54 protein-coding genes (2 of these 54 cut by a window edge) are annotated in these 56,711 nt (G+C 69.9%); 28 read left to right on the forward strand and 26 right to left on the reverse strand.

The features are described from left to right. Positions 1-28: the beginning of a dipeptidase gene (locus BM362_RS24590; RefSeq protein WP_067588247.1), read on the reverse strand. The gene continues 953 nt to the left of window position 1, outside the view; 28 of the gene's 981 nt are visible here — the first part of the coding sequence; the start codon lies at positions 26-28; its stop codon lies beyond the left edge, outside the window. Between the two features lie 115 nt (positions 29-143). Between BM362_RS24590 and BM362_RS24595 the strand changes: the two genes are divergently transcribed. After that, a complete protein-coding gene (locus BM362_RS24595) occupies positions 144-1,106 on the forward strand; it encodes a LysR family transcriptional regulator (RefSeq protein WP_093574688.1) in 963 nt (320 codons plus the stop codon). Between the two features lie 811 nt (positions 1,107-1,917). On the opposite strand, the gene nicT is transcribed toward BM362_RS24595, so the two are convergent. Further along, positions 1,918-2,982, reverse strand: a complete 1,065-nt coding sequence (nicT, locus tag BM362_RS24605) for a Nickel transporter NicT (RefSeq protein ID WP_483073386.1) — start codon at positions 2,980-2,982, stop codon at positions 1,918-1,920. 204 nt (positions 2,983-3,186) lie between these two features. On the opposite strand from nicT, the gene hypF reads away from it, so the two are divergent. Beyond that, positions 3,187-5,448 carry a carbamoyltransferase HypF gene (hypF, locus tag BM362_RS24610; RefSeq protein WP_244287272.1) on the forward strand — a complete coding sequence of 754 codons (2,262 nt, stop codon included), beginning with the start codon at positions 3,187-3,189 and terminating at the stop codon, positions 5,446-5,448. Here hypF and hypB read toward each other — a convergent pair. The 16 genes from hypB to BM362_RS24685 are packed head-to-tail and all read right to left on the reverse strand — an operon-like array spanning position 5,378 to position 16,982. Continuing rightward, complete coding sequence (gene hypB / locus BM362_RS24615; RefSeq protein WP_093574691.1) at positions 5,378-6,085, reverse strand: hydrogenase nickel incorporation protein HypB; 708 nt, start codon at positions 6,083-6,085, stop codon at positions 5,378-5,380. The genes hypF and hypB overlap by 71 nt on opposite strands. After that, a complete protein-coding gene (locus BM362_RS24620) occupies positions 6,078-6,416 on the reverse strand; it encodes a hydrogenase maturation nickel metallochaperone HypA/HybF (RefSeq protein ID WP_093574692.1) in 339 nt (112 codons plus the stop codon). The genes hypB and BM362_RS24620 overlap by 8 nt, the downstream gene beginning before the upstream one ends. Further along, a complete protein-coding gene (gene hypE / locus BM362_RS24625) occupies positions 6,416-7,492 on the reverse strand; it encodes a hydrogenase expression/formation protein HypE (RefSeq protein WP_093574693.1) in 1,077 nt (358 codons plus the stop codon). The genes BM362_RS24620 and hypE overlap by 1 nt, the downstream gene beginning before the upstream one ends. Beyond that, a complete protein-coding gene (gene hypD, locus BM362_RS24630; protein WP_093574694.1) occupies positions 7,489-8,616 on the reverse strand; it encodes a hydrogenase formation protein HypD in 1,128 nt (375 codons plus the stop codon). The genes hypE and hypD overlap by 4 nt, the downstream gene beginning before the upstream one ends. Positions 8,617-8,626: 10 nt before the next feature. Beyond that, a complete protein-coding gene (locus tag BM362_RS24635) occupies positions 8,627-8,899 on the reverse strand; it encodes a HypC/HybG/HupF family hydrogenase formation chaperone (protein WP_093574695.1) in 273 nt (90 codons plus the stop codon). 2 nt (positions 8,900-8,901) lie between these two features. After that, complete coding sequence (locus BM362_RS50665; RefSeq protein ID WP_425285727.1) at positions 8,902-9,009, reverse strand: DUF6893 family small protein; 108 nt, start codon at positions 9,007-9,009, stop codon at positions 8,902-8,904. 2 nt (positions 9,010-9,011) lie between these two features. Then, on the reverse strand, positions 9,012-9,506 hold the full coding sequence (locus tag BM362_RS24640) for a hydrogenase maturation protease (RefSeq protein ID WP_093574696.1): 495 nt from the start codon (positions 9,504-9,506) through the stop codon (positions 9,012-9,014). Continuing rightward, positions 9,503-10,825: a hypothetical protein gene (locus BM362_RS24645; protein ID WP_093574697.1), complete on the reverse strand. Its 1,323-nt coding sequence runs from the start codon at positions 10,823-10,825 to the stop codon at positions 9,503-9,505. The genes BM362_RS24640 and BM362_RS24645 overlap by 4 nt, the downstream gene beginning before the upstream one ends. After that, positions 10,822-11,460 (reverse strand): DUF6084 family protein, encoded by a 639-nt coding sequence (locus BM362_RS24650; RefSeq protein WP_093574698.1) that lies wholly within the window; start codon positions 11,458-11,460, stop codon positions 10,822-10,824. Before BM362_RS24650 ends, BM362_RS24645 begins: the two co-directional genes overlap by 4 nt. Then, on the reverse strand, positions 11,453-12,067 hold the full coding sequence (locus BM362_RS24655; RefSeq protein ID WP_093574699.1) for a DUF5947 family protein: 615 nt from the start codon (positions 12,065-12,067) through the stop codon (positions 11,453-11,455). Before BM362_RS24655 ends, BM362_RS24650 begins: the two co-directional genes overlap by 8 nt. Beyond that, complete coding sequence (locus BM362_RS24660; RefSeq protein ID WP_093574700.1) at positions 12,064-12,594, reverse strand: NifU family protein; 531 nt, start codon at positions 12,592-12,594, stop codon at positions 12,064-12,066. The genes BM362_RS24655 and BM362_RS24660 overlap by 4 nt, the downstream gene beginning before the upstream one ends. Beyond that, the gene (locus BM362_RS24665) at positions 12,591-14,381 is read right to left on the reverse strand and encodes a nickel-dependent hydrogenase large subunit (RefSeq protein ID WP_093574701.1); all 1,791 of its coding nucleotides are present in this window, start codon (positions 14,379-14,381) and stop codon (positions 12,591-12,593) included. The genes BM362_RS24660 and BM362_RS24665 overlap by 4 nt, the downstream gene beginning before the upstream one ends. A 10-nt stretch (positions 14,382-14,391) precedes the next feature. Further along, positions 14,392-15,441 carry an NADH-quinone oxidoreductase subunit B family protein gene (locus BM362_RS24670; RefSeq protein WP_093574702.1) on the reverse strand — a complete coding sequence of 350 codons (1,050 nt, stop codon included), beginning with the start codon at positions 15,439-15,441 and terminating at the stop codon, positions 14,392-14,394. Next, positions 15,438-16,139: a D-sedoheptulose-7-phosphate isomerase gene (locus tag BM362_RS24675; protein WP_093574793.1), complete on the reverse strand. Its 702-nt coding sequence runs from the start codon at positions 16,137-16,139 to the stop codon at positions 15,438-15,440. Before BM362_RS24675 ends, BM362_RS24670 begins: the two co-directional genes overlap by 4 nt. 13 nt (positions 16,140-16,152) lie before the next feature. After that, entirely contained in the window at positions 16,153-16,383 is a 231-nt protein-coding gene (locus BM362_RS24680; protein WP_208865318.1) for a HypC/HybG/HupF family hydrogenase formation chaperone, read from the reverse strand. Next, positions 16,380-16,982, reverse strand: coding sequence for a D-sedoheptulose-7-phosphate isomerase (locus BM362_RS24685; RefSeq protein ID WP_093574703.1), 603 nt, complete (start codon positions 16,980-16,982; stop codon positions 16,380-16,382). Before BM362_RS24685 ends, BM362_RS24680 begins: the two co-directional genes overlap by 4 nt. Positions 16,983-17,623: 641 nt before the next feature. Here BM362_RS24685 and BM362_RS46920 point away from each other — a divergent pair. After that, positions 17,624-17,953 (forward strand): hypothetical protein, encoded by a 330-nt coding sequence (locus tag BM362_RS46920; protein WP_143132478.1) that lies wholly within the window; start codon positions 17,624-17,626, stop codon positions 17,951-17,953. Between the two features lie 60 nt (positions 17,954-18,013). Here BM362_RS46920 and BM362_RS24690 read toward each other — a convergent pair whose 3' ends face one another. From BM362_RS24690 to BM362_RS24705, 4 genes are all read right to left on the reverse strand, one after another. After that, positions 18,014-19,051, reverse strand: a complete 1,038-nt coding sequence (locus BM362_RS24690) for an MBL fold metallo-hydrolase (protein WP_093574704.1) — start codon at positions 19,049-19,051, stop codon at positions 18,014-18,016. 2 nt (positions 19,052-19,053) lie between these two features. After that, positions 19,054-19,881, reverse strand: a complete 828-nt coding sequence (locus tag BM362_RS46925; protein WP_143132479.1) for a hypothetical protein — start codon at positions 19,879-19,881, stop codon at positions 19,054-19,056. A 242-nt stretch (positions 19,882-20,123) separates the two neighbouring features. Then, entirely contained in the window at positions 20,124-21,272 is a 1,149-nt protein-coding gene (locus BM362_RS24700; RefSeq protein WP_093574706.1) for an alpha/beta hydrolase family protein, read from the reverse strand. A gap of 2,429 nt (positions 21,273-23,701) precedes the next feature. After that, entirely contained in the window at positions 23,702-24,361 is a 660-nt protein-coding gene (locus tag BM362_RS24705) for a TetR/AcrR family transcriptional regulator (RefSeq protein ID WP_143132480.1), read from the reverse strand. Between the two features lie 136 nt (positions 24,362-24,497). Here BM362_RS24705 and BM362_RS24710 point away from each other — a divergent pair, with 136 nt between their 5' ends. The 16 genes from BM362_RS24710 to BM362_RS24790 all read left to right on the forward strand — a co-directional run bounded on the left by BM362_RS24710 (position 24,498) and on the right by BM362_RS24790 (position 42,490). Further along, complete coding sequence (locus BM362_RS24710) at positions 24,498-25,388, forward strand: branched-chain amino acid ABC transporter permease (protein ID WP_093574708.1); 891 nt, start codon at positions 24,498-24,500, stop codon at positions 25,386-25,388. Continuing rightward, positions 25,385-27,223 carry a branched-chain amino acid ABC transporter ATP-binding protein/permease gene (locus BM362_RS24715; protein WP_093574709.1) on the forward strand — a complete coding sequence of 613 codons (1,839 nt, stop codon included), beginning with the start codon at positions 25,385-25,387 and terminating at the stop codon, positions 27,221-27,223. The genes BM362_RS24710 and BM362_RS24715 overlap by 4 nt, the downstream gene beginning before the upstream one ends. Next, entirely contained in the window at positions 27,216-28,046 is an 831-nt protein-coding gene (locus BM362_RS24720) for an ABC transporter ATP-binding protein (protein WP_208865319.1), read from the forward strand. Before BM362_RS24715 ends, BM362_RS24720 begins: the two co-directional genes overlap by 8 nt. A 65-nt stretch (positions 28,047-28,111) precedes the next feature. Beyond that, on the forward strand, positions 28,112-29,257 hold the full coding sequence (locus BM362_RS24725) for a thiolase C-terminal domain-containing protein (protein WP_093574710.1): 1,146 nt from the start codon (positions 28,112-28,114) through the stop codon (positions 29,255-29,257). Between the two features lie 24 nt (positions 29,258-29,281). Further along, positions 29,282-29,692 carry a Zn-ribbon domain-containing OB-fold protein gene (locus tag BM362_RS24730; protein ID WP_208865320.1) on the forward strand — a complete coding sequence of 137 codons (411 nt, stop codon included), beginning with the start codon at positions 29,282-29,284 and terminating at the stop codon, positions 29,690-29,692. Continuing rightward, complete coding sequence (locus BM362_RS24735) at positions 29,689-30,531, forward strand: amidohydrolase family protein (RefSeq protein WP_093574712.1); 843 nt, start codon at positions 29,689-29,691, stop codon at positions 30,529-30,531. Before BM362_RS24730 ends, BM362_RS24735 begins: the two co-directional genes overlap by 4 nt. Then, positions 30,528-31,715, forward strand: a complete 1,188-nt coding sequence (locus BM362_RS24740) for an ABC transporter substrate-binding protein (RefSeq protein WP_093574713.1) — start codon at positions 30,528-30,530, stop codon at positions 31,713-31,715. The genes BM362_RS24735 and BM362_RS24740 overlap by 4 nt, the downstream gene beginning before the upstream one ends. Positions 31,716-31,744: 29 nt before the next feature. Beyond that, positions 31,745-33,835 carry an acetate--CoA ligase family protein gene (locus BM362_RS24745; protein ID WP_093574714.1) on the forward strand — a complete coding sequence of 697 codons (2,091 nt, stop codon included), beginning with the start codon at positions 31,745-31,747 and terminating at the stop codon, positions 33,833-33,835. A gap of 549 nt (positions 33,836-34,384) precedes the next feature. Then, positions 34,385-35,245 carry a MurR/RpiR family transcriptional regulator gene (locus BM362_RS24755; protein WP_093574715.1) on the forward strand — a complete coding sequence of 287 codons (861 nt, stop codon included), beginning with the start codon at positions 34,385-34,387 and terminating at the stop codon, positions 35,243-35,245. 152 nt (positions 35,246-35,397) lie between these two features. After that, complete coding sequence (locus BM362_RS24760) at positions 35,398-36,510, forward strand: ABC transporter ATP-binding protein (protein WP_093574716.1); 1,113 nt, start codon at positions 35,398-35,400, stop codon at positions 36,508-36,510. A gap of 25 nt (positions 36,511-36,535) precedes the next feature. Continuing rightward, positions 36,536-37,903, forward strand: coding sequence for an ABC transporter substrate-binding protein (locus BM362_RS24765; RefSeq protein ID WP_244287262.1), 1,368 nt, complete (start codon positions 36,536-36,538; stop codon positions 37,901-37,903). Then, positions 37,900-38,646 carry a tyrosine-protein phosphatase gene (locus BM362_RS24770; protein ID WP_093574717.1) on the forward strand — a complete coding sequence of 249 codons (747 nt, stop codon included), beginning with the start codon at positions 37,900-37,902 and terminating at the stop codon, positions 38,644-38,646. Before BM362_RS24765 ends, BM362_RS24770 begins: the two co-directional genes overlap by 4 nt. Before the next feature lie 14 nt (positions 38,647-38,660). Further along, on the forward strand, positions 38,661-39,497 hold the full coding sequence (locus tag BM362_RS24775) for a metallophosphoesterase (protein ID WP_093574797.1): 837 nt from the start codon (positions 38,661-38,663) through the stop codon (positions 39,495-39,497). A 2-nt stretch (positions 39,498-39,499) separates the two neighbouring features. Further along, positions 39,500-40,456 (forward strand): carbohydrate ABC transporter permease, encoded by a 957-nt coding sequence (locus tag BM362_RS24780; RefSeq protein ID WP_093574718.1) that lies wholly within the window; start codon positions 39,500-39,502, stop codon positions 40,454-40,456. A 10-nt stretch (positions 40,457-40,466) separates the two neighbouring features. Continuing rightward, positions 40,467-41,360 carry a carbohydrate ABC transporter permease gene (locus tag BM362_RS24785; RefSeq protein ID WP_093574719.1) on the forward strand — a complete coding sequence of 298 codons (894 nt, stop codon included), beginning with the start codon at positions 40,467-40,469 and terminating at the stop codon, positions 41,358-41,360. A 770-nt stretch (positions 41,361-42,130) separates the two neighbouring features. Then, positions 42,131-42,490, forward strand: coding sequence for a hypothetical protein (locus BM362_RS24790; protein WP_143132481.1), 360 nt, complete (start codon positions 42,131-42,133; stop codon positions 42,488-42,490). A 278-nt stretch (positions 42,491-42,768) separates the two neighbouring features. Here the strand turns inward: BM362_RS24790 and BM362_RS24795 are convergent, their stop codons facing one another. Together BM362_RS24795 and BM362_RS24800 are read right to left on the reverse strand one after the other, a co-directional pair. After that, complete coding sequence (locus BM362_RS24795) at positions 42,769-43,695, reverse strand: cyclase family protein (protein WP_067588239.1); 927 nt, start codon at positions 43,693-43,695, stop codon at positions 42,769-42,771. Between the two features lie 10 nt (positions 43,696-43,705). Continuing rightward, entirely contained in the window at positions 43,706-45,079 is a 1,374-nt protein-coding gene (locus tag BM362_RS24800) for an MFS transporter (protein WP_161269795.1), read from the reverse strand. Positions 45,080-45,491: 412 nt separating this feature from the next. Between BM362_RS24800 and BM362_RS24805 the strand changes: the two genes are divergently transcribed. From BM362_RS24805 to BM362_RS24845, 9 genes are all read left to right on the forward strand, one after another. Continuing rightward, on the forward strand, positions 45,492-46,733 hold the full coding sequence (locus tag BM362_RS24805; RefSeq protein WP_093574722.1) for a TetR/AcrR family transcriptional regulator: 1,242 nt from the start codon (positions 45,492-45,494) through the stop codon (positions 46,731-46,733). Between the two features lie 112 nt (positions 46,734-46,845). Then, positions 46,846-47,649 carry an enoyl-CoA hydratase/isomerase family protein gene (locus BM362_RS24810; protein WP_093574723.1) on the forward strand — a complete coding sequence of 268 codons (804 nt, stop codon included), beginning with the start codon at positions 46,846-46,848 and terminating at the stop codon, positions 47,647-47,649. Positions 47,650-47,653: 4 nt separating this feature from the next. Further along, entirely contained in the window at positions 47,654-48,424 is a 771-nt protein-coding gene (locus BM362_RS24815; RefSeq protein ID WP_244287263.1) for an SDR family NAD(P)-dependent oxidoreductase, read from the forward strand. Between the two features lie 26 nt (positions 48,425-48,450). Beyond that, a complete protein-coding gene (locus BM362_RS24820) occupies positions 48,451-49,986 on the forward strand; it encodes a class I adenylate-forming enzyme family protein (protein ID WP_167545419.1) in 1,536 nt (511 codons plus the stop codon). A 6-nt stretch (positions 49,987-49,992) separates the two neighbouring features. Then, complete coding sequence (locus tag BM362_RS24825) at positions 49,993-51,138, forward strand: acyl-CoA dehydrogenase family protein (protein ID WP_093574725.1); 1,146 nt, start codon at positions 49,993-49,995, stop codon at positions 51,136-51,138. A 30-nt stretch (positions 51,139-51,168) separates the two neighbouring features. Next, complete coding sequence (locus BM362_RS24830; RefSeq protein WP_067588223.1) at positions 51,169-52,071, forward strand: CoA transferase subunit A; 903 nt, start codon at positions 51,169-51,171, stop codon at positions 52,069-52,071. A gap of 6 nt (positions 52,072-52,077) precedes the next feature. Then, a complete protein-coding gene (locus BM362_RS24835) occupies positions 52,078-52,947 on the forward strand; it encodes a CoA-transferase (RefSeq protein WP_093574726.1) in 870 nt (289 codons plus the stop codon). Beyond that, positions 52,944-53,657, forward strand: coding sequence for an SDR family NAD(P)-dependent oxidoreductase (locus tag BM362_RS24840; RefSeq protein WP_167545420.1), 714 nt, complete (start codon positions 52,944-52,946; stop codon positions 53,655-53,657). The genes BM362_RS24835 and BM362_RS24840 overlap by 4 nt, the downstream gene beginning before the upstream one ends. 23 nt (positions 53,658-53,680) lie before the next feature. Continuing rightward, entirely contained in the window at positions 53,681-54,442 is a 762-nt protein-coding gene (locus BM362_RS24845; RefSeq protein ID WP_093574799.1) for an SDR family NAD(P)-dependent oxidoreductase, read from the forward strand. Positions 54,443-54,498: 56 nt separating this feature from the next. Here BM362_RS24845 and BM362_RS48330 read toward each other — a convergent pair whose 3' ends face one another. Continuing rightward, positions 54,499-54,822 carry a VOC family protein gene (locus BM362_RS48330; protein WP_208865321.1) on the reverse strand — a complete coding sequence of 108 codons (324 nt, stop codon included), beginning with the start codon at positions 54,820-54,822 and terminating at the stop codon, positions 54,499-54,501. A 926-nt stretch (positions 54,823-55,748) separates the two neighbouring features. Further along, positions 55,749-56,711: the 3' portion of a S53 family peptidase gene (locus BM362_RS46930; RefSeq protein WP_167545421.1), read on the reverse strand. 567 nt of this gene lie beyond the right edge of the window; 963 of the gene's 1,530 nt are visible here — the last part of the coding sequence; its start codon lies beyond the right edge, outside the window; it ends in the stop codon at positions 55,749-55,751.

The following is a 56,711-nucleotide window of genomic DNA, read 5'->3' on the forward strand; positions in this document are numbered from 1 at the left end:
ATCCGTCGATCAGCAGCGGTTGCGTCATGCCCTGCCTTCCGGTGAGTACTCGCGGAGCCCGGAGTGTGCCCCTGGCACCGAGGATGCGGCCGGCCATCGATAAGTTGAAGTCCGTTTTGCTGATCGATTGATTAGGAACGCAGATGGATCACTGGGACGTGCGTCAGCTGGAGTACTTCGCGGCGGTCGCGGACGAGTTGCACTTCGGGCGTGCCGCGGCCCGGGAGCACATCAGCCAATCGGCGCTGAGCCAGCAGGTGCGTGCGTTGGAGCGCCGCCTCGGCGTGGAACTGCTCGTGCGGACAACCCGGTCCGTGCGACTGACTCCCGTGGGCCGCGCCGTGCATGAGCAGGCGAAAGCCCTGCTGGCGCAGCACGCCCGAGCCGCGGAGCGGATCGACCACCTCGTCTCCGGACGAGCAGGCCGATTGCGCATCGGTTTCGTGCCGTCCGCGGCCTTCGGCACGCTCCCGCGGATCGTCGCGCCGTTCAGACGGGCGAACCCGCAGGTGAAGCTGCAGCTCCAGGAGATGCCGACACTGGAACAGCTGCGCACCGTCGCTCAGGGCGACCTGGATGTCGGGCTGGTGCGGGACACCAGCCAAGCGACCTCGGTGCGGCTCTTCCCCCTCCTCACCGAGCCGTTGCTGCTCGCACTGCCCCGCGAGCACCCGGCCGCCCGGCGCCGGCGAGTCCGCCTCGCCGCGCTGGCCGGCGAACAATTCATCGTGCTCCCGAGCGCCGTCGCGCCCGCCATGTCCGACGTCATCGCGAAACTGGCCGCGGCCGCCGGGATCGATCTCAGCTACCCCCTCGAAGCGCTGGCCTTCACCACGACCCTGGGCCTGGTGGGCAGCGGGATGGGCGTGGCCATCGTGCCCGCCTCCGTACGCACCAACCACCCCCCGGGGCTCGTCTACCGGCACATCGCGGACGAGGGCGCGGTCTCCCGGCTCTTCGTCGCTGTCTCCGAAGAACACACCGATCCGCTCGCAGCGAAGTTCCTGCGCGCGGCGCAGACATGCTTCGCCACCGCCCCGGACGGCGACTCCCCGCAAAAGCTCCTGTCCGCAGGCAACGACGCAGGGTTGTTACCCGACCCGTGATCGTGAGTTCCTGAGGGGCGTTCCCGGAAACGCGGACTTCCCGCCCTGGGACTGTCGAGCGGAATACGGGAAACGCGGCCGCCCCGCCGGGCGGCAGGTCAGGCAACTCACCGGGCGCGGAATGGCGCCGTGGCCCGCTGCGCTACGACTGTTCGACCGGGCGGATCCAGGCCGTGCGCACGGCCCGCTCGCGTTGGCGGGCGCGGAATTCTGTTCGCGACCGGATCCGATCGGGGGCGTTGGCCGAGGATCGGCGGCCACGCCTCGCGGAGCGACGTCTCCGCTTGGACGAGCCTGGCCGCGAACTCAGGCTCGCCGATGCGGTTCGCGGCATCGCGCGGCGATCTTGTCCCCGGGCCGCTCCCGGCGGCCGATCGGGATCCGTACCTGTTGGCCTGGCCCGATATCGCCGACCTCGCCCGCAGTGCGGTGCCTCCCGTCCGCGCACGGCACCTGCTACTGCGGGTGCGCGGCGGAGCAAGTCGCGGCGATCGTCGGCGCGCGACCGGCGCACCCCTGCGGGCCGTTGCAGACCAACACGAGCGGCATCCGGGCCAGCCCCGCAGCGGAGGAGAGGAACCGGTACCGGTCCGCGGCGGGCGCGGTCTCGTTACGCCGTGCGGCCGACGCTGGCGGAACCAAAGATGGTACTGCTCCTGAAAAACGACGGTCATGGACAGTGCCGGACGATGCGCCCGCTCGGCGGCAGCGGGTTTCGTCGGGCTGACTGTTGCGGCTGCGCGTGTGCCAGGCGACGGCCTGGAAAGCTGGCCGGAGTCTGCTCCGCTCCTCGGTCCAGCGAACTGAGCAGTCATCGCCGCCGGTCCGTGGTGCTGCCGGGGGAGCGGTGCGCGGACCATCTCTGCTCGATCTTGCCGAAGCGCCAGACGAGCAGAGCGACAATCCAGGTCACGGCGAACAGCCCGACCAGCGCGAATCCGACGTCGTCGAGGTCGAGCCGGGCGAGTGCGGCCAGCGGACCGGTTTCCGCCCCGGTTCCGGCGGCGAGCGCGGTGGCCAGCTCGACCGCGCCGATGATCAGGGCGGCTGCCGCGGAGAGGGCGGTGACGACGAGGTTGTAGAAGATTTTCCGCGCGGGCCGGGTGAAGGCCCAGCGGTAGGCGAAGTTCATCAGGCAGCCGTCGGTGGTGTCGAACAGGGTCATTCCCGCGGCGAAGAGGATCGGCAGGACCAGGATCGCGTACCAGGGCAGCGCGAAAGCCGCGGTGCCCGCGGCGAGCACGAGCAGCGCGACCTCGGTGGCGGTGTCGAAGCCCAGTCCGAACAGGACTCCGACCGGGTAGATGTGCCATGGCTTGCGCACCGCCGTGGTCGCGCCGTTGAGGACGCGATTGACGAAACCGCGGTTGTCGAGACGCCGTTCCAGCTCGGCCTCGGTCTCGTGACCCGCGCGCAGCCGCCTGCCCGCCTTCACGATGCCGACGAGGACGACCGCGTTAAGGAACCCGATGGCGCACAGGAACACCCCGGACACTGAGGCTCCGATCAACCCGGTCGCGTGGTGCAGGGCCGAGGAGCTGTCGGCAATCTGCCCGGCGAACGCCCGCACCCCCGCCGACAGCAGCAGGCAGAGCACGAACACGACGGTGGAGTGGCCGAGGGAGAACCAGAATCCCACCGAGAGCGGCCGGGTGCCCTCGGCCAGGAGCTTGCGGGTGGTGCTGTCGATCGCCGCGATGTGATCGGCGTCGAACGCGTGGCGCATGCCGAGGGAGAACGCGGTGATCCCGAGCCCCATGCCGAACACCGCGCCGCCGCCGAGGTCGTAGTGCGCGGGAGCGACGGCGACGCTGAGCACGCCCCAGCCGATGCCGTTGAGCAGCAAGATGAATCCGGCCATGGCGGCGACGGACACCCGGTCGCGGCGGCTGAGGGCCCGGCGCCGCGGGGCGGCACCGTCCGCGGTGGATCGCGACGGTCTGGTGGACACGCGAGGGCCTCGCTTTCGGCGGAAACGGACCCGGCGGGCGCTGTGCTCGCCGGAGGTGCAGGGACGTACGGGCCAACCGCGGCGGCCGAGCACTGGGCAACATCGACGACGCGGAGGACAATCGTGAGCGTGAATGCGCGCACGCGAGTGTCCGTCCGGGTGCGCGGGGTGGTGCAGGGGGTCGGATACCGGCCGTTCGTGCACGGTCTCGCGCAACGGTTCGGGCTTGCCGGGTTCGTCGGCAACGACGCGGCAGGCGTGTTCGCCGAGGCCGAGGGGGACGAGTCCGGGGTAGCGGAATTCGTGGCGGCGCTGCGTGCGCAGGCGCCTCCGCTGGCAGTGGTCGACGACGTCCGGGTGGAAGCCGCTCCGCCCCGCGGCGGGAGCGGGTTCGAGATCGTGGCGAGCCCGGCCGGAGGCAGCGCTGAGACGCTGGTGTCCGCGGACAGCGCCACGTGCCCGGACTGCTTGCGGGAACTGTTCGACCCCGGCGACCGCAGATACCGCTACCCGTTCGTGAACTGCACGAACTGCGGGCCGCGGTTCACCATCGTGCGCGGGGTGCCCTACGACCGGCCGCGGACCACCATGGCCGGGTTCCCGATGTGCGCCGAATGCCGGGCCGAATACGAGGACCCGGCCGACCGCAGGTTCCACGCACAGCCGGTCTGCTGCCCGGGCTGCGGGCCGAGCCTGCGCTTTTCCGCGGGCGGGGGAGACCCGCTGACGGCTGCCGCGGCTGCGCTGCGCGCGGGCGCGGTGCTGGCGGTCAAGGGGCTCGGCGGTTACCACCTGGCAGTCGTCGCTTCCGACGAGGGCGCGGCCAGTGCGCTGCGCGGGCGCAAGCACCGTGCGGAGAAACCGTTCGCCGTCATGGTCCCGGATCTGCGGTCGGCGCGGGAACTGGCCGAAGTGGACGGTGCCGCCGAAGAGCTGCTGTGCGGGCGCAGACGGCCGATCGTGCTGGTGCCCCGGAAGTCCGGCACGGTGCTGGCGCCGTCGGTGGCGCCCGGCAACCGGCGGATCGGGCTGCTGCTGCCGTACACGCCGCTGCATCATCTGCTCCTTGCGGAACTGGCCGTGCCGATCGTGCTGACCAGCGCGAACGTGTCCGACGAGCCGATCGTTTACCAGGACGCGGACGCGTTCGCGCGGCTCGGCGCGATCGCCGACGCGTTCCTGACCCACGACCGGGACATCCACGTCCGCACCGACGATTCGGTGGTCCAGGTCTGCCGCGGGCGCGAGCAGGTGCAGCGGCGTTCCCGCGGCTACGCGCCGGAGCCGGTACGGCTGCACCGCCCGGCACCGGTGCACGTACTGGGCGTCGGCGCGGAGCTGAAGAACACGTTCTGCCTGGCCAAAGCCGACCACGCGTTCGTGTCCCACCACATCGGCGATCTGGAGAACTACGAAACGCTCACCGCGTTCGCCGAGGGGATCGAGCACTACCGCGGCCTGTTCGACGTGCGGCCCACCGTGGTCGCGCACGATCTGCACCCGGAGTACCTGTCCACGAAGTACGCGCTCGAACTGGACGGGGTCGAGCTGGTCGGGGTGCAGCACCACCACGCGCACATCGCCTCCTGCCTCGCGGACAACGGCGAGGACGGCCCGGTGCTGGGCGTGGCGTTCGACGGCACCGGCTTCGGCCCGGACGGCACGATCTGGGGCGGCGAGTTCCTGGTCGCGGACCTCGCCGGGTTCCGGCGCGCCGGGCATCTCGCACCGGTGCCGATGCCCGGTGGCGCGACGGCGATCCGGCAGCCGTGGCGGATGGCCGCCGCGCACCTCGCCGCGGCCGGCGTCTCGGCGCCCGCGCTGCGGGAGCGGCACGCCGCGCAGTGGGACGCGGTCGTCCGGCTGGCGGACAGCGGCCTGGCTCCGGCCACCTCCAGCGCGGGCCGGTTGTTCGACGCGGTCGCCGCCCTGCTCGGCGTGCGCGACACGAGCAGTTACGAGGGGCAGGCCGCGATCGAACTGGAGCAGCTGGCCGATCCGGGCGAGCGCGGCGGCTACCCGATGGAGTTCGGCGGATATCCGGTCCAGCTGTCGGTTTCGGACCTGGTGCGCGCCGTGGCCGAGGACCTCCGGGCGGGTGCCGATCCGGCGGTGATCGCCGCGCGATTCCATCAGGGCCTCGCCGACGCGGTCGCCGGAACGTGCGTGCGGCTGCGCGAGCGGACCGGAATCGGCACCGTCGCGCTGTCGGGCGGCGTCTTCCAGAACGTGCTGCTGCTCGACCGGACCTGCGCCGCGCTGGCGGCGGCGGGGCTGCGGGTGCTCACCCATTCCCGGATCCCGGCCAACGACGGCGGGATCAGCCTCGGCCAGGTCGCCGTCGCAGCCAGTCGTACCACGGCCCGAGACCGTCCCCGCGAGTCGCGCTGATCTCCAGCACCAGTGCGTCCGGCCGGACGTGCGAGAGGTCGTGGCGGAACTCCGCGACGTCGAAGTCCACATAGGACAGCAGATCGACCTTGTTCAGCAGGACGAGGTCGGCGGAGGCGAACATGTGCGGGTACTTCAGCGGTTTGCCGGGCCCCTCGGTCACCGAGAGGATCACCGCGCGGGCGGCCTCGCCGAGGTCGAACAGCGCCGGGCAGACGAGGTTCCCGACGTTCTCCACCACGAGCACCGCGCCGGAGGGCGGCGCGAGCGCGACGAGGGCCCGGTCCAGCATCGCGGCGTCGAGATGACAGCCGGCGCCGGTGTTGACCTGGACCACCGGCGCGCCGGTCTGCTTGATCCGGTCGGCGTCCAGCAGGGTTTCCTGGTCGCCTTCCACCACGGCGAACGGCAGTTCGCCGCCCAGATCCCGGATCGTGCGCTCCAGCAACGTCGTCTTGCCCGCGCCGGGCGAACTCATCAGGTTGAGCGCGAACACGTCCTGCTCGCGCAGCCGGGCGCGGTTGTGCCCGGCCAGATGGTCGTTCTTGGCCAGCAGGTCCTGTTCGAGCGGCACGGTGTGGGTGTGTCCCTCGTGATGCACCACAGCATCGCCGGAACACCCGCAGGTGTCACACATGGGAAGCCACCTCCACGGACATGATGCGCAGTTCCCGTCCGGCCAGCACCTCGGCGTCGGCGCTGCCGCACGGGCACAGCAGAATGGGGTCGTCCAGGCCGAATTCGCCGCCGCAGCTGCGGCAGCGGGCCCGGCCGGGCGGTTCGTCGATGTCCAGTTCCGCGCCGTCCAGGGACGTGCCGGCGCACAGCACGTCGAAGCAGAACCGGACGCTGTCGGGCACCACGCCGGACAGCCGCCCGATCTCCAGCCGGACCCGGCACACCCGGGCGTCGCCCAGCCGGTCGACGACCGCGTCGACAACGCTCTGGGTGATCGCCATTTCGTGCATCAGCAGATCCTCGGCAGCGGGTCGCCGACCAGCAGGTCCACGATCCGGGTACCGCCGAAGACGGTGTTGAGCAGCACCATCCCGGGCGGATCCGCGGCGACCCGGCCGATCACCGCGGCGTCCGCGCCGAGCGGACGCGCCCGCAGCGCGGCCAGCGCGTCGTCGGCCTGCCCGCCTTCGACGACCAGGACCAGCCTGCCTTCGCAGGCGATGTACAACGGGTCGATGCCGAGCAGTTCGGCGGCGCCGCGGACCTCGGTGCGCACCGGGACCGCCTTCTCGTCCACGACCACGGCGACCTCGGCGTCCTTCGCTATCTCGTTGAGGATGGTCGCCACTCCGCCGCGGGTCGCGTCGCGCATCGCCCGCACCCCGGGGACGGCGGCGAGCAGCCCGGCCACGAGATCGCCCAGCGGCGCGGTGTCCGACACCAGGTCCGCGTCGAGATCGAGTTCGCCGCGGGCGAGCATGATCGTCACGCCGTGGTCGCCGATCGGCCCGCTGACCAGCACGGCATCGCCAGGCCGCACGGTGGCGACGCCGAGGCCGGGCCGGATCGTCGCGCCCACTCCGGCGGTGTTGATGTAGACCCCGTCGGCCTTGCCGCGCTGCACCACTTTGGTGTCCCCGGTGACGATCTGGACGCCGGCCGCCTCGGCGGCGGCCTTCATCGAGGCGACGATCCGCTGCAGCTTCGCGACCTCGAACCCTTCCTCCAGGATGAACCCGGCGGTGAGGTACAGCGGCCGCGCGCCCGAGACCGCGAGGTCGTTGACGGTGCCGTTGACCGCGAGGTCGCCGATGTCGCCGCCGGGGAAGAACAGCGGCGACACCACGAACGAGTCGGTAGTCAGCGCAAGCCGCGCGCCGTCCACCGTGAATTCCGCCGCGTCTTCGAGCGGTTCCAGCAGCGGGTTGCGGAACGCGTCGAGGAAGACGGCCTCGATCAGCGTATGCGTGGCCTTCCCGCCCGCGCCGTGGGAAAGCGTGATGCGCTCCTCGCGGACCTTCGCGCGGCGGCGGCGCGCGCGTTCGATCCGGTCGAGCACCTGCTGCTCGCGTTCGGTCGTGGTCATGCGCGGCTCGCCTCCCGGACTCGCTGCCTGCTGAACCGGCCGAAGTTGTAGTAGGCGGCGCACGCGCCCTCGGGCGAGACCATGCAGGTGCCGATCGGCGTCTCCGGCGTGCAGGCCGTGCCGAACACCTTGCACTCCCACGGTTTCAGCACGCCCTTGAGTACTTCGCCGCACTGGCAGGCCTTCGGGTCGGCGACCCGCACCCCGGGCACCTCGAAGATCCGCTCGGCGTCGTAGGCGGCGAACTCGTCGCGCAGCCGCATCGCCGAATGCGAGATGAACCCGAGCCCTCGCCATTCGAAATAGGGCCGCAGCTGCATGGTGCGGGTGATCGCGTCCAGCGCCACCGGGTTGCCGTCCCAGGGAACCACGCGCGCGTACTGGTTCTCCACCTCCGCGCGGCCCTGTGCCAGCTGCCGCATCAGCAGGTACACCGACTGGAGGATGTCCAGCGGCTCGAACCCGGCCACCACGACCGGTTTGCCGTAGTCGCGCGCGATGAACTCATACGGCCGGCAGCCGATCACGGTCGAGACGTGACCTGGGCCGAGGAACCCGTCGAGGCGCAGGTCCGGCGAGTCCAGGATCGCCTTGATCGCCGGGACGATGGTGACGTGGTTGCAGAACACCGAAAAGTTCGTCAGCCCCTCGGCCTTCGCCCGCAGCAGGGTCATCGCGGTCGAGGGCGAGGTGGTCTCGAACCCGATCGCCATGAACACCACCCGCAGCCGCGGGTTCTGCCGGGCGATCTTCAGCGAGTCCAGTGGCGAGTACACCATCCGGATGTTCGTGCCCTCGGCGTTGGAGTCGAAGAAGTTCCCGCCGGAGCCGGGCACCCGCATCATGTCGCCGAAGGAGGTCATCAGCACCCCGGGACGGCGGGCGATGTGGATGGCGTCGTCGATGCGGCCCATCGGGATGACGCACACCGGGCAGCCGGGCCCGTGCACCAGGGTGATGCATTCGGGCAGGTAGTCCTCCAGCCCGTGCTTGTAGATGGTGTGCGTGTGCCCGCCGCACACCTCCATGATCTTGTACTGCCTGCCGGGTTCGCACAGCGCGGTGATCTTGGCCGACAGTGCGCGGGCTTTCTCCGCGTCGCGGAATTCGTCGACGAAACGCATGGGGTGCCCCTTATTCGATGCGCGATTCGAGCAGCGCGGCCATTTCGTCCTCGTAGGCCTTGCCGATGCTTTCCAGGAACTCCAGTGCGGCGGCCGCCTCCTGCTCGTCGATCTTGGACAGCGCGAAGCCCACGTGGATGAGGATCCATTCGCCCGGCACGGGCGGGTCGTCGGCGAGGAGCCCGATGTTGATGGTCCGCTTCACCCCGCTCACCGCGACTTTCGCGAGGTCCGGTCGCTCCTCGCTGATCTCGATGACTTCGCCCGGAATCCCGAGGCACACGGCTACATCCGGCTCATGTCGAGGTAGCGGCGGACGTCCGGTTCCATCTGCCGGGCCGCCCAGGCGACCGCGCCGAGGAACACCAGCAACAGGAGCACACGCACCATCATGGTCAAACCTCCGATTCGAGTGCGGTTTCGGCTGGCCGGGCGCCCCAGGCCAGCCGGGTCACGGTGCGCACCGCGGCGGGCACGGCGGCTTCGACCTCGGGGCTCAGCCCGATGCCCTCGTCGACCCGGGCGGGCTCGACGCCCACGACCAGTACGCGTCCGGCGTCCCCGCCGAGCAGCCGGAGCAGCCGGAACACCGCCTCCGGGCGCATGCCGTGGGCGTCGATTTCCGGTGCCCCGGCGAGTTCGTCGACGTCCGCTTCGATCAGCGAGAGCGTCCCGGGCGGGCGGCCGTGCGGAGTCGCGTCGACGAGGATGGTGGCGTCGTAGCCGCCGAGCAGTTCGTAGGCCAGGTGCAGGCCCGCGATGCCGTAGTCGGCGACCTGAACCCATCCGGGCAGCTGCTCGGCGGCGAGCCGGCGCACGACCTCGACCCCGAAACCGTCGTCGCCGAGGAAGACGTTCCCGATTCCGGCCACCAGCACCCGGGCCTTCACGGCGTCGCCCCCAGCGGTTCCAGTTCGTCCGGCGAGAAGTAGCGGAACCGGCCGTGCGCGGTCTGCAGGTCCTGTGCCGGGTCGTCGTCGAGGGTGACCGCCACGTGCGTCGTTCCGTCCACATCGGACAGGACGGCGCGGACGGTGGCGACCCGGCCGGCGAGGAACATGTCCTGGGCGTCGGATCCGCGCAGCGACGGGCGCAGCCGCACCGCCGAACCGGCCGCGACGCGTTCCCCGGCGACGACGACCGCGTCGGTCTCCGGCGAGACCGACGCGTCCGCGCCGGGGTCCCACCAGGGCACGTCCGGTTCCGGTTCGCCGGTGACCGACCGCAGGTAGCGGACCGTGCCGTGCAGCCGGTCCAGCAGTTCCGGCGGCAGCCCGTCCACCCGGTCGACCAGCGCCGCGGCCCGGGGATCGGTCGCGCGGGCCGCGCGCTTCTCGTCCTCGGTGAGCGCCATCGTCCGCAGCGTGAGGATCTCGTCGATCTCGGTGCCGTCGAACAGGGCGCCCGCGCTCTCCGGCGCGATCGCCGGATCGTCGTACAGGATGATCGGCGAGGCGAGTACCACCTCGGCCCGGCTGGCGCCGCCGACCAGCACCGGCCAAAGCCGTTCGTTGACACAGGATTCGACGGCGGGCGCGGCCCACTGCGGCGGGTCCAGCATGGACAGGAAATGCCCGTCGGCGGCCGACACGATCACGTGCGCGGCCAGCAGCGCACCCGCGAGTGCGTCGGCACGCTCGGTGTCGTCGGTGTCCCAGGTGCCGGTGTTGGCCAGTTCCAGCCGCAGCCGGGCGCCGCCGAACGGGCCCGCCAGCGCGGTCAGGTTCGCGGTGAGCACGCCGGTCAGCTCGCGCGACTGCCGGACCAGCGCGCAGCCGCCGCCGATCTCCTCGCTCGACTGTTCGCCCGGAACGGTGAACGGCAGCCGCACCGGCTGGGCGAGCAGTTCGGCGGCGGGCACGACGAACCGCACCTCGCGTTCCACGGCCTCGTCCCAGGTCGTGTAGCCGACACCGTCCACAGTGGCCGCTTCGACGACCTCTTCTCCGGCGAGCACGAGCCGTTTCTGGTGCTGGAGGAACCGCAGTTCGAAGTGGAGCACCGCGTGCGAACGCGGCTCGAACAGGAATTCCGTCCGCGCGGTCGCGTATTCGCCGTCGGAGCGGGCGGCGAACGACGACGGCATGAGTACGCCCCACTGCCAGCGGATGCGGTTCTTCCCGGCCGAGGCGCGGTAGGGGTAGAGGAGGTAACCCTCGTACAGCACGGCGTCGCCGACCGCCCGTGCCTGCGCCAGCGGGCCGGTCACGACGGGGCCTCGGCGTGTTCGAGAAGCTGCTGCATCGCGGCGTCCCAAGTGGGAATGGCGCGGCGGGCTTTGAACCGGAGCAGGGCGTCGACGGTGTGGCGGTGCAGCTTGATCCAGGTCTCCTGCGGGAAATAGAGCGCCATCAGCTCGTCCCACACCGCGACCGGCATCCGGCATTCCGCCTGGGTGTGCCACGGCACCTGCTCGATCCGGAAACCGGACTCGCTCTTCCCGAACACCGTGCCGCTGAACAGCAACACGAGCGGCACCACGCCGTCGGCGAGGCCGTGGAAGTACTTGCCCGCGGCCACTTCGAGGTCGTAACTGCACGGCACGTCGAGCCCGAACTCGGTGCTGCCGCCGAAGCTCGGCACCACCGCGGACACCGTGGCGAACTGGAAGGGCTTCAGGGTCTCGCCCCAGCGGGACTGGTCGCCGAACAGGTGCTCCAGCAGTTCGGCTTCATCGGGGGAGTACCTCCTCCGCTGCGGTTCGATCCGCAACTGCACCCGCAACGCCACGGCGTGCACGCGCGTTCCGGTCAGCTCCGTGATGCGCAGCGGGAAGGCAAGGGTCGGCGAGGCCGCGTACCGCAGCGCGCGGGGCGGCAGGCAGTCGAAGGTCAGCTCAGTCATCCGCTGCCTCCGCCCGGGCGCGCAGGGCCGCGAAGAACTCCGCCATCGCCTGGTGCGCCTCGCTGCCGCCGTCGAAGCCCCGCCAGCGCGACCGGACCAGCCCGACCAGTTCGTAGCAGGCGTCGATCGGGGCCAGGAACGCCTCGTATCCGGTGTCGTCGCGGGTGATCAGCAGCGCCTCGACGTCCGGTTCGATCGGGGCGAAGGCGGGTTCGGCGGCGAGCAGGTCGTTCCACGCATCCAGCGGCAGCAGCGATTCGGTGGCACCGGCCGGGCTGGGGTAGAACCCGACCGGCCGCTGCTCGACCGAGTTGTAGAACAGGAACGCGGTGCGCACCGGGATTCCGGCGGACTCCCAGAGCGCGGCCCCGGCGGGGAACTTCGGGCGGTGCCGGATTCGTTGCGGCACCGCACGATGCCGCCGCCCGCCCGACCCCTGCGGGGCGAACAGCAGATAGCAGCCGCGGCAGGAGCACAGGATCTGCCGGGTCTGCAGATCGATGACGTGCCCGTGCCCGGCACCGACCGGTTCCGCGCACAGTTCGCACCGCTCGCCCGGTGCGGGCCGCGGGGCGAGCGTGCGGAATCTGCGCAGTCCGCTGGTCATCCGGTCTCCGCTGGGCAGTCCACGACCGGGAGCAGCGGCCGTCCGCCGGGCCCGGTCTGTTCCGGCACGGCGCCTTCGACCACGACGCCGGTCAGCTCCGGCGCGGCGGCCCGGACCGCTTGCTCGATCGCGTTCTTCGCCGTCACGGTCGAGGACGGGCAGCCGTCGCAGCTGCCGCGCAACGCGAGCCGGAGCACGCCGTCGGGGTCGATGCCGAGCAGTTCGACGTCTCCGGCGTGCGAGCCGAGATAGGGCCGCACCGATTCCAGTGCTTCGTCCACGCGCTGCGCGGTGGATCGCGGGTGCAGGTCGTGCAACACCAGCAGACCGGCCACGTGCTCGTCCTCGGCCAGTTTCGCCACCAGGTCCTGGCCCGCGCTCTCGACGATCCGCGCGAGGCCGGCGCCGTAGAACTCCAGCAGGGTGTGGACCAGCTCCTCGGCGAGCGCGGCGGCCTCCGGGCCGGTGCCGGAAAGCTCGCCGAGCAGCCGGTCGATCCGCTCGCTCGTCGCGGCGACGTCGGTCATCCCAGTTCCCCGCCGAACGCGTGCGGGGTGTGCAGCCGTTCCAGCACCTTTCCCTTGCCGGTGTACATGTGCACGCCGCACGGCAGGCAGGGGTCGAAGCTGCGGACGGCGCGCATGATGTCGATGCCCTTGAAGTTCTCCTGGGTGTTCTCCTCGAAGATCGGCGTGTTCTGCACCGCGTCCTCGTACGGGCCGGGCGTGCCGAAGGAATCCCGGACGCTGCCGTTCCACGGCGTCGGCGGATACGGGTGGTAGTTCGCGATCTTGCCGCCCCTGATCACCATGTGGTGCGACAGCACGCCGCGCACCGCTTCGGTGAAGCCGCAGGACACGCCGTCGTCGGGTACCTCGAACTTTTCCCACGTCTTGGTGCGGCCCTGGCGCACCTCGGTCAGCGCCTGCTCGGCGAAGTGCAGCGCGAGCCCGGCGGCGTAGGCCTGGAAGTACGTGCGCGCCCGGTTGCGCTCCAGCGCGTTGCTCCACTGGGGGATCTTCCACTCGAAGCTGACCTCGGGTTTGGTCGCGGTGCGCGGCAGGTTGATCACCACGCTGTGCCCGGTGGACTTGACGTAGGGGGTGTCCACCAGTCCGGCCAGCGCGGTGGTCCACAGCCGGGCGATCGGGCCGCCGCCGGTGTCGAGCGCGAGGTGGTCGGTGCCGTCGAACCAGCGCGGCGACATCGTCCAGGAGTACTTGCCGTCGAAATCGCGTTTCGCCGGCCGCGGGATGGTGTGCTGGTTCCACGGGTGCCGGGAGTCCACCGGATTGCCGAGCGGATCGTGCGTGACGAACTTGTCCATGCCCTCCCAGTCCTCGTAGAACGAGGAGCCGAGCAGGATGCGGATGCCCAGGTTGATGTCCAGCAGGCTGGTGGTGACGAGCTTGCCGTCGACCACCACACCGGGCGTGACGAACATCTTCCGGCCCCAGGACTCCATGTTCCGGTAGGTGAAGTCGCAGTGCTCCGGATCGTTGAGACTGCCCCAGCAGCCGAGCAGGATCCGCCGCCTGCCGACCTCCTCGTAGCCGGGAATGGCCTCGTAGAAGAAGTCGAACAGGTCGTCGTGCATCGGCAGGCAGCGCTTCATGAACTCGACGTAGCGCATCAGCCGGCTCAGGTAATCGGTGAACAGCTGCACCGTCGCGACCGTGCCGACGCCGCCCGGGTACAAAGTGGACGGATGCACGTGCCTGCCCTCCATCAGGCAGAACATCTCGCGCGTGCTGCGGCTGACTTGCAGCGCTTCGCGGTAGAACTCGCCCTCCAGCGGGTTGAGCGAGCGCATGATGTCGCCGATGGTGCGGTAGCCGTGCTCGGCCGCGTGCGGAGCCTCGGTGCGGTTGGCCTGTTCGAGCACCCCGGGATTGGTCTCGGCGACCATCTTCTCGCAGTAGTCGACCCCGACCAGGTTCTCCTGGAAGATGTTGTGGTCGAACATGTATTCCGCGGCCTCGCCGAGGTTGATGATCCACTCGCCGAGATGCGGCGGCCGCACCCCGTAGGCCATGTTCTGCGCGTACACCGAGCAGGTCGCGTGGTTGTCGCCGCAGATCCCGCAGATGCGGCTGGTGATGAAGTGCGCGTCGCGCGGGTCCTTGCCCTTCATGAAGATGCTGTAGCCGCGGAAGACCGACGACGTGCTGTGGCACTCGACCACCTTCTTGGCGGCCCAGTCGATCTTCGTGTAGATGCCGAGGCTGCCCACGATCCGGGTGATCGGATCCCACGCCATCTCGACCAGGTCGGTCTTGGCCTTGGCGCCGCTCTTGGGCCGGGTCTGTGTCATCGGATCCCTTTCACCGCCAGGAAGAGTGGTAGCCGGTTTCGAGCTTTTCGCCCTTGTGCCGCCACTTGGGCTCGGCATCGGCCTTGCGTTCGGTGATGTGGCGCAGCTTGCGGATCACCGAGCCGTACGCGCCGCTGGCCAGCGACGAGACGTGCGCGCCGGGCGGTTCGTCCATGAACGGCATGAACTTGTCCGGGAACCCGGGCATCGTGCAGCCGATGCAGATGCCGCCGACGTTCGGGCAGCCGCCGACCCCGTTGATCCAGCCGCGCTTGGGCACGTTGCACTTCACCACCGGGCCCCAGCAGCCGAGCTTGACCAGGCACTTCGGCGAATCGTAGGCGTCGGCGAACTCGCCCTGCTCGTAGTAGCCGCCGCGATCGCAGCCCTCGTGCACGGTGTTGCCGAACAGCCAGCGAGGCCGCAGGTGGTCGTCCAGCGGGATCATCGGCGCCTGCCCCGCGGCCTGGTAGAGCAGGTAGGTGATGGTCTCGGACAGGTTGTCCGGGTGCGTGGGGCAGCCGGGCACGCACACGATCGGGATGCCCGCGCCGGACTTCCAGTCCCAGCCGAGGTAATCGGGCACGCCCATCGCGCCGGTCGGATTGCCCTGCATCGCGTGGATGCCGCCGTAAGTGGCGCAGGTGCCGACCGCGAGCACGGCCAGCGCCTTGGGCGCCAGCCGGTCCAGCCATTCGCTGGTCGTCATCGGCTGGCCGGTCTCCGGGTTGTTCCCGAAGCCGCACCAGTAGCCCTCGGACTTGATCGCCTCGTTCGGGATCGAGCCCTCGACCACCAGCACGAACGGTTCCAGTTCGCCGCGATCGGCCTTATAGAACCATTCGATGAAGGTGTCCGCGCCCTTGTCCGGGCCGCACTCGAAGTCGATCAGCGGCCAGTGCACGGCGATCTTCGGCAGCCCCGGCAGCGCGCCGAGCACGATCTCCTCGATGCTGGGCTGGGTGGCCGCGGTCAGCGCGACGGAGTCTCCGTCACACGACAGTCCCGCGTTGATCCACAAGACATGGATGGGTTTCTGGTCTTCCCAGGCTTGGGTCACGGCCGCACCTCGAGGTCGTCGAGCGCGTGCAGGGTCAGCTCCCACAGCGCGTGGTAAAGGGTGGTCTGTGCTTCCTGGACGCGGTGCACCGAGGGCGAGGGCACGACGAACAGGTGGCCGATCGAGTCGAGTTCGGCCATCTTCCCGCCGTCGTAGCCGGCGATGCCGACGGTGACCATGCCGAGCCGGGCCGCCTCGTCGAAGGCGGCCAGCAGGTTGGCGGAGTTGCCGCTCGTGGACAGCCCGACCACGACGTCCCCGGCCCGGCCGAAGGCGGCGACCTGGCGGGCGAACACGACGTCGAACCCGATGTCGTTGCTCAGCGCGGTCACCACGGCGATGTCGTTGGTCAGGCAGAACGCGGGCAACGGGCGCGGTCCGGGCAGCGCGGGGGAGGGCTCCGGCGCGAGGAACAGGCTCGCCAGCTCCTGCGCGTCGGTCGAACTGCCGCCGTTGCCGAACGCGAGCAGCCGCCCGCCGCCGGAGAAGGCACGGGCGAGGTCGGCCGCGCACGCGGCCAGCCGGTCGCCGTCTCGCGCCAGCACTTCGCGGCGCAGTGCGACGATCTCCCTTGCTTTGTCCGCTGTGGACTGTTCAACCTGGGTGAGGACGGCCTTGAGGTCGCCGGTTTCCCGGTACAGGAACGGATAGAGTTCCCCGAGTCCGTTCGCGCCCACGGGAACCGATTCCCGCGGCATGGCGCTCATCTCCCTAGCGAGGGTTTTCCAGCCGTGCGATGGCTTCCCCGGCGTGCACCAGAATGTGGTCGCCGACGCCGGCTCGCACCAGCGCCACGCTGACCTCTTCCCGGCTCCGGCCGGTGTCCACGACCGCGAGCCCGTCGTCGAGCAAAGCGAGCACGACGACCTCGACCGCGGTGTCCGAACAGGTCACGCACACCCCGTCCGCACAGACGGGGCCGGCGTCTCTGCCGGCCGTCATCGCGTCACCTCCGGATCGAGAAGTCCGGGCTGCTCGAAGAAGACGTGCACCAGTTCCCACAGGATGTGATAGGTCGTCACGTGGACCTCCTTCACCACCCGAGGGTCGGCGGAGCGGGCGACCAGCAGATGGTCCAGGCCGGGGGTCGCCGCGACGGCGGTGCCGTCCCCGCCGGTCAGCGCGACGGTGAGCAAGCCCAGCTCGTGCGCGGTCTCCAGCCCGCGGCGGACGTCGAGTCCGCCGCCGTCGGCGGAAATGCCCAGCGCGATGTCCTGCGGGCCGCTGAGCAGTCGCAGCTGATAGGCGAAGACCTCGGCAAGCCCGTCCCGCTCGGCGACTCCAGTCAGCGTCGCCATGTCCGCGGTCAGCGACACCGCGGGCAGGGCGCGCTTGCCGACGATGACCGGATGCACGAACTCGACCGCGATGTGCTGCGCGTCGGTGCCGGACCCGCCGGTGCCGAACACCGCCAGCTTGCCGCCGCGGTGGAACCGCTCGGCCATGTCATGGCACGCCGCCGCCACGGCGGCCGCCTGGTCGACAAGGCCGAGAGCCGGCTCCGCACGGCGGTCGAACACGGTTTGCGCAGACCACGGCATCGTGGCACTTCCCTGGCGCTCGGTGGTGGGAGCAGTCGACCCACGGTAGATCTGTGTGCTAGGTCACGCAAGTGAGGCCGGCCCGGTTCCACCGAGCGTGCGAACCGGGGGTCAGCGTGCCGCGGCAGGGCGCCGGTCCGGCATGGTCCATCGGCGGTTCACCCTCTTCAGCCACCTGAGCGCGCAGGACAACGTGTCGCTCGCCGCGGCCCGAGCGATGGAGCGAGCGAGGTCGTCGTGCGGGAACGAGCCGAGAGGCTGCTCGGCCGTGTCGGGCTTTGCGATCGGACGAGCCATTACCCTGGCCAGCTGTCCGGCAGCGGGTGGCGATCGCGGACGCTGGCGATGGATTCGCCGGTGATGCTGTTCGACGGGCCGCGTCCGGGATGAAGATGATCTTCGCCAAGCACGAAATGGGCTTCGCCCGCGGCAAACCGTCTACGGCTTGTTCCGGCATTGGCGGCGCGCCGGCTGCGTGCAGACCCGGGCGGATGCCGCATCGGCAGCGATCCGCGGAAAGAACCGCCAGGCGGTATCGGCGAGCCCGAACCGGCCGACCACGTGCTGGGCGGTCGCGGGGAGCCTGGACGAGCAATCTGCAGCTGGCCGCCGAGAAGGGCCAGAAACCATCGTCGTTGCTGGTGACGGCCGGTCAACGTGGTGATTCGCCGCAGTCGGGGACCGTGCCGGGCAAGGGCCGGGTGGCCCGCGTCGGCGGTGGGCGGGCCCGGACCTGGCCGGAACGTGTCCTGGCCCGCAGTTCCCGCGCCGACCGGCCAAGTCTTCGGCGGCGCGGGATCGTGTGGACGATTCCCCAGCCCGCTGATCAGGTCCGGCATCGCCGCGGCCAGCCACCCGCGTTCGGCCCGCGGAATCGCAAGCAACAGCACGCGATCGGGTGCCGCGTCAACCGGATCAAACGCAACCGAGCCGGCACCGTCCGTCTCGCGGCGATCAACGAGTGGCTGTGACAGTGAAACGACCGCACGCTGACGAAACTCATGCGGGTGTGGCGCGGGCACGAGGGAAGCTCACAGCGAAATGACGTCCAGCTCCGACGGGGCGGTCAGCCGGCCGTTGAATCCGACCCGGCGGCAAGCCTCTTGGACAGCGGAATAAAATTGGGTGATCGGAAGGTCTGCGGGCACGTAGTGGCACAGGACGAGATGCCGGACTTTCGCTTGATGCGCGACCTGGGGCACCACGCTTACATCGGTATGAGAATTGAACAGGTGTTTTCGAAGCCCCGGCTGCTTCGCCGCCGGGGCTTGCTGTACGAGCAGCTTTTCGACCGCGCTGTTCATCTGCACTTCATGGAACAGGACGTCGGCTCCCTGGGCGAGCGCAATGAGGTTGTCGTTGGGGCCCGCGGTGTCTCCCGAGAACACAACGCTGCGGCCGGTAGCGAGAATGTCGAACCGATAAGCGTAGGCGTCGGGAACCTCGGGCCCGTGAAACACTCGCGTCGCGGTCACCCTGACCAAGTCGTCGCGGAGGACCTCGACGCTGCCGGTCGCCGGGGCGGATATGACGTGCGCGGTCACTCGTCGCGGCGGCCTGTTGCCGGAGAAAAGCCTGGTCGCCTCCCCGAGGCTTTGCTGCATTCCGCTGACCACCGCGTCGATCTTCGGCGGGCCCCATACGTCAAGGTCTCCTACCGGAGAGGGGGTGTAGGTCCAGCCGAGCATAGCTACGTCGGTCAGGCCGGTGACGTGGTCGGCGTGGTGATGGGTGATGAATATGTTGCCCAGCCCGGCGAATCCGATACCGGACTCCACTAACTGCTGATCCGCATTTCCGCCGCAGTCGACGAGGTATACTCGGGTGCCGACCACCAGCGCCAGCGCTGGTTGCGAGCGGGTGGTGCTGAGGATGGGCCCCCCATTCACCCCGAGCACTCGCACGTGGTCTCCCGCCGGTGCGGCGGGTATCCCGCTCATGGCGCCTTCAGGCGAACGTGCTGGTTCCGAGCACGCGACAAGCCCTCCTGCGGAAGCGACGGCGGCCAGCCCGAAGAACGCTCTTCTCCGCACCGGTGCGGCCGGCGGGCTGGAATCTTCGTTGACCATGATCAGATGTCCATCCTTCGCGTTTCGCTGGTGAACGTCTCGGCGGTCCGCGATCCGCCGTCGGGGCTGGGCAGACACAGCTGGTCCGAACCGTCCGGCAACTGGTCGGGCAGTTGCCGGTTGTGGTGGCAGACAGGGTTTTCCCGTGATGGCGTGGCGGAGTGCGGCGTGGGGGTGATGCCGTCTTCGCGGGGTGGTGGAGACGCGGGAGCGCACGGTGGTGCGCCAGTCGGCGAGGTTGAGTCGCGTTTGGTCATGCGGGTGTCGCGTCCGGACTGGTTGCTGGTGAAGGGAACGGTCAGGTCGAACGGGAATCGCAGGACGTCTTCGCGGTGCCGGTGCGGCCGTTCGGGCCGGGCCCGGGTTTTGGGTTGGCCGGGTCTGCCGCCCTGGGTGCGTCCGGTGTGGCTGCGGGTGTGCGGGGTCGCCCTGCGGCGAGGACGTTGCCGGGGGGTCTCGCGGGGGTCGAGTTCACCGGCGGCGGCGTTGAGTTCGTCGAGGAAACCGCTGAGCCGGGCGCGCCAGTCCTGGCCGGTGGGTTTCGGCGGCGCTGAGCAGTTCGCCCTGGTGGTGGGCGTTGCCGAGCGGGCGGGTGAGGTCGCAGGTGCGGCGGCGCCATCCGTCGTGCGCTGCGGTCCCGGCGAAGCCGGGCAGGATGGCGTCCCGGCCGCGGGTTGCCGTTCCAGCTCGGCAGCCCGCTCGGTCATCCGTTCCAGCTCAGCCCGCGACAGCTCAATCGTCGCGATCACGGCCGCCTGCGACACCACCAGGGCGGCAAGCTCGTGGGGCGGGTTCACCGGGTTTTGGTACTCGACCAGGCACAAGCTCATCTTGCTCCTTCGGCAATCCAGCTTGAGTGCGTGTGGCATGGTTCGCGAGACCCAGAGCATCGGGGCCTCCACGAGCTGAGATTGGCGTTGCCGAACAACGGTTTCGATGCGCTGCTGGCGGTGGTCCGCGCATTCGGCACGCGCCCGGCCGCTGGGCGGGCGGGGCCCGAGAGTCCGGCCGCGGCGGCGAAACTGTCGCGGCCGGCTCCGGCGGATGTGGTGCGATTGCCCAGGGGCTGCGGCTAGCAAGAGTTCTTCGGCGCGCTCCCGGCGAATGCGGAAGCGGCAAAACTGAACGCGTCCATCCGTGACGCCCCGATCACCGAGCCGTGATTCTCGCCCTGGTAGGATTTGTACTCGATCGACGCGCCGTGGTCGCACAGGCTTCGGATCATTTGCTGCGTGGTGTCGGGAGTGACGGTGGTCTGATCCTTGTCGCCTTGGATGATCAGGACGGGGACATTCATCGTCAATGAGGACGGGTCTTGGCGGCGAAGGAATGCGGCGAGTTTGTCGGTTTCTTTGCCGGATTTGAGATACTGTCCTGGCTGCAACTGTGGCAGCTGGGCGGTCTTACAGCTTGCTTTGGCCGCATCGACCTGCGGCATCATGTGATCTGTCACCAGCTGATGGAGATCGATCGTGGGATCTGTAACGTGCGCTCCCGCGACCGTCCATGCCAGAAGCATCTGGACCAATTGAGAGATAGGCTTTCCGTTAATTACGTCGTCAATAAACTTCAGGATGCCCGGACCCGTCGGGGCGATTGCTATGGCACCCTTGAGCGTATACTTGGCACGGGCGTGATCGCTTAGGCCGGCGGTCCACAATGCGGCACCTCCGCCCTCGCTGTGCCCGGCTGCCATCCAGTCGTTGCTCAGCTTGTCGCTCGCCGAATGAGCTGCGGTGACAATATCAACGATTGCGTCGGCATTGCTCTTCTGGTTCAGTTCGGGCCGCGGCCCTGCCGCACCCCATCCCGCATAGTCGGTGCGCACCACCGCATAGCCTCGCTTAAGCCACTCGTCGAGGTACGCGTCGGAGCTCGCGCTCCCCACAAGCGACGGGGCGCATTGAGGAGCGACTCCGGTCGCGCCTTCGCCCCAGCTGATCACCGGGTAGCCGCCGGGCGGGGGCGGAGTGGCAGGGAGCGACACTCGACCGTACACGACGGTATTCTGGCCGAGGTAGGAAGTCGAGACGTAGGAGATTCGGAGATTCTGGGAAGCGTCCGGCAAGCCGCCTTGCGGCTCAGCGGTCAGCAATTGGCCCGGATGCGGCAGTTCCGGAGTGCGAGCTGCCGGAGCACCGCTGCACGCCGCGAGTGTCAACCCAGCCGCGAGCAGAATCGTCAGTGGACGACGTCGCGCAAAGAAGGAACTTACGTTCATCTCATTCTCCTAGAAGGGTGGACCGATGGGTGCGACGGTCGCCCATCCCCGCTTGTCATACTGCGTTGTCGCAAATCGGATAATGAAGCATGCGTGCCGGGCCGGCGGCAGCCGGCGGTGTGCACGGGAATCGCCCGTGCGGCGGGTGGCGGAAAGCTCGATTCATCGTGAAGAGATCGTCGGCGCCCGGCGAAGGTGGCCGTGCCGGCGATCAGGGCCTGCCCTGGCCCGCCGCCCGGGCTGCGCACCGGTCGCCTCGGCGGTGACGGCATGAGTGGGCGTGACCATGGTCGTGGGTCTCCTCGCCGGGCCGATCGCAGGTCGCTCAGTGCTAAGATACTTTGTTCTAAGCTATAGTAATAACCTCCGCACGTGCTTTGTCAAGGGTTGCCGTGATCCGGGGCGGCGGGAGTCGCTGGTGGACCCCGCCTGTTCCGTGGAGAGCCGATCAGGCGCATGCCGGCCCGCGCGGAGGGACGTCGCAATGGGTCTGACGCGCTCCGGACGCATGCTCGGGAACATGAGGCCGAGGCGGCAGGGTCGTTGGTCGGCTCGGGTCGGCCGGTCGCTGAGACTGCCCGGCCCGGGACCTGGGAATCGGCAAGGCAACGCCGGGTGCCTGGCTGAACAAGGCGAAGGCGGAACGGCGTGTTCAAGGAGAAGCCGCTCGAAGTGAACGAGTGGCGCGATGGAAGAAGCGGGAAGGGGAAACTGGCGCTTGAAGGCGGAGTGTGATCTGCTGAAAAAGCGGCGCGGTCTGCGAATCAAGGCCAGCGAGGTTCGCATTTATTGCCAAAATTGCCGAGGGTTCGCCCGTGAGGCGTCCCAGGCCGGATTTTCGCATGCTCGACGCGGCAGGTCCCCCCGCGTGGTGCGGGACGAGGAATTGGCGGCCAAGATTATCGGGTCCGAATGCGAGCATGAGGGCCGCTGCCGTATCGGCCGGATGCGCTGCGAGCTGGCGCCGCGGGGCACGTTCGCTCGCCCGGGCGGGTCCGGCCGGTGGTCTGCCCGCGTCCCTGCAGGACCGCGACGATGCACGCCGCGGTCGGCTCGCTGGGCTGGTCGGCCGCGCGTTCGCCGAGCGCCCGGACGAAATATGGCACGCGGCTGTCTCCGCGCGATCGCCGGAGGGGTGCATCCTGCTGCGGTCATGGACGAGTGTTCTCACAAAGTCCCGGGATGGTCAATCATCATACCTGCGTGCACCGGGCTCGTCGCTGACGACCGGAACTGGCCGACTGATCTTTTGTCTCGGCCGGAAAGCCCGGTGCGCGTTCTTCCGGTTCGCACGGTATCTCGCTGATTTCGGAATCGACGCTCCAATCGGCCCAGTTGGTGGCATCCTCCGGCAATGCGCTCGCGGAATCCGCCATCGGGCTTTGTGAAACCGAGTTGATTGAGCCACATGCGCAAGGCGCAAAATATGGTGCCGACGTCGCCATTGCCGCGTGAATCGAGTGGTGCGACATCCGGCGGCTCCATGGAGCAGGCGGCCGCCCGTCGGTCGCCGGGCCCGGACAACGAGCGTCCGCCGAACCCGAGTGGTTCCGGTGCGGTCAGTGGCCAGTTGCCGGGCAGTGCTCTGCTGGTGTTCCGCAGGGAGAACGTCCCGGGCGGGTGACGGTCACCGGTGCCAATTGCACCTCGCTCGTGCGGCGGCTGCTTATACCTCGTTGCTGGCGCTGTATTCGGCTGCGGCATATTCGCCGTTCAAGCTTGCGAGAACTCGTCAGGAGCTCCTGGGCCGCGATGCGGCATCGCGTGACTCGGGCACAGGAAGAGCCGGCCGCAGTTGCGAATATTGCGCCGTCGCGGCCCTGGCAGGCGCTGGGCACACCGTGCCCGCTGTAGCCAAGAGGCAGGCGAGCGCGCCCTGGCCCCCGCTGCGGGCTGCCTGCTGTGCGACCCCGCTCCGGAACCGGCAACAGCCAGCTCCTGGCGCTCCGAAGGCGGCCTTGATGACGCTCGTGTGACTGAACGCCTCCAGGTTTCCCTCCTGCCCCGCGTTGACCGCCCGCCGGTCCTTCGGCATCGGCCTGGATCGCGGGCTTGACTGCGAAGGCATTCCAGTCGTCAAAGGTCCGCGCTGTCGGCGGCAATCCTCGCTGATCGGCACAGTCGCTGGTTCGAGGTGAGCCAAGGGACCATCAGCCACACGACCGCGGCGACTGCCTTCCTGGATTCTCGCCCCGGACGGAACGCCGCGGTCCCGGGCCGATCGTGCGGAGCGAGGCTCCCGCCCGGGTTCCGGTTGGGCACGTCAGCCTTGGCGGGCGTCCGGAGGCAGCGGCGTGCGCGCTTGCCGATCAGTCCGCCTGCCCGAGAGCCGGAAACCGGCGGCGGAGCGAGGAGATGCCCGGGATCGACAACTGTGTCCGAACAGGACGGAAGTCCTGTTCGGGCCGCGGCAAGGCAGTGGGATCTTCTTACGCCTCGCCGCCCGGGATCGCGGCGCGCAGGAACCAGGCGACCTGGTCTTCTAGCTTCGGGATCTCCGGGAGGTGGCGGCCGCTCTCGCTGGTGTAGATGCGGGAACCCAGGATGCGGAAGGCGAGCGTGGAGGCGAAGCGGGTCCAGGCCACCCGCTGGTCCTGGGTCAGCCCCGGCGTGATCCGGCTGACGGCGGCGAGTTTGCGGTCGAACACCGCGGCGGACTTCGCCAGGTAGGACTCCATGAAGCCGGGGTGATTCGCGGCCTCGGCAAGGAACCGCACGGTGAACTCGCCGTTCGGCTCGTGCGCGATTTCGGTGATCGGCCGGGTGAAGCATGCGATCACCTCGGATGCTTCCGGAGCCTCCGCGGACTCCACTGCGCGCAGCCAGTGGTCCTGCCGTTCGGTCAGGTGGCTCATTCGAGCCTCGAGCAAGGCTTCGACGAGGTTCGGTTTCGAGCCGAAGTGATAGTGGATCGCGGCCGGATTCACGCCGCTTTCCTTGAGGATCTCCCGGGTCGACACGGCGTCGATGCTGCGTTCGGAGAACAGCCGTTCGGCCACTCGCAAGATCATGACGCGAGTGGCCGCTCCGTCCGAGCGGCTGGTGCGAGCGCCTGCGGCCGCTCCGCGAGCGCGCTGTGTGTTGGTCACCCGCCCAGCATACTTCAATCAGTCGCTTGACAGAATTAGGGTCGCCTGAATAGCGTGACCGCCGTCACGAGCACTTTCGCCCCCCCCCGGCCACCCGCACCGGGGTTCCCGCAGGTGAGCACACAAGGCGAGGGTCATGAATCTGCTTCTCAACGCACTGGTCACCGGTGTCGCCGTCGGCTCGGTGTACGGGTTGATCGCGCTGGGGTACAGCGTCGTCTACAGCGCGACGCACGTGTTCAATCTGGCGCAGGGCAACCTGGTGATGGCCGGCGTCCTGCTGTCCTACTACACGCTGGTCGTCCTGCACTGGCCGCAGCCCGTCGCGTTTCTCCTGGTGGCAGGCGGCATCTGCGCGCTCAGCTTGATCGAGGAGCGCACCGTCGTGCGCCCGCTTCTCGAGCGGAACTCCGCCGGGCACAACATCGGCTGGTTCATCTCCACACTGGCCTTCGGGCTGGTGATCGAAACCGTCGCGGCGGTGCTGTATGGCGACCACCCGCCGCTGGCCGTGCCCAGCTTCCTCCCGGCTTCGCCTATCCGGCTGGGCGAAGTGTCCACCACGCCACAGCTCGCGTTGGCAGTCGCGGCCCTGATCGTCGCCACGTTCGCCATCGAGTCCTTCTACCGCCGGAGCTGGCTGGGCCAGGCGATGCGCGGTGCCGCGCACGACCGCGAAGTCGCGGCCCTGCGCGGCATTTCGCCCGCGCGCGTCAGCCGGCTGGCGTTCCTGCTCGGCGGGTTCGCCGCGGCGGTCACCGGATTCGTGCTCGCTCCGATCGTCTTCTCCGACGTCACCCTCGGCCTCAGCTACAGCATCAAGGGTTTCGTCGCGCTGGCGATCGGCGGCTTCGGCAGCATTCGCGGGACGCTGGCCGGCGCGCTGGTGCTCGGCATCGGCGAGCAGTTGTTCGACGTCTACGTCAACCCACGGTACGAGATCCTGGCCGCGCTGCTGTTGTTGCTGCTCGTCCTGGGCATCCGGCCGAACGGGATTCTCGGCGCGCGAAGGGCACGGACCGTATGAGCACCCGGAAAATCCTCCGTTCGGCACGCCCGAGCCGGCTCATCGCGATCGCGGTGCTGGCCGCGCTCGCGCTCGCGCCGATCGGCAATGCGGACAACGACTATCTGCTGCAGCGGCTGGAGTTCCTGCTGGCCGCGCTCCTGGTCACGGTCGGGCTGAACGTCGTGACCGGATACGCCGGGCAACTGTCGATGGGCCCAGGCGCGATCTTCGCGCTCGGCGGCTACACCGCGGCGCTTCTCGCCGACCATTTCCCGCAGCGGGCCGGGCTGCTCGCGATGAGCGCGGGCGCCGTTGCCGTGGCCGCGATCGCCGGGTTGGTCATCGGCGTTCCCGCCTTGCGCATGGGCGGCTTCTACCTGGGAATGGTCACGCTCTTCATTGCCCTGCTCGTCCCGGTGATCTGCGAGAACCTCGCCTTCACCGGCGGCACGGTGGGCATCTCGCTGGCCGCCAATCCGTTGTACGAGCCACGCCTGACCGGGCTGGCCGCCTACGAGACCGGGATCGCGATGGTCGCGTCGGTCGTCGTGGTGTCGGCCCTGCTGCTGCATTCCAGGCTCGGCCGCCGCTTCCTGGTCATCGCGACGGGCGACGAATTGCCTGCCTCCCTCGGAATCGCCGGATACCGGGTGAAGCTGCTGGCCTTCATGCTCAGCGCGGTCCCCGCTGGGCTCGGCGGCGCCTACTACGCGTTCACCCAGCAGTTCATGAACGCCCAGAGCGCCAACGCCGACCTGTCGATCTACCTGCTGGCCGCCTGCGTCATCGGCGGGCTCGGCACCACGCTCGGTCCGCTGATCGGCGGTGTGCTCGTGATGGGCCTGTATGAGTTCCTCGGCGGATTCCAGCAATACACCGGAATCATCCTGGGCACCGCGCTGGCGGTGTGCGCCCTGGTGCTGCCGGACGGATTGGCCGGCCTCGGCCGCGGCCGAGGCTCGGCCCGCCTCGCCCGCTGGTTCGGCGGCGTCCTGCCCCGGAACCGCAAGCCGGCGGTGCCGGGCTGGTCCGGCGCGGTGGTCCCGCAGGTCCGGGTTCCGGTCGCCGCCCCGCTGGCCGGTTCCGCGGAATCGGAACTCGTCGTGCGCGACGTCCGGCGGGCGTTCGGCGGCGTGACGGCGGTGGACGGAGTGGACCTTCGGCTGGCCGCCGGACAGGTGCACGGGCTCATCGGCTCGAACGGTTCGGGCAAGACGACGCTGCTGAACCTCGTGTGCGGCTTTGCCCGGCTGGACGCGGGCGAGATCGTCCTGGACGGGCACCGCATCGACGCCGCCAAGCCGTACCAGATCACGCGGCTGGGAATCGCCAGGACGTTCCAGACGCCCGCGATCGTGCCGGACTTGAGCGTGGTGGAGAACGTCGCAGTCGCGGCCTCGTCGTCGCACCCCTGCGGCGACCTGTCCGCGGTGCTTCGGCTGCCCCGCGCTCGCCGGGCCGACGCGGCCGCGGCGGCCCAGGCTCGCGACTGCCTGGCGCTCGTCGGCCTGACCGGCCTGGCCGGCGCGCCCGCCGGCGTGCAGCCGCACGGCACCCGGCGGCTGATCGAGATCGCCCGCGCGTTGGCGCTGCGCCCCCGATTCGTGCTGCTCGACGAACCGGCCGCCGGGCTCTCCCCGCGCGAGCTGGCCGTGCTCCGCGGCGCAATCGAAGCGGTCACCGCCGCTGGTGTGGGCGTGTTGTTGATCGAGCACAACGTTCCGTTCGTCCTGGATCTCGCGGCGAAGGTGACCGTGCTGCACGAAGGCCGCCGGATCGCCTCCGCCACCCCCGACGAGCTGCGGCGCGACGACACAGTCGCCCGTTCGTTCCTGGGAGCCGCGAATGTTTAGCAACCGCAACGGTTCCGTCGCCCGCGGCCGGCCGTCCGACGCCGGCGGCGGTGCCGCGAACGCAATCGCCGGCCGGGGCGGACAACCCGCGCCGCCGGCGCCGGAGCTGGTCGTGGCGGACCTCTGCGCGGGGTACGGAGCGATGCAAGTGGTCGACCGGGTCGGATTCACGGTCGCCGCCGGTGAGGTGGTGGCGGTGGTGGGCCGCAACGGAGCGGGCAAGACGACCACCCTCGCCGCGGTCGCCGGGCTGCGCCGCGGCCGCACCTGCGGGCAGGTGCGGCTCGGCGGAACCGAGGTGAGCAGTGCCCCGCCCGAAGACATCGTGGCTCGTGGCCTCGCGCTCGTCCCTGAGGGGCACCGGATCTTCCCCGATCTGACCGTCCTGGAAAACCTCCGGATGGGCATGTTCCCGTGGCGGCGCCGCGGGGGAGCGGAATTGCGCGGCCGGTTGTCCTGGGTGTACGAACTGTTCCCGGTCCTGGCGGAGTTCGCCCAGCGTGAGGCCGGGCGGCTGTCCGGCGGACAGCAGCAGATGGTCGCGATCGGGCAGGCGCTGATGGCACAGCCGCGCGTGCTGCTGCTCGACGAGCCCACCTCGGGGCTCGCGCCCGCCGTGATCGACGACATCTACGACGTCATCGCCCAGCTCAGCACCGCGGGAACGGCGGTGGTGGTTGTCGAGCAGAACCTCGACCGTGCACTGGCGGCCTCGTCCCGGGCCTACGTCATGGACAGCGGACGCATCGTCCTCACGGGCGACTCGGCCGACCTGCGCGACGACCACCGCGTCGGCGCGATCATCCACGGGCTCGCCGAATGACCGCGGCACCCGTCCACCCCGTCAGCCGCCGGCCCGCAGGCGCCGGCGCCGGAAAGGAGCACGCGATGCGGCTGACGGACGCCGCGGCGATCGCCGGCATCGGATCCACCGCGTTCGGCAAGCACCTCGACGGTGCGGAGAAGGACTTGGCCTGCCAGGCCATCGTGGCGGCGCTGGACGACGCGGGCCTCGACCCGGGCGAGGTCGACGGCATGTGCTCCTACACGATGGAAGAAACCGACGAGGTCGAGATCGCCAAGAACATCGGCGCCGGCGAGATTGCTTTCTTCAGCCGGATCGGCTACGGCGGGGGCGGCGGCTGCGCCACGATCGCGCAGCTGGCCATGGCGGTGGCGACCGGGAGGTGCACCGTCGGTGTGGCGTGGCGGTCGCGCAAGCGCGGTTCCGGTCTGCGGCCGTGGGCCGCCGCCGAGGGCCAGCCCTCGACCGGGGCGCAATGGACGCGGCCGTTCGGCCTCCTGCGTCCGGCTGACGAAATCGCGATGCTCGCCCGCCGGTACCTGCACACCTATGGCGCCACCCGGGATCACCTCGCCAACGTGGCGCTGGCCTGCCGCCGCCACGCCAATGCCAACCCCGGGGCGATGATGTTCGAGCGCACGCTGACCCGAGAGCAATACCATGCCGCGCGCTGGGTCTCCGAACCGCTTGGCCTCTACGACTGCTGCCTTGAGACCGACGGTGCGCTCGCCTGTGTCGTGGTGTCCGGAGAGCGCGCCGCCGACCTGCCCCAGCGCCCGGTGTATGTCCACAGCGCCAGCCAAGGCTTGCCCAGGCAGCACCACGGAATGACCAACTACTGGGGCCCGGACCCGTTGCGCGGCCCCGGTTACGCCTGCGCCCGCCCGCTCTGGCGCGCCGCGGAATTCACTCCGGCGGACGTGTCCGTCGCCCAGATCTACGACGCGTTCACGCCGCTGGTGCCGTTTTCCCTGGAGGCGTACGGATTCTGCGGCCCCGGGGAAGGCGCGTCGTTCACCGAGGACGGCGGCATCGAACTCGGCGGACGGCTGCCCGTCAACACCTCCGGCGGCGGCCTGTCCGAGGCGTACGTGCACGGCTTCAACCTGATCGTCGAAGGCGTCCGGCAGCTGCGCGGGACCGCGACGACGCAGGTCGCCGATGCGCGGACCTGCCTGGTGACCTCCGGCGAATGTGTCCCGACCAGCGCTCTGCTCCTGCGGAACTAGGGAAGACAGATGATCACAACCCCGTTGATCGACGACGACGGCGCCGCCTTCTGGGAGGCGGCCGGCTCAGGCCGGCTGGCTGTCCAGCGGTGCGGCGCCTGCGAGACCCCGCGCTTCCCGCCGCGCCCCATGTGCCCGGCGTGCCGATCCCGGGCCGTCATCTGGACCACGGCGTCCGGCTATGGCGAGCTCTGGTCGTTCGTCGTCGCCCATCCGCCCTTGCTGCCCGAGTTCGCGAGATTCGCGCCTTATCCGGTCGTCGTCGTGGAGCTCGAAGACGAGCCCGGGCTCCGGGTGGTCGGCAACGTGGTGGCCGCGCCGGACGCGCCGATCAACTCGGTGGACCCGGCCACCCTCCGCATCGGACTGCCGGTGCGGGCCGTCTTCGCCGAAATCGCTCCGGGCGTCGTGCATCCCCGGTGGATGCCGGCATGAGCGCGCCTCCGGGCGTCTTCGACGCACATCAGCACTACGGCAATCTGCTGCTGTCCGACGCCGGCGGCATCGAGACGCCCGCGTCCGGCCAGGACTCCCGCGATCATGCCGACCTTGCCGATCGCATCGCGCGCATGACCGCGATGAACGTCGACGCCGCGTTGCTCATGCCGGTCAACCGGTATCTGCGACCGAACGGCGTCGCCGACACCCGGGCCGTGAACGACGCCCTGGCCGCCTATCAGAACCTCGACCGCGCGCGGTTCCCCTGCGCAGCGGGCATCACCGAGCCGTTGCACGGCACCGCCGGGCTCGACGAGATCCGGCGCATCCGCGAGGAACTGGGCTTCGTCGGCGTGTCCTATCACGCGCGCTGGCAGGGCGTCAGCGCCGACGACCCGTGGATCAAGCGCGGGCTGGCGGTCGCGGGCGAACTGCGCCTGATCCCGTTCGTGCACGCGCACGCCGAATCGGCGCTCGAAGCGCCGACCTGTGTCTCGAACCTCGCCCGTGCCTTCCCCGATCTCCCGATCGTGGTCACCGACGCCATGTCCACCACCACCAATTACCTGGCGTACCTGGACATCGCCGAGCGCTTCCCGAATCTCTATTTCGACACCTCGTGCGTCCTGCATCCCGCCCTCCTCCGGCGCTGGGCGGCACGACTGGGAACAGCGCAGCTGATCTTCGGCACCGACCTGTACTCAGGCGGGGCGTTTTACACGATGACCGGGCCGGGCGAGATCGCCGGTCTCGGCCTCGGCCCGGAAGCCGAGGCCGCCGTTCTCGGGGCGAATTTCCGCCGGCTGCTGGCGTGGACAGAAGGAGAGAACAGATGAACCGGCCCTCGATCAAGGCGGGAATCGCGACCGTGCTGAGCTGCCTGCTCGCCGCCGCGTGCGGCAGCGGTGCCGGCGGCGCCGGGTCGACGGCGATCCCGAAGGGATCCGTCCAGCTCGGAGCGCTGCTGAGCCTCAGCGGTCCGGTCGCCGCCATCGGCCTGACCCAGCAGAAGACCTTCACCACACTCGTGGACCGGCTCAATGCCGCGGGCGGCATCGCCGGGCACAAAGTCGACCTGAAGATCTACAACGACCAGGGAGATCCGGCCGTCGCGGTTTCCCAGGCCGGCAAGGCGGTCAGCGACCACCTCGCCGGCATCGTGTACGCGGGCACCACCGCCACCAAGAACCAGGCGATCCCGATCTTCATGAAGAAAAAGATGCCGGTGGTCATGCTGGAAGGAGACGACCGGTTCGCCGACCCCGGCCATTACCCGTACATGTTCAGCAACTATCCGTCGGAGGGGTACACCGCCCAACGGCTCGCCCACTACGCGGCGAAGCGAGGCGACACCAGGATCGGGATGCTCTCGGACGGACTGCCCTTCGCCACCACCATGGTCGCCGGCTTCCGGAAAGCCGCCGGCCCCAACGGCATCACCGCGCTGGGCCCGGCGACCTACGACCACGCTGCCGTCGACATGACCGCCCAGCTCCGGCAGCTCAAAGCCAGCGGCGCCCAAGCGATCGCGCTGCTGTCCTCGTCCGGGCTCGGGCACATCTACGACGGATTGCGCACGATCGGGTGGACGCCGCACATCTACGCCAACAGCACCGCTTATTCGGTCGGCTACGACTCCCTCGGCAGTCTCGCCGCCGAAACCACGGCCAATTGCAACGCACCGCTCAAACCGGGCGAACAGCTCGACCCGAAGCTCCGCGAGGTGTTCCAGGCGGTGAGCGCGGTCACCGGGGTCACGCCGAGCCTCGCCAGCGCCGTGATCAGCAATGACGACCTGCTCATTTTCAAAGCGGCGATCGAGGGGACCAATTCCGTCGACCCGGACAAGATCCGCGCCTTTGTCGAGGGAATGAAGAACGTGTCGTTCACCTCGCCGAGCTACACCTACACGTTCTCGCCGGCCAACCACAACGGCTATCCGCTCGACCGTCTCGGCATCTGCGCCATGGCCCCGCTCGGACCGTTCGACTACCCGTACTCCGTCCGCGACGCCGGCTGATTCCCCATCCGGACCACAGAAGGGCAGGCATGGAGCAGAAGCGAGCCGACATCGCGGAGTTTTTCGCACCGGACGGCGTGGTGGTGATCGGACGCCTCGATCGGACCAGACCGGCGGCGGAGGTCCTGCGGGAACTCCGCACTCGGTACGGCACCGATCGGGTCTTCCTGGTCAATCCGGCAGGCGGCACGCTCGGCGGTATCCCGGTCTACCGATCGGCCCTTGAGCTGCCGGAGCCGGTTGACCTCGCGGTGATCAGCACCCCGCCGGCGATCACCGCCGACGTCGTCGCCGAGTGCGGCAAGCGGGGCGTGCGCTACGCCCTCGTCTTCACCTCGGGATTCGCCGAGGTGGGCGGCGCCGGCGCCGCCCACGAACGGCGGCTCGCCGCGGCCGGTCGCGAGCACGGCGTCCGGATCATCGGACCGAACACGAACACCAACGCGTTCGAGGCGATCCCGGTCCCGCCGGGCCTGCCCGGCGGGAAGATCGGGCTGCTCACCCAGAGCGGACACCAGGGCCGGCCCATTGTCCAGGCCGCGCACACCGGCGTGGCGTTCTCCCGGTGGGTGCCGACCGGCAACGAAGTCGATCTCGACGTGGCCGACTTCATGGAGTATTTCGCCCATGACCCCGACACCCAGGTGATCGCCGGATACTTCGAGGGGTTCCGGAATCCGGACCGGTTGCGCGCCGCGCTGCACGCGGCGGGCGAGGCGGGCAAACCGGTGATCGCGCTGAAGATCGGCGGTTCCGCCGCCGGCGAGCGGATGGCGGCGTCCCACACCGGACACCTCACCGGCTCGGACGCGGTCGTCGACGGGCTCTTCGCGCAGCACGCGGTGACCAGGGTCGGCGACCTCGACGAACTGGTGGACACCGCCGCGTTGTTCGCGAAGCTCCCGCGCACCGCGAGCGGGACGCGCGTCGGGCTGTACTCGATGTCCGGCGGGTCGTGCGCGCTCATGTCCGAGATCGCCGACCTCGCCGGCCTTGAGATCCCCGAACTCGCCGAGCCGACCCAGCGAGCGCTCCGCGCGCTGCTGCCGAGCTACCTGACCGTCGCCAATCCTGTGGACAACGGCGGTACGTTCCTGTTCACCAGCCCGCAGTCCGACCGGCTCCGCGTCCTCGAACTGATCGCCGCCGACCCGAACGTCGACCTCCTCGTCGTCGGCGTCACCGGAGCGGTCGGGACGATGAGCGACAACATGGCCGCCGACCTCAGGGCGTTCGCGGCCGACGCGCCCTGTCCGGTCGTGGCGACGTGGAACTCCAGCAAGGTCGACGAGCCCGGATTCGACGATCTGGTCGCGGCCGGGATTCCGCTGTTCCGGTCGTTTCGCAACTGTTTCGGCGCGTTGCGGGCCTGGCGGGACTACCACCGCCGACGGCCGGATCTGCGGGTCCGGCACACCGATCCGGCACCACTGTCCGCCGCGTCGGACACCGCGCTGGGGCGCGGCGGCGTGCTGCCGCCGTTCTCCGCGCGGGATCTGCTCGCCGCCGCCGGGATTCCGCTGGTCGCCGAAGACCTCGCCGCGAACGCTGACCGGGCGGCGGCGCTCGCGGAATCCGCGCCCGGACCGGTGGTGCTGAAGGTCGCGTCGGCCGACTTTCAGCACAAGTCCGATTTCGGGCTGGTCGAGACTGGAGTACGGGATGGCACCGCGGCACGGGCCGCGTTCGGCGAGATCATGTCCCGTGCCCGCGAGGCGAACGCGAACGCGGCGATCGACGGCGTCCTCGTGCAGCAGCAGATCACCGGCGGCGTCGAGATGATCGTGGGCGCGATCCGTGATCCGGTGCTCGGGCACGCGGTGCTCGTCGGCTTCGGCGGGATCTTCGCCGAGATACTTCGGGACACGGCGGTGCGTCCGCTGCCGCTGGACGTCCGGGACGCGACCGAGATGATCCAGTCGCTGGCCGGCTATCCCTTGCTCACCGGCAACCGGGGGCGGCCCGAGGCCGACGTGGCTGCCCTGGCGGAGGTGATCATGGCGGTGGCCCGCCTCGCGGCAGCTGCGGGCGACCGGCTCCTCGAACTCGACCTGAACCCCGTGATCGTGCTCCCGTCCGGCGCGGTGACGGTGGATTCCCTGATCGTGACCGCACCGTGAGCCGGACGGCGCCGTGCGGCCGCCCTCGCAGCTGGCATCCAGGTGATCCCCGGCCGCCTCGGTCAAGGTCTGCGGCGCGGTCAGAATCCCCTGTCGGGCACCAGTCCGCTGCCACCGCCGGAACAGTCGGTAAACAGCGGTCCAGGATCGGTGTCCCGCCTGCCGGTCCCGCCACGGGGCACCGGTGCGGACGCGGTGCCGCTGGGATGTCCACGAGGTCTCCGGTGTTCAGGTTTTCTTCGCCGGCGAACCGGCTGCCGGAGACCTCGCCCCTGTCGAGCACCGACACGCCCGGCACCAGCCCAACCTGCCCGAGACGACTTCGACACAGGCCCTGGGCCCGGTCTGGCAACGGCTTCGGATGGTTGCCGGGATTGTTCATGGCCGGCGAACGCGCTGATCGACGAGCCGGACTCGACGCGGTGTCGCACAGCCCGGGGCGCCGTCGCGCTGACTCGGTGACCGGGCTTCGGGCGGGTGCGGCCATCGACCGCCCCTTGCCGTCCGAACGGCACTCCTCGCGTCCCGTCGCGATGGTATGCATGTGGCATGAGCGACCAGCCTGCCGGCAGCACCCTCGCCGTCATCCGGGCGGCCCTGCCTGCCTTGCTGCCCAGCGAGCAGCGGGTCGCGGAGGTGGTGCTGAGCCGGTCGACGGAGGTCATCGACTGGTCGGTGGCTGATCTCGCGGCGGCCGCGGGGACGTCCTCGGCCACCGCCGTGCGTGCCTGTCAGCATCTGGGGTTCCGGGGGTTCCAGCAGCTCCGGCTGCTGCTCGCGCGCGACGCCGGCAACGCGGCGCAGCCGGCGAGTCCGGACTTCGGCCCTGGGGATTCGCCGGAGGCGGTCGCGGCGGCGGTGTTCGCCACGGCCAGCGGCGTGCTCGCCGGCGGGATGGGCGCGGTCGAGCCGGCTGCGCTGCGCGAAGCGGTTGACGTGCTGGTCTCGGCCCGGCGGGTGGTGTTCGTCGCCAACGGCGGGTCCGGATTCGTCGCGCAGGCGGCGGCTTTCCGGTTCACTGCCCACGGTTTCATCGCCGAGGCGCCGGGGGAGGCGATCAGCCAGCAGATCGTCTGCCGGCTGCTCACGTCCGAGGACGTCTGCGTCGCGATCAGCTCCAGCGGGGTCAACGAGGTCACGTTGCGCGCCGCCGAGGCGGCGGCGAAGGCGGGCGCGACGGTCGTCGGGGTCACGTCGCTGACGCATTCGCCGCTGACCGCGCTGGCGGACCTCGTCCTGGTCACCGGCACCGCGCCGTTCCAGCGCAATGACGTGTTCGCGGGTCCGATGTCCCAGCTCGCCCTGCTGGTTTCCCTCCAGCTGGCCGCCGGGTTCCGCCGTCCGGACCGGTCGTCGGAAGTGCTCGACGAGGTGTGGCAGGTCATCACTTCCGACACGCGGCGTAGCTGACCTTCACCCGCGCGGGGGCAATTCTGTCCCGCCCGTCGCGGAATCCTCGACTGGCCGCCACCTGGCGTTCACGTCCTTCGCCGACACTTCCCGTGTAAGCGCGTACCAGAGATCATCAAATCTATGGAACGTGAATTCATGGAAGGATCGTCGTGGGACAGATTCAGCTCGAAGGCCTCACCCGCCGGTTCGGCTCGGTCACCGCGGTCGACCAGGTGCACCTGGAGATCGCCGACGGCGACTTCGTCGCGCTGCTGGGCCCGAGCGGCTGCGGGAAGACGACGCTGCTGCGGATGATCGCCGGGCTGCTCCCGCCGAGCTCCGGGCGGATCGCGGTCGAGGGCCGGGACGTGACCGATCTGGCCCCGAAGCGCCGCGACCTGGCGATGGTGTTCCAGAGCTACGCGCTCTATCCGCACCTGACGGTGGCCGGGAACATCGGCTTCCCGCTCCGGGTCCGGCGCCGCCCGCGCGCCGAGATCCGGGAGCGGGTCGAGAAGGCGGCCGCGCAGCTCGACCTTTCCCCGCTGCTTCGCCGCCGCCCCAAGGAACTTTCCGGCGGACAGCGCCAGCGCGTGGCGCTGGGCCGGGCGCTGGTGCGGGAACCGGCCGCGTTCCTGATGGACGAACCGCTGTCCAATCTGGACGCGAAACTCCGCACCGCCACCCGCGCGGAACTGGCCGCGCTGCACCGCAGGCTGGGTTCGACGTTCGTCTACGTCACGCACGACCAGGTCGAAGCGATGACCATGGCCACCCGGATCGCGCTGCTCGACGGCGGCCGGCTCGAACAGGTCGGCACCCCGGCGGAGGTCTACGACGAACCCGCGTCGGTGTTCGTCGCGGGCTTCCTCGGCTCGCCGCCGATGAACCTCGTACCGGCGACGGCGCGCACGGCCGACGGGCGGGTGCGAGTGCACGCCGAGGCCGTCGACGTTCCATTGTGGACCGGAAGCACACCTGAACAGGAAGTGATCCTGGGCATCCGGCCCGAGCATTTGTCCTTCGCCCCGCTCACCGAGGAGCCGGGCGCGCGTCCGCTGCTGCGCGGAACCGTGTCCGCGCTGGAAAACCTGGGCAGCGAAGAAGTTGCCCTGTGCGCAGTCGGGGACGCCACGGTGGCCGTGCGCGGTCCGCGCCCGCTCGGCGTCGTCCCCGGCGAAGCGGTCGCATTGACCGCCCTGCCCGAACGCATCCACCTGTTCGACGGGCCGAGCGGACGCCGGCTCGTCTGGCGGCCGGAAACCGTCCTGGCCACCGTCTGACCCCATCCCCATCGAGGAGAAACCCGTGAGAACCCTTCGCCGCTCCGGCGCGGCCGCGATGCTCGCTGCCGTGGCGCTGGCCGCCACGGCGTGCGGCGGGCTCGGCGCCACGGCGGGCGACACCGCCGCCGTCGCACCCGTCCCGGAGCTCAGCCCCGGCCAGCACGTCGACATCACCTTCGAGAGCTACAACCTCGCCACCGCAGGCACCTGGACCAACACCGTCAACGACCTGATCGCCCGGTTCCAGCGCAAGCACCCCAACATCACCGTGCACGGACAGCCGCCGCAGGGCGGAGGCAGCGCGGCCACCGGCACCGTGTCCAGCGTGCAAAGCCAGCTCATGGTCGGCAAGGCACCGGACGTGGCCCAGCTGACCTTCGGCGACCTGGGCTACGTGGTCTCCAAACTGAAGCCCAAGCCGCTGGCGGACCTCGTCGGCGCCGCCGCCGTGCAGAACGCCCTCGGCGGCGCGCACCCGATCCACGAGCGCGCCCGGAATCTGGCGTCGATGGACGGCAAGGCCTACGGACTCCCGTACGTCTTCTCCACACCGGTGCTGTTCTACAACGCCGACCTCTTCCGCAAGGCCGGCCTCGATCCGGCGAAGCCGCCGGCCACGTGGGCCGAAGTCCAGCAGGACGCGCTCGCGATCAAGAACGCCACTGGTGCCGCGGGCGCATACGCGGACTGCTTCACCAAGACGGCAGGCGACTGGTGCTTGCAGTCGGTCGTCCGGTCCAACGGCGGCGCGGTCCTTTCCGCGGACCGCAAGAAACTGACCTTCGCCGACGGGCCCTCCGCGGACGCCCTGGCCACGATGCAGCAGATGGTCAAGTCCGGCGCGACGCCGGACTACACGCAGGCTCAGGCGATGGACGCGATGGGCCGCGGGCAGCTCGGCATGCTGCTCGAATCGAGTGCGCTGCAAGGCACCCTGCAGCAGCAGTCGACCGGGAAGTGGGAACTGCGGGCGGCGCAGGAGCCGTCGTTCGGCACTCGCCCCGCCGTCCCGACAAACTCGGGCTCCGGGCTGTTCGTCTTCTCCCAGGACAAGGCGAAGCAGCGCGCGGGGTGGGACCTGATCACCTTCCTGACCAGTGACGAGGCCTACACCCAGATCTCGTCGAAGATCGGCTACCTGCCGCTGCGCACCGGGCTGGTCGACGACCCGGCGACGCTCAAGCCGTGGGCCGACCAGCATCCGCTGATCAAGCCGAACCTGGCCCAGCTCGACCGGCTCGAACCGTGGGTTTCGCTGCCCGGCGACAACTACGTGCAGGTCCGGGATCTGATGCTGCAGGCGGTCGAGAACGTGGTGTACCGCGGCGCGGACGCGCACAGCACCCTGGCCGCCGCCCAGGCCCGAGGCCAGGAGCTGATGGCCAAATGACCACTGTGGACAGCTCCGCGCCGGTCCGGCATCTGCCGTTGCCCGGCACCTACAACGTCCGGGACGTCGGGGGATATCCGACCCGCGACGGAGGGATCGTCCGCTGGCAGCGGCTGTTCCGCTCGGACGCATTGTCCGAAATGGACGACGCGGGCGTGGCGGAACTGATCCGGCGCGGCCTGCGCACCGTCATCGACCTGCGCGAGCCCGCCGAGCGCGACAGCGCGCCGGACCCGTTCCCCGGCCCGGTGCCGGAAGTGCTGGCGCGGCCGGTGTTCGAGGGCCGCCTCGGCTCGGACGACCGTCCCGGGCTGGCGGCTGTCTACGAGCGGATGGTGGACGACTTCGGGCCGCAACTGGCCGCCGTGGTCCGGGACCTCGCCCGGCCCGGCGCCCTGCCCGCGCTCGTGCACTGCACCGCGGGCAAGGACCGCACCGGCGTCGTGGTGGCGCTCGTCCTCGCGATCGCGGGGGTGGACCGCGACGTCATCGCCGCCGACTACGCGTTGACCGGCGAGTACCTCGGCGCCGGCTTCATCGCCGCGGCCCAAGCCCGGCTGGCTGGTTTCGGTGTGCCGCACCAGGTGCGCGACGACCTGCTCGCCTGTCCGCCGGACCTGATCCTGCGCACGCTGGACCGGATCACCGATGCCCACGGTGGCGTGGAGAACTACCTGCGCGCCCACGGCGCGACCGCCGGAGAACTGACCGCGCTGCGCACGGCGCTGGTCGAAACCCTGTGATCGGAAAGGACATCATGACTGCCCCCACGCACACCATCGTCCAGATCAGCGACACCCACATCGTGCCGGAAGGCGCGCTGCTGCACGACAAGGTCGACACCACCGCGAACCTGACCGCAGCGCTGGCGGGCGCCGAAGCGCTCGGCAACGTCAAGGTCGTCGTGCTCACCGGCGACCTCGCCGACACCGCCGACCAGGCGGCGTACCGGCGGCTGCGGGCGATCGTGGACGAGTTCACGACGCGCTCCGGTATTCCGGTGCTGTACATGATGGGCAACCACGACGAGCGGGCCGCGTTCCGCACCGGCCTGCTGGGCGAGGAACCGAGCATCGAGCCTTACGACCACAGCAGCGAGCACGACGGCCTGCGCGTCATCGTCATGGACAGCACCGTGCCGGGCCACCACTACGGCGAATGCACGCCCGAACAGCTGGACTGGCTGCGCACAGAGCTGGCCACGCCCGCGCCGGCCGGGACCGTGCTCGCTCTGCACCACCCGCCGATGCCGATGGCCGTGCCGCTGATGGAGGAGCTGGGCTTCCGCGGGATCGACGAACTTGCCGGCGTCATCCGCGGAACCGACGTCCGGATCGTGCTGAGCGGGCACGCCCACCACGCCGCGGCCACCGTGCTCGCCGGGATTCCGGTGTGGATCAGCGGAGCCACCGCCTACACCCAGGACGGCTTCGCGGGTCCGGAAATGCTGCGCGGTGTCGTCGGTGCGGCGTGCACGCGAGTCGACGTCTACCCGGGCCTCGCGACGGCGACCTCCGTCCCGGTCACGCCGCCCGGCACCGTCTACGAGGCCCGGGTGAGCGAACTGCTGGCGATGGCCGGTCAGGCGCGCTGACCGTGCTCGTCGTCGCTCCGGACGCCGCGCCGGCGACCGCCGCCGAAGGCCGCAGCTCGCGGCCCTCGGCGGCGGTGCGCCTGCGCGGCCTGCTCGTCCCGCTGCTGTACCTCTCGCTCGCGCTCGCGTTCCTGTGCTTGTGGACCTACCGGCCGCTGCTCCAGACGTTCCAGCTTTCCTTCTACCACTGGGATCTCCTGCCCACCTCGCCGATGACCCCGGTCGGCGCGGAGAACTACGCCCGGGTGCTGTCGATGCCCGAGCTGGGCCAGGCGGTGCGGAACACGCTGGTCTACATCGTCGGCCTGCTGCCCTTCACCGTCGTGCTTCCGACCATCGCCGGGTTGCTGACCCGCCGGGTGCGCGGGCGCGCGAAGACCGTGTACCAGGCCTTGATCTTCCTGCCCACGCTCGTCACCCCGGTCGCCAGCGCCGCGGTGTGGCGCTGGCTGTTCGACCCGCAGGGCGGACCGGTCAACCGCGTGCTCGCGCTGCTCGGCCTCGCCCCGGTGAACTTCCTGCGCGACTCGCACGCGGCGATCGGCGCGATCATCGTGGTGTCCGGCTGGAGCCTGATCGGGTTCGCCACGCTCGTCGTCTCGGCCGGGCTCACCGGCATCAACGCCGACTATCCGGCGGCCGCCTCGCTCGACGGCGCGTCCCGCTGGCAGATCACCCGGTGGATCACGCTGCCGCTGCTTTCGCCGACAGTGCTGTTCCTGGTGCTCACCACCACCCTGCTGTCCGTGCAGATCACCTTCCCGCTCATCGACCTGCTCACCGAGGGCGGGCCGGACGGAGCCACCACGAACGTCTACTACCTGCTGTGGGAATCCGGTTTCCGCAACTTCGACGCCGGGTTCGCCGGTGCCGCGGGAACGGTGTTCTTCGCCGGGTTCGGGCTGATCGCCCTGCTGTTCGTGTGGCTGTCCGACAAGCTCAGCTTCTACGACAACTGAAGGAAGACCGATGCCGCTCGCTGTGCTGGACCCGTCGCCCGCCGCCGGGGAACCAGAGCCGCCGACCGCCGAGCGCGACGACCGGCCGGTGGGGGAGACCTCCCGCCGCCGGGCGCTGTCCGGGCACGCGGTGCTGCTCGTGCTGGCCGTGTTCGCCGTGTTCCCGATCTACTGGATGTATTCGACCTCGGTGCGCCGGGCGTCGGACGTGCTGGACGGGTCGTGGCTGCCCTGGCCCCTGTCGGCGCAAAGCTACGAGTACGTCCTGAAAGTCCTGCCGATCGTGAAAATGCTCGGCAACACCTTCCTCGTAGCCGCCTCCACGAGCGTGCTGCAACTGGTCGTGGCCCTGCTCGCCGCGTACGCGTTCGTCGCGTGGGCCTTCCCCGGCCGCCAGCTGCTGTACCTGCTGCTGGTCGGGGCGTGGCTGGTGCCCTTCCAGGTCACCATGATCCCGAACTACGTGTACCTGTCCCAGTTCGGCCTGCTGAACGTCCTGGCCGGTGTGGTGGTGCCGACGGTCTGCTCGACGATGGCGATCATGTTGCTGCGCCAGCATTTGCAGGCGTTTCCGCGCGAACTCCTGGACGCGGCCCGGATGGACGGCCGCTCGTCGTGGCTGACGCTGTGGACGGTCGTGGTCCCGAATCTCCGGCCAGCCTTGGCGTCGCTCGCGATCCTGCTGTTCATCTCCGCGTGGAACGACTACTTCTGGCCGGCGCTGGTCCTGCACCGCTCGGATTCCGTGCTGCAGATCGGAATCCGTGGCTTCCTGTCCGCCGAGGGCAACAACTGGGGCGCGGTGATGGCCGCCTCGGGGATCGCGTGCCTGCCGATCTTCGCGCTGTACCTGTTCCTGCAGCGACAGGTGATGGACGCGTTCGTCCGCTCCGGAATGCGGTAGCGGCGGGGTCGGATCCGCAGCCGCGCCGACCGAGATCCACCGAGGACGGGCCGTGCGCGATTGCGCATGTCGGATCGCGATGCAGGTGCCGGTGCCAGGTTTCAGTGTTCCGCCTCCTGCGCGGGTATAGGCGGCCGCTGCCCGCGGAATCTCCTTCTCCGGCTCGGCGACCCGCTGGCGCGGCTCCCTCTCGGCGGACTCGTCCGCACGCACCCACGTCCGCAGGGTCTCCTGGTCGCCCCCGGCTCACGCGCCCGCATCCCGCCGGAACTCCTCGGAATACGCCGATGAACCAGACACGAACACATCCTTCCCGGGGCCAGAGCCAAGGATCAGGGTGAGCAGCCTCGATCTTGTACTCCGCCGCAGACGAACGGCGCTTGCGAGGACCTCAAAACTTTCGCGCGCCGTCAAGCGAAGTCTCGCCGACTTCGAACACTGCCGGCGACTCGCGAAGGCCGGGCGGCTCGGCAATCCGGACTGCTCGTTTCGGGACCCCTCCCGCCGCGGCCTGGCACGGTTGCCGAAGATGACCAGTCCACTCAGGAGCGGAGCATTTCATGTCAGGACACCGATCAAGCCAGCGGCGCCCAACGCATCTCACGAGCGCGGCGGCCGGACCGGTGCCCGGCACTGACCGGAAAGCGCGATTGTTCGCAGTCGTCGGCGCCGCGGTCGCGTCCTGCGTGCTGACCGCCTGCGGTTCAGCACCGTCCCCGCCGCCGCAGAGTGCTAGCCGTCCCGCGAGTGCGCCGGCACCGTCGTCGGCCGTGTCTTCCGCGCCCGCCTCGGCGGAGTCCGGACTGATGCCGCCTCGGGTCAAAGCGGACCCGAAGTACCTGCCGAGCTGGATGCGAGGGATGGCCGACAACCCGGACGACAGGTCGGCGAAGGCGTACGCCACGCTCGGACTGGCCGGGGTGCAGAGCGATCTGGTCCAGCACGGGTTGCGGACTCTTCAGGAGCTGCCCTACTTCCCGCAGCGGGTGGTCCGGCAATGCACTGCGCTCAACGCTCATCTCCCCGACCCCGACGGCGAGGCGGTGCAGAGCTTCAGCACCCCGCAGCACCCGGTGAGCCGGTCCGAAGGCGCACGGATCAACGAGGTGATCCGCAAGAGCTGCGCCTGAGGTCCGGGACCGAGGCGGTTGAGCTTCGCCGCGGCGGCAAGACGTTCCCCTTCCGCGCCGGGGCCCGCGCCGACCGGCGCGTCCGCGAGACACCGAAACCGGCCGAGCGCCCGCCGCGCGTTCATCGGCTGGAGCCAGGACAAAACCGCTGTCGCACGCTGCGGGGCCTCGACCCCGGTCGCCTGGGACGAGGCCCTTCGTTGATCAACCGTCGCCCTCGCGGGCCCCGGCAGGCGAACATCCCCTTCCCGGCACCGGCACCGGCACCGGCACCGGCACTACAGGATGGCAATCGGGTTGACCGGGGAACCGGTGCCGCCCGCGATGCGCAGCGGTGCGACGCACAGCATGAACTCGTAGCGACCCGAAGCCCGGCATTCCCGGACGAGCGGGCCGAGCTGGGCCTGGTCGAGCAGGGCGACCCCGTAGGACATCAGTGCGCCGTGCACGGTCCAGGGCGTTTCGTAACCGCTGGGCGTCGCGTCGGCGACGTCCCACACGAGCATCGCCACGTCGTGGCCGCGAAGGAATTCCAGGCAAGAGGCGTGCAGTCCTGGCCGGGGGTCCGGGGGATAGCCGGTCCAGTCCTGGCGGTGGCGAGCGTCCCATTCGTCCCGTCCGCCGAACACGCACACCGCGTCGCCGGGTTCCACGGCCAGGCCGGCCGCCGCGGCGGCCGCGGCGAGTTCGCTGCCCTGGACCGGCTCGTCCGTTTCGACGCAGTCGGCGCCGCGCAGCGCCGGAATGTCGAGCAGGACGCCCCGCGTGACGATGCCGTCGGACCAGGTGTCGATGCCGCCCCAGGACGAGCCCGATTCGGACAGCACCTCGTCCGGCTGTTTGCCGCCCCACATTCCCTCGCTGTCCCAGATGTGGCAGAGCGCGTCGAGGTGGGTGATGTTGCGGCTGTGGCAGTCGACGACGATCTCGTCGTGGGCGTATCCGGCTCCCGGGGCCCGCCACGATTCCCGCGCGAGCCGCTGGCCGATCGGCGCCGGGTTGTGCGCGCTTTTCGCCGCGTCCAGCGGGCGGGACAGGGAGACGGAGCGTCCGGACCGGACGAGCCCGGCCGCCTGCCGCCGCTTGGCGTCGTCGATCAGGTTGATCGCGCCGCGCTGGTCGTCGGGGCCCCAGCGGGTCCAGTTGCGGTCGCGCCGCAGGAGCAGGCGCACCTCGTCTTCGCTGGGCAGGTGCTGATCGGGCATGCCGGGCCTTTCACGAAGCGGTTTCGGGGTTGATCTCCGTCAGCGGTTTGCGCACCGTGGCCGGAATGAACGGCAGGAACGCGAGCAGGACGATCATCGGAGCCGCCATGCCCAGGTAGGCGGCGGTCACGCCGAGGCCGCCGTGGATCGCGACGAGCAGCGGCGCCGCCACCGCTCCGCCCAGGTGGCCGATCCCGTCGGAGAAGCCCATGCCCGCGGTCCGGGCCCGGGTGGGGAAGGTTTCCGTCCCCAGCGTGTACAGGATCGGCTGGAACACCGCGGCGGCGAACCAGGTGACAATGGTTCCGGCGAGCAGCCCCGGCAGGTGCGAGGAGACGCCGAGCAGCGCGCAGCCCGCGGCGGTGAGGAGCGAGGCCGCCGCGACGACGTGCTTGCGCTCGAACCGGTCGCTGATCCACGGGGCCAGCAGCGCCCCCGCGATCGTGCCCACGTTGCCGATGGCGACGAACCCGATGCTGGCGCTCAGATCGAACCCGCGCTGGTTGATGAACGTCGGGTTGAGGCTCGCGAATCCGTACGAGGTGAGGTAGAAGAGGAAAAAGATGGCCGTGAGCAGGAGGCTGCGGGCGAGGAAAGGCTTGCGCAGCAAGGCTCCGTAGGGAACTCGCGACGTCGCGCGAGGCTCGTCCGCGACGGGAGCCGGCGGCGGCAGCGGGATGCCGGACCGGCGGGTCGCGAAACGCTCTGCCTGGCCGATGATCTTCTCGGCTTCGGCGTCCCGGCCCTGGGAGATCAGCCACCGCGGCGATTCCGGCAGCGATTTCCTCGTCGCGACCAGGAAAAGCACGGACACGATGGGAATGAGCAGGAACGGCCGCCAGCCCCAGCTGACCGACGGCACGAGCGTCAGCGCGATCAGCGGCGTCACCGTCGTCCCGACGAAGGCGAACAAACTGGCCCACGCGTTGTAGCGGCCGCGCAGCCCGGCCGGAGCGAGTTCGCCGATGTAGGTGCTGATGGTGACCACGGCCCCGCCCGCCCCGGCGCCCGCGACGAGGCGCCACGCGATCAGCCATTCGAGGTTCGGGCTCGCCGCGGTCGCCAGCGAACCGAGGGAAATGACGCCGAGGGAAGCCAGGATCCCCGCCCGGCGGCCGTATCTGTCGCTCACGAAGCTGGTGAAGAACGCGCCGACGACGAACCCGAGCAGGCTCGAAGTGATCGTCAGCGAGATCGCGGTTCCGCCGGCGGCAAGGTCTTTTCTGATGGCGGGCAAGGCGATGCCGAGATTGTTCGTCTCGAAGTACGTGAAGAAGTATCCGGAGCCGACGATCCACAGCAGGATCTTCGGATACGGCCAGCGCGGGATCCGGTCGAGGCGGGCCACGAGCGTTCGGGACTGGCTGCCGACGGACGGGGACATGGGTCCTCCCTCAGCGCACATGCGCGGGCTTGGGGGTGAGCGGGAGGACGCTAACACGACGCCAGGTTATGAGCCAGACCGTGGAGCTGCGCAGACGTGCGGCGAGGTGCGCCCGAAGCCGGAGAGGTGTGCGGTCGGCTCGGCAGGCGCGGGGGAGGCATAGAGTGGTGTCATGTTATCGTGGCGGGACTGATTGCCTCTCGCTCCCGGTCGTATCGGAGTGCCGGGCCGGGTTCGGGTGCGCTGGTGAGTCGTGCACGCGGGTGCGGGCGGGCGGTCGTGGTCGTGAGGGGAACAGCGTCGGTGGAGGAGACCCTCGTGGACCTGGTTCGGCGGGGGCCGCGGCGGCTGGTCCGGTCGTAGCGAGAGGGGGCGGCATGGGCCGCGAGGTCGCAGTGGTCGCGGGGGCGAAATGACGAGCCGCGCGCAGGACGGGATCCCGACGCGGCAGGCCATCCTCGGCGCGGCCGAACGGTGCATGGCCGAATGCGGCTTCGCCGGGGCCCGGCTGGCCGACATCACCGCCGCCGTCGGCGTCACTACGGGTGCGCTGTATCGGTATTTCCCCGGCAAGGGCGCGTTGTTCGCCGAGCTGGTGGACCTCTTCGAGCAGGACGCCGTGGAGTCGCTCGGCCGGTCGGAGGGGTTGGCCGAGGCGATGCGGCGCTGGCTGTCGGCCGCGAAATCGCACGCCGGAACGGTGCGCGCGCTCTTCGAGCTGGCTCGCCCCGGAACCGGGGAGATCGACCGTTTCGCCCGGCTGCGCGCGAAGGTCGTCGAAGCGTTCGGGGCGCACCTGCCGGTTCCGGACGAGGAACGCCTCGTGCTGTCCCGGGTTCTGGTCGACCTGTTGCTGCACTGCGCGCTCGCGATCTCGGCGGGCTGGTCGGCCGACCGTGCCGCGCAGCTGGCCGCGAACCTGGCCCGGCTGGTCGGGAACGGCCTGTACGCGGACGAGACCTCGGTGCCGCCCCGGTCGGAAATCGACATCGCGACCCGGCCGCACGACATCCGGCCCGGTTCCCGGCCCTTCATCCAGTGGAAACCCGCCGAAGGCAAGGAAGGCCCGCGGTCGACGCGCGGGCAGAAGACCTGGGAGAGCGTGCGCCGGGCCGCGTTGCGCGCCTTCGAGGACCATGGCCTGGCGGGAACGACCGCATTGGACATCTCCCGGATCGCCGGGGTCTCCTCGGGTACGGTCTACCGCTATTTTCTCGACAAGGAAGACATTTTCCGCAGCTTGCAGGCCACCGCCGAGGCGGACATCGTCCGTGAGACGCACCTGCCGCTGGTGCGGGGGAGGCTGGCGATCCGGGCGACCCTGCTGGCCTATTTCGAGGTCTACCGGCGGCACATCGCGTTGTTCCGGGTGTGGCAGGAGCTTCTGCAGCGGCGGGCCGAGGCGGCCGAACCGTGGATCGGCATGCGCGCGAACTTCGTCGACGCGCTCACGAAGGCGATCCGGTTCGGGCAGCAGGTCGGGATCGCCGATGCCGGCTGCGACGCCTCGGCGGTCGGCGAGATCTATTCGCTGTGCGACGAGTCGGTGGTCTACACGCGGTTGATCCTGGGCTGGGACGCGGACCTGTCGGACGAGCGGGTCGCGACCTGTGTCGAGCGGCTGTTCATCGGAGGGTTCTCCCGCCCGGCCTGACCGCCGTCGTTCCCGGCTGAGGTGTTTTCGTTGCGGTGCGTGGACTATCCGCGGCAAGCACTGTCCGAAGAAGACCGTTGGCTCCTCGCCGCGGCCGTGATAACCTGACGCCATGATTACTTCCGCGGCGAAGACGGGGACGGCTGAAAGAGTGCTCGCCGAGCGGAGGGGCCGAGTGCTCGAACTGACGCTCAACCGGCCCGCCGCGGGCAATGCCTTCGACGCGGAGCTTTACGGCGAGCTGGCCGATCTGCTGGCGGAGGCCGGAGCGGATTCCGGAGTCTCCTGCGTCGTGCTGAGCGGCGGGGACCGGTTCAGCGCCGGTGCCGACCTGCATGATCTGGCCGCGGCGTCGGAGTCGCGCAGGAACGTTGCCCGCGCGGCCTATGAGCGGTTCCTCGGCCGGCTTGAGCAGTTTCCGAAGCCGTTGCTCGCGGCTGTCGCGGGGCCTGCGGTCGGTATCGGGTTCACCCTGCTCGGCCACGTCGACATCGTGATCGTCGCGGACAACGCGCGGTTCCGGGCGCCGTTCGCCGCGCTCGGGCTCGTTCCCGAGGCGGGCAGCAGTGCCACTTTGCCCGCCATTCTCGGTCCTCAGCGCGCGGCGCATCTCTTTTACTCCGGGGAATGGCTGAGCGCGGAACAGGCGGTCGAGGCGGGGCTGGCGTTGTGCAGCGTTCCGGTGGAGCGGCTGGGCGCGGCCGTGGCGGCGCTGGCCGACCGGATCGCCGCGGCTCCGCTGAGTTCGCTGGCGGCCACCAAACGGTTGCTGGCCGCGTCGCGCGCGATCGACGCGCGAGCGGCGCGGCGGCGGGAGGACGAGGCGTTCACCGCCGCACTGGCTGAGCCGGGGGTGGTCCCGGGCCTGCGCACGATCGCCGAACAGATCGGCGGCAGGGCGAGCGAGGGGCGGTAAAACCGTGCAGGAGAACGGAAACCGGCCGCTCGACGGACAGGTGGTCGCGATCACCGGAGCGAGTTCCGGATTGGGCGAGCGGATGGCTCGCGCGGCGAGCGCGGCCGGTGCGAGTGTCGTCGTGGCTGCCCGCCGCGTTGAGCGGTTGCGGGACCTGGCCGGCGAATTGCCCTCCGCGACGGCGGTGCGTTGTGACGTCGCGGTCGACGAGGACCGGGTGCGGCTGATCGAGACCGCGCTCGACCGGTACGGCAGGCTCGACGGCCTGGTCAACAACGCCGGAGTGAGCGAACCCGGACCCGCGTCGCGGGAGGCGGTCGAAACGTTCCGCAGGCAGCTGGAAATCAACTTGGTCGCGCCCTTTGCGCTGGCCGCGCTCGCCGCGCGGGCGATGCGCGAACTTCCCGGGAGCGCCCGCTCGATCGTGAACGTCAGCTCGATCATGGGCCTGCGCTCGACCGCGCCGATGCCGGAGGCGGGCTACGTCGCCTCCAAAGCCGGACTGATCGGGTTGACCAGGGAGCTGGCCTCGCAGTGGGGTCGCCACCGGATCCGGGTCAACGCGCTCGCGCCCGGTTTCTTCCCTTCGGAAATGACGGACGGGCTGGTCTCCGCGGACGGCGGCGCGCCGCACTGGATCACCGGCGGCACGCCGCTGGGCAGGCTGGGCCGTCCGGAGGACCTGGACGGGGCGCTGGTCTTCCTGCTGTCCGCCGCGGCGAGCTTCGTCACCGGCCACACCCTGGTCGTCGACGGCGGCTTCACCACCCGGTAGCCGCACGTGTTCGGAAGGAGATCGGAGTGGAAGTACCGGATCTGCTCGCGCACGCGGTGGCTCGCCGCCCGCGCAAGACGTGTGTGCGCGTGGCGAGCCGCGCGCTGAGCTTCGCCGAGGTCAGCGACCGCGCCGACCGGTTCGCGGAATTCCTGCGCTCGCGGGGGATCGGACCCGGGGACCGGGTCGCGGTGCTCGCGTACAACGAAATCGAGTATCTGGAGGTTCGGGTCGGGACGTTGCGCGCCGGTGCGGTCCACGTGCCGCTGAACTTCCGGCTGTCGGCTCCGGAGCTTGGCCGAATCGTCGAGGATTGCGATCCTGCCCTGCTCGTGGTCGGTCCGCGGCTGTACCCGGCGGCGCGGGCCGCGGCGGACCGGCCGATGGTTTTCCTCGCAGCCGCGGATCCGGAGATTCCGGCCGGGGTGCTCCGGTACGAGGACGCGATCGCGGCGGCGGCACCCGCGGCGGCGCCCGCGGAATTCCCGGCGGACCGGCTCGCGATGATCTCGTACACGAGCGGCACCACCGGTCGGCCGAAGGGCGCCATGCTGACGCACGGTGCGCTGCACGCCGCGATGATTTCGCTGGGCCAGGAGATCGGCGCGCGGCCGGACGGGGTGTATCTGGCGGCGATGCCGATGTTCCACATCGGAGCGCAGCTCGGCCACGCGTTCACCTACCTCGGCGGAACCTGCCGGCAACTCGTCAGATTCGATCCGGCGGACGCCGCCGCGGCGCTGGCCAGCGGCGAAATCACCCACGCGCAGCTCGTGCCGTCGATGATCCGGGACGTCCTCGCGCGGTGGCCGGCGAACGCGCCCTCGCGGCTCCGGCGCGTGCTCTACGGTGCCGCGCCGATGCCGCCGGGCCTGCTGCGGCGTGCCATCGAGACCTGGGGATGCGAATTCGTCAACGGCTACGGCAGCACGGAGGCGCTGGGCGTCTGCGTGCTGCCGCCGGAGGACCATCAGCCGGAGCGAGCGCCCGGGTTGCTGAAGTCGATCGGCCGGAGCGCGGTCGGCATGCGGATGCGGGTCGTCACGGAAGACGGGAAAGACGCGGGGCCGGGCGAAATCGGCGAGATCGCCTGCCGAGGGCCGAACCTGATGTCCGGCTATTGGCGCCAGCCCGAGGCGACCGCCGAATGCTTTCGCGACGGCTGGTTCCGCACCGGCGACCTCGCGTACCGGGACGCGGAGGGCTACCACTACCTCGTGGACCGCTTGAACGACAAGATCGTGAGCGGCGGCGAGAACGTCTACCCGACCGAAGTGGAAAACGTGCTGCTGGAGCACGCCGACGTCCGGGACGTGGCAGTCGTCGGCACGCCGGATCCTTATTGGGGGGAAATCGTGACCGCGGCCGTGGTGCCGCTGGCCGGTGCCGCTCCCGGTGCGGAGGACCTCAAACAGCACTGCCGCGGGCGGATCGCGGGCTACAAGATCCCCAAACGGATCCGGTTCGTCAGCGAGCTCGCCCGGAGCCCGACGGGCAAAGTGCTTCGACGCGAAATCCGCCGGCAATGGCCCGGCGACGGCACAGGGAAGGTGCGGGACTGAGCGACCATGCGACGTGACCTGTTCGACCGAGAACACGAAGAATTCCGGGCGACCGCGCGCGAGTTCCTGGCCAGGGAAGTGGTGCCGCATCAGCAGAGCTGGGAGAGCGAAGGCATCGTCCCGCGTGCGCTCTGGACGCGGGCCGGGGAAAAAGGCCTGCTGGGGTTCAGCGTGCCGGAGGAATACGGCGGGCTCGGGGTCCGGGATTTCCGCTACAACGCGGTCCTCGGCGAGGAAATGGCGAGAGCGGGAGCGACCGGGCCCGGGTTCACGCTGCACAACGACGTGGTCGCGCCGTACCTGACCGACCTCGCCACGGCCGAACAGAAGGCTCGCTGGCTTCCCGGGTTCGCCAGCGGCGAGCTGATCACCGCGATCGGCATGACCGAACCGGGCGCGGGCAGCGACCTGAAGGGCCTGCGCACCACCGCGACGCGCGACGGCGACCATTACGTGCTCAACGGCCAGAAAACGTTCATCAGCAACGGAATCAACGCCGATCTGGTCATCGTGCTGGCGAAGACCGACGTTTCCGCCGGGGCGCGCGGAATCACGCTGCTCGTCGTCGAGCGCGGGATGGCCGGTTTCACGCGGGGACGCAATCTGGCGAAGGTGGGCCAGAAGGCGCAGGACACGGCCGAGCTGTTCTTCTCCGAGGTCCGCGTTCCCGCGGCCAACCGGCTGGGGGAGCAGGGACTCGGATTCTCGTATTCGATGCGGCATCTGCCCCAGGAACGGGTGACCGTGGCGGTCACCGCTCTCGCGCGAGCGGACCACGTGTGCCGCGCCACCGTCGAGTACTGCCGGCAGCGCGAGGCGTTCGGCAGGCCCATTTCCGATTTCCAGCACACGCGGTTCCTGCTCGCCGAACTCACGACCGAGATCGACATCGCGCAGGTGTACGTCGACCGCTGCGTCCAAGCGCTCAACGCGGGCGAACTGGATCCGGCTGACGCGGCGAAAGCGAAGTGGTGGACGACCGAACTGGCGAACAAGGTGATCGACCGCTGCCTGCAACTGCACGGCGGGTACGGCTACATGCTCGAATACCCGGTGGCGAAGGCGTGGCTGGATTCGCGCATCCAGACCATTTACGGCGGTACCACGGAAATCATGAAAGACATCATCGGACGCTCGTTGTTCGCCGGATAGCGCCCGCGTCGTCACGATCGAAGGAGCGGAATGTCGATTCGCAGCAAAACTGTCGCACTGAGCGAACTCCCGGCGCTCGTGCCCGAGCGGGCGACGGTCGCCTTGGGCGGCGCCTGGTTCGCCAACCACCCGATGGCCGCGGTCCGCGAGCTGGTGCGGGCCGGGCGCACGGACGTCTCGGGCATCGCCCTGCTCGGCTCGATCGACGTCGACCTGCTGGTCGGGGCCGGGGCGCTCGCTGATCTCACGTTCTCGATGGTCACCATGGAGGCGATGGGGATGGCGGCGAACTTCCGGCGCGCCGTGCAGTCCGGGGAGCTGGCGATCACCGAGGTCAGCGCGATCTCGTTGCAGCTGGCTCTCGAAGCCGCCGGCCGTGGCGTGCCCTTCCTGCCGCTGGCCGGTCCGGAGGGGTCGGACCTGGTGCCGTTGCACCCGGAGGTCTACGGGCGGGCCAGCACGTCGTTCGGCGACGAGGACGTGCCCGCGGTGCGGGCGATCCGGCCGGACGTCGCGATCGTGCACGCGTCCCGCTGCGACGAACTCGGCAACGCGCAGTTCGACGGCACCTACGGCCAGGACCCGGAACTGGCGCGGGCGGCGTCGCGGGTCATCGTGACCTGCGAGGAAATCGTGTCCGGGGAACGGATCGCCGAGTCCGCCGAGCTGACCCGCATCCCCGGTTTCCTGGTGGACGCCGTGGTGGAAGCGCCGTTCGGCGCGCATCCCTGTTCGCATGTCCCGCGGTACGCCATGGACGCCTGGGAGCTTCTGGACTACCAGGAAGCGGCGTCGGACCCCGAGGCGTTCGCCAGGTACCTCGACCGCGTCCGCGGCGAAACCGAAGACGAGTACCGCGCCCGCGCCGTGTCCGGCGACCGGGGGCAGGTGCTTTCCGCGCTGGTGGAAGCCGCCACCGTCCTGGAAAGGTGAATATCCTTGGCCACGTACGAGATTCACGAGTTGATGGCGTGCCGGATCAGCGAGGAGATGCGGGAGGAGGGCGAGCGGGTCACCGTGCTCGGCTCGTTCACGCCGCTGGCCTACGCCGCCTACATGCTCGCCAAGCTCACGCACGCGCCCGACGCCTGGCTCGCCGGGTACAACGCGATCGGCATGGACCCGATCGAGCTGGGCTTCTCGGGCGCGGAGGCGGCGATCTACAAAACGGCTCGCGGGCGCTGGTCGTTCACCGAGTCGAACCAGCTTGTCCACATCGGCACCCGGGGCATGATCGAATGCGTGTCGTCGGTCCAGCTCGGCGGGGACGGCGCCATCAACCTCTCGGTGATCGGCGACTACGACCGGCCCAAGGTCCGGCTGCCGGGCGGCGCGGGATCGCCGGAGGTGGTGCAGAACTACCACACGGTGGTCGCGTATTTCTCCCGGCACGACCGCCGCACCTTTGTGCCCCGGGTGGACTTCGCGACCGGACGGCGTACGCCGGTCGGCGCCGGGGCGCGCGAAAAGCGGGGACTGCTGCCCGGTCCGGTCATCGCGATCTCGCCGCTCGCGGTCCTGCGCAAGGACACCGACGACGAGCCGTTCTCCCTCGCGTCCGTGCATCCCGGGGTGAGCGTCGAGGAGGTGGTCGACAACACCGGGTTCGAGCTCGCGGTGCCGGACCGGGTTCCGGTGACGCGGGCGCCGACCGAGCCGCAGCTGAGGGTGCTGCGCGAGCGGATCGATCCGTTCGCCACTGCCCGGTTCGACTTTCTCGGCGGCCGCGAGCGGGTCGCGTTCCTGCGCGAAATCCTGACCCGGGAATGGGATCGGGCGCGGGCACTGGTCGAAGCCGCCCGGTCGTGACCGCCCCTGACCTGAGCGGCCAGGTCGCGCTGGTGGCCGGGGCGAGCGGGGGACTGGGCGGGCCGATCGCGGCGGCGTTGCGCGCCGCCGGAGCGCGGGTCGGCGGCCTGGACGTGCGCCGGCCGGAGCGAGAAACGCCGGAGGAGGTGTTCATCCCCTGCGACATCGGCGACGAACGCGCGGTCGCGAATGCGGTGGCCGAGGCCCGAACCGTGCTGGGCGGCGAGCCGTCGATCCTGGTCAACAGCGCCGCGGTGGTGGCGCGGCGCGGACTGGAAGACACCGCGAGCGAATGGGACGACGCCCTGCGCGTCAACCTCACCGGGGCGTTCTACTTGATCCGCGAGGTGATCGGCGGCATGCGGCGGGCCGGATACGGCCGCATCGTGCAGCTGGCATCGCTCGTCGCGGAGACCGGCGGGGCGGGGAACGTCGCCGCCTACGCCGCCTCGAAAGCCGGGCTCGTGGGGCTGGCGAAAGCCGCGGCGGCGGAATTCGCCGCCGACGGGGTGACCTCGAACGTGGTGTCCCCGGCCTGGATCGACAGCGGGATGTTCGGGGTTCCCGGCGCCACGCCGGACCAAGTGCCGGTGCGCCGGATGGGCACGCCGGAGGACGTCGTCTCGGCCGTGCTGTACCTGGTCGCTCCGGCGGCGGGTTTCGTGACCGGGCAGGTCGTCCAGGTCAACGGCGGATTGCGATTCGGATGAGCACGGTCGCGAAAGGATCGAAAATGGCACGCCTGGCCGGAAAAGCCGCCCTGATCACCGGAGCGGGGGCCGGAATCGGCCGCGCGGCCGCGCTCCTGTTCGCCGAGCACGGGGCCAGGGTGGTGGCTGCCGAGCTGAACGAGGACACCGGGCGTTCGGTCGTCCGGGAGATCGAAGGGGCCGGCGGCACCGCGGTCTTCGCCCGCGTCGACACCTCGGAGGAGGACGAGGTGCGCGCGGCAGTCCGGCTGACTGTCGCTGCGTTCGGCCGCCTCGATGTCCTGTACAACAACGTCGGCGGCACCAGCCCTGGCGACGGCCCGGTGACCGAGGTGCCGGTCGAGGTGTTCTGGCAGACGATGAAGCGCGATCTGTTCGGGACCTTCCTGATGTGCCGGCACGCGCTGCCGGAACTCGTGGCCGCGGGCGGCGGGTCGGTCATCAACACGACGTCGATGGCCGCGCTGATGGGCAAACCGCCGCCCGCGCGGGACTGCTACGCCATCGCCAAGGGCGGCATCGTCTCGTTCACGCGCTCGATGGCGGTCCAGTACGCCCCGCACGGCATCCGGGTCAACGCGATCGCGCCGGGCGTCACCGTCACCGAGCGATTGGCCAAGCGGCTCGACCAAGGCGCCATCCCGCAGCCCCTGCTCGATCGGCACCTGCTGGGCCTGCTCGAACCGGGCGACATCGCGGCCATCGCGCTGTACCTGGCATCGGAGGAGTCCCGGCGAATGACGGGGCAGATCGTCTCGGTCGACAGCGGGATGACGATCTCGTGACTGCCCTCAGCCGAGCTCTCCGCCGAGCGGCCGTAGCGGAGCGGGAAAATGTTCTCCTAGCGCGCGATCTCGCCGTCCGGCTCGGCTCCGTGGGCACGCAGGCGGGCGACGGTGTGGTTGATGTCGCCGACCGCGAACATCATCCGGCGCAGGCCCGGCGTGTTCGCCGGGGCGGGCTTCGGTTCCGGGCGCGGGGCTTCGGCCGGGGGAACTTCGCCGGCTCGATCCGTCCGGGACGCGCAGTGTGGCGACGTCTCGGCGGAGCCGCGCCAGCCGGACGGCCCCGGCGAACCGAGCCGGACGAGGTCGACGAGATGCCCGCGCGGAGGCACCGCCGAGCGCCGCCCGGTGCTCGGCCGACTGCGCGGCACGTCGATCACGCTCACTCCTCTCGGGCAAGCCGCGCTCGGTCTGGCCGATCTCGACCGGATCTCGCGCGAAGCGGCCGTGCCAACACCACACCTGCCGGCCTCGCACGACGGCCGGGAGTCGTTCCAGCCAGCTGAAACGGCGACCCGACCGAGGACGGCCTGGGCCACGTTTCCCCGGCACACCGGGAGAACGCGCCTGCGGCGAATACCTCGGCGGCGTCGCCTGGATCGGCCAGCGCGACCTGTCCGGCACCGATCAGTGACGGCTGCTGTGAATCCGCCGGATCGTGGGCCGAGCTGCCGCGCGATTGCCGCCGCCGGGGCGCGACCACACCCGTGCTCGCGATCGAAGACGGCGCACCGGGGCTCTGGAAGGCACTCCGTGACATGTTCCGGAAGCCCGGCAACAGCGTCGCTGGGTTCATAACTCGGCGAAATGTCCTTGCCGAACCGCCGGGACTCGCTCATCCGGCGCGTTCGGGACCAGGAAGGACATCTATCGGGCCGAGGACCTCGACCGGCGTGATGGGCGATGAAGGCGTTCGACATCGATCACGGTGCGAAGTACCCTCAGGCCGTCGCCAAGACCGTCGACGACCTCGACGTGCTGCTCTAGTTCTGCACTGCGCACCGCACATCCGATCGAATCACTGTTCGTGCTCGTCCGCATGCGGACCAAGGTCACCAAGGCTCCGCGCTCATGAGCGGCCGGGATCGCCGTGGTCTGCCGAATCCGCCCAAGCCCGCTGGCGCGAGTTCGCGACAGCACACCGGCATCCCTCGCGCCGCGGCCGAAACGACCGGAACGGTGCTCGCCTGAAACCTGCCGATCCACCGGATTCGACAGTATCTCCGGCCGGACAGCTCGCCGAGAGCGGGATTTCCTGTCCGGAACAGACTGTCCCGGACAGGAAATTCCCTTGCCAGAAAGCGTTTCAGCGAGCCACTGCCGCCAGCCACGCGGTGACGGCAGGTTCGCCGAGACCGGTGACGTAGTCCCAGCCCGGACCCGCGGGTTCGCCGTTGTTCCCGGAGGTGATGTCGGTGTAGGCGCTTTCGCCCAGCGAGTAGAGGCGTTGGCCGAGGAACCCGATCTTCGGGTTGGTTTCCCGTGCCCGGGCCAGGAACGCGGCGATCACCGGGGTGCTGGCGGAGGTCCCGGCCACCGTGTTCGACCCGCCGTTGTCGACGATGCTGTAGTTCGTCGCGGCGAACGAGAGATCGGGAAGCGCGCGTTTGCCGGTGCCGTGCGGGATCGGCGCGGTCTGCCAGGCGGGTTTGGCCAGTGCTGCGCTTTCGCCGCCGCCGGAGCCGGACCACCCGGTCACCTGGTGTCCGCTGATGTCGGTGATCTCCGTGCCGCCGACGGCGACGGCGTGAGGACTGGAACCGGGGTAGGACCGCTGGTCCGGCACTCCGTTGAAGCAGCCGGTGCCGTCGTCGCCGCTCGCGGCCAGCAGCGTCTGTCCTTGCGCTTCCGCTTTCTGCAGCACAGGCTCCAGCGCGCCGAGCCAGTCTTTGGCGTCGGTCTCGCAATCGCCGAGCGAGGCGCTGGCGACCGGATAGGCGTTTTCGTCCGCCCATTTCGAGAATGCCACGGTCAGATCCGTGTTTTCGCTGGAGCGGGAGGCGTAGACGTGGACCTCGTCCAGTCCCGGGGCCATCGCGGTCGCGTACTGGGTGTCCAGATCCCATTCCATCTGGTCGTTGACCGCGGTGGGTTTGCCGTCGACGTAGTCGACCGTCATCGGCACCTGCGGCAGCTTGTGCGCTTGCTGGAACTGGGCGAGGTCGGAAACGACCCCGTCCATGTTCGTCCAGCCGACGACGGCCACGCGCTGCCCGCGTCCCGAGGGCTCGGCAGGGACCGAATAGAATGAAGCGAAGTCTTGCGGGCC

The organism is Amycolatopsis rubida, from assembly GCF_900115345.1.
Lineage (GTDB): Bacteria > Actinomycetota > Actinomycetes > Mycobacteriales > Pseudonocardiaceae > Amycolatopsis > Amycolatopsis rubida.

What these genes read in the sequence shown, in the direction of transcription:
- BM362_RS24595 (WP_093574688.1), top strand. Translation starts at nt 144, where the DNA reads ATGGATCACTGGGACGTGCGTCAGCTGGAGTACTTCGCGGCGGTCGCG.
- hypB (WP_093574691.1), bottom strand. Translation starts at nt 6,085, where the DNA reads ATGTGTGACACCTGCGGGTGTTCCGGCGATGCTGTGGTGCATCACGAG.
- BM362_RS24620 (WP_093574692.1), bottom strand. Translation starts at nt 6,416, where the DNA reads ATGCACGAAATGGCGATCACCCAGAGCGTTGTCGACGCGGTCGTCGAC.
- hypE (WP_093574693.1), bottom strand. Translation starts at nt 7,492, where the DNA reads ATGACCACGACCGAACGCGAGCAGCAGGTGCTCGACCGGATCGAACGC.
- hypD (WP_093574694.1), bottom strand. Translation starts at nt 8,616, where the DNA reads ATGCGTTTCGTCGACGAATTCCGCGACGCGGAGAAAGCCCGCGCACTG.
- BM362_RS50665 (WP_425285727.1), bottom strand. Translation starts at nt 9,009, where the DNA reads ATGATGGTGCGTGTGCTCCTGTTGCTGGTGTTCCTCGGCGCGGTCGCC.
- BM362_RS24650 (WP_093574698.1), bottom strand. Translation starts at nt 11,460, where the DNA reads ATGACTGAGCTGACCTTCGACTGCCTGCCGCCCCGCGCGCTGCGGTAC.
- BM362_RS24655 (WP_093574699.1), bottom strand. Translation starts at nt 12,067, where the DNA reads ATGACCAGCGGACTGCGCAGATTCCGCACGCTCGCCCCGCGGCCCGCA.
- BM362_RS24660 (WP_093574700.1), bottom strand. Translation starts at nt 12,594, where the DNA reads ATGACCGACGTCGCCGCGACGAGCGAGCGGATCGACCGGCTGCTCGGC.
- BM362_RS24665 (WP_093574701.1), bottom strand. Translation starts at nt 14,381, where the DNA reads ATGACACAGACCCGGCCCAAGAGCGGCGCCAAGGCCAAGACCGACCTG.
- BM362_RS24675 (WP_093574793.1), bottom strand. Translation starts at nt 16,139, where the DNA reads ATGCCGCGGGAATCGGTTCCCGTGGGCGCGAACGGACTCGGGGAACTC.
- BM362_RS24680 (WP_208865318.1), bottom strand. Translation starts at nt 16,383, where the DNA reads ATGACGGCCGGCAGAGACGCCGGCCCCGTCTGTGCGGACGGGGTGTGC.
- BM362_RS24685 (WP_093574703.1), bottom strand. Translation starts at nt 16,982, where the DNA reads ATGCCGTGGTCTGCGCAAACCGTGTTCGACCGCCGTGCGGAGCCGGCT.
- BM362_RS24690 (WP_093574704.1), bottom strand. Translation starts at nt 19,051, where the DNA reads ATGGTCAACGAAGATTCCAGCCCGCCGGCCGCACCGGTGCGGAGAAGA.
- BM362_RS46925 (WP_143132479.1), bottom strand. Translation starts at nt 19,881, where the DNA reads ATGAGCTTGTGCCTGGTCGAGTACCAAAACCCGGTGAACCCGCCCCAC.
- BM362_RS24700 (WP_093574706.1), bottom strand. Translation starts at nt 21,272, where the DNA reads ATGAACGTAAGTTCCTTCTTTGCGCGACGTCGTCCACTGACGATTCTG.
- BM362_RS24710 (WP_093574708.1), top strand. Translation starts at nt 24,498, where the DNA reads ATGAATCTGCTTCTCAACGCACTGGTCACCGGTGTCGCCGTCGGCTCG.
- BM362_RS24715 (WP_093574709.1), top strand. Translation starts at nt 25,385, where the DNA reads ATGAGCACCCGGAAAATCCTCCGTTCGGCACGCCCGAGCCGGCTCATC.
- BM362_RS24720 (WP_208865319.1), top strand. Translation starts at nt 27,216, where the DNA reads ATGTTTAGCAACCGCAACGGTTCCGTCGCCCGCGGCCGGCCGTCCGAC.
- BM362_RS24725 (WP_093574710.1), top strand. Translation starts at nt 28,112, where the DNA reads ATGCGGCTGACGGACGCCGCGGCGATCGCCGGCATCGGATCCACCGCG.
- BM362_RS24735 (WP_093574712.1), top strand. Translation starts at nt 29,689, where the DNA reads ATGAGCGCGCCTCCGGGCGTCTTCGACGCACATCAGCACTACGGCAAT.
- BM362_RS24740 (WP_093574713.1), top strand. Translation starts at nt 30,528, where the DNA reads ATGAACCGGCCCTCGATCAAGGCGGGAATCGCGACCGTGCTGAGCTGC.
- BM362_RS24745 (WP_093574714.1), top strand. Translation starts at nt 31,745, where the DNA reads ATGGAGCAGAAGCGAGCCGACATCGCGGAGTTTTTCGCACCGGACGGC.
- BM362_RS24755 (WP_093574715.1), top strand. Translation starts at nt 34,385, where the DNA reads ATGAGCGACCAGCCTGCCGGCAGCACCCTCGCCGTCATCCGGGCGGCC.
- BM362_RS24770 (WP_093574717.1), top strand. Translation starts at nt 37,900, where the DNA reads ATGACCACTGTGGACAGCTCCGCGCCGGTCCGGCATCTGCCGTTGCCC.
- BM362_RS24775 (WP_093574797.1), top strand. Translation starts at nt 38,661, where the DNA reads ATGACTGCCCCCACGCACACCATCGTCCAGATCAGCGACACCCACATC.
- BM362_RS24785 (WP_093574719.1), top strand. Translation starts at nt 40,467, where the DNA reads ATGCCGCTCGCTGTGCTGGACCCGTCGCCCGCCGCCGGGGAACCAGAG.
- BM362_RS24795 (WP_067588239.1), bottom strand. Translation starts at nt 43,695, where the DNA reads ATGCCCGATCAGCACCTGCCCAGCGAAGACGAGGTGCGCCTGCTCCTG.
- BM362_RS24800 (WP_161269795.1), bottom strand. Translation starts at nt 45,079, where the DNA reads ATGTCCCCGTCCGTCGGCAGCCAGTCCCGAACGCTCGTGGCCCGCCTC.
- BM362_RS24805 (WP_093574722.1), top strand. Translation starts at nt 45,492, where the DNA reads ATGACGAGCCGCGCGCAGGACGGGATCCCGACGCGGCAGGCCATCCTC.
- BM362_RS24810 (WP_093574723.1), top strand. Translation starts at nt 46,846, where the DNA reads ATGATTACTTCCGCGGCGAAGACGGGGACGGCTGAAAGAGTGCTCGCC.
- BM362_RS24825 (WP_093574725.1), top strand. Translation starts at nt 49,993, where the DNA reads ATGCGACGTGACCTGTTCGACCGAGAACACGAAGAATTCCGGGCGACC.
- BM362_RS24830 (WP_067588223.1), top strand. Translation starts at nt 51,169, where the DNA reads ATGTCGATTCGCAGCAAAACTGTCGCACTGAGCGAACTCCCGGCGCTC.
- BM362_RS24845 (WP_093574799.1), top strand. Translation starts at nt 53,681, where the DNA reads ATGGCACGCCTGGCCGGAAAAGCCGCCCTGATCACCGGAGCGGGGGCC.